Genomic DNA, 41,390 nt, shown 5'->3' with positions numbered 1-41,390 from the left:
ATTTATAAAAGGAGCTTCGCTTCCTGGGTTCCGGGATCTCCGCTGCTGGTTTCTTTTTCCTGGCAGTCTGAGCATGTTGGGAAACATCAGACCCGAAAGCTGGATCAGCTGATGGAACTCTTAAGTGACCAGCATTAGCCCGCGGGCTGGCTTTTTTACGGTTTCTGCTGGCCGCGCACCTTGCGCAGGAAGTCGCTGAGGGAACGATCCGCCCGCTCGCTGAACCGCCTGTCGAGGGGAGCGATTTGCAGGCAGCGATCGAGGCGAAAACAGCGGTAGTCGGCCCGCCGTTCGCACCAGGCCACCAGCATCCAGAATTCCCCCCAGAAGAACATGCCCAGCGGCTGAACGTCGCGCCAGGAGAGTTGTCCGGCCTCATCGCGATAGTGCAGCGCCAGCACCTGCTGCGCGGATACCGCGCGATGAATCACATCAAACGCATCGCGGGAATGGGGACGCTCGCCGAAATCCGGGGCAAAAATCCGGGTTTGCTCCGCTTTTCGTCGATGCTCAGGGGGCAGAATCGCCAGTACTTTCTCCTGCGCCGACTCCAGCTCCCGGGAGAGCGCCTCCCCGCCCCAGGTTTTCAGCAGGCGGATCGCCCCAATCAGCGCCTCAGACTCGCGGTGGGTGAGCATCAGCGGCGGCAGTTCAAAGCCCGCCATTAAGCGGTAGCCGCAGCCCGCCTCGCCCTCCACGGGAACGCCGGACAACGAAAGATCGCGAATATCACGATAGATGGTGCGCTCCGACACCGCCAGCCGCTCCGCCAGCTGCGCCGCCGTGGTCAGCCGCCTGCCGCGCAGGATCTGCACTATCTGAAATAAACGGTCTGCGCGGCGGGTCATCTGAGCGGTGTTCCTTCATCGTTCGTAAGCGGTGCCGGGGCCTGGGGAAAAGCGCGGCGTGCTACGCGATCATGGACTCGTATAGCCGCCGGTCAGCGTTTTCTACGCGGGTTGGTGCAAACCGATGCGGTTGCCTTCGCAGTCGGTAAACAGCGCGATGGTGCCAATATCATCGCCCAGCACCTGCGGCCCGAAGACGCACTCGCCCCCGGCCGCCGCCACCCGCTTCAGGGCGGCGGCGATATCGTCGGTATGCAGATAGATAATCACGCCCTGCGACGACGGGACAATGCCGTCAAACTTCGCCAGCGCCCCGCCGGGTGCCGGCTCCTCGTAGGGAAAAATCGCCAGGTCGGCGCACTCCATTTTTTCGCGACGCAGCGATACCTGAAAAACCGCCTCATAAAAGGTGATAGCACGTTCCATTTCCACTACGGGAATTTCAAACCAGTTAATAATGTTTTTCATATAACCTCCTGTCCGGGTAAAAACCTGGTCCACCAGCCGTCGCTGACGCAGCGATGACGCCGGCTCGCGACGCGCGGGCAACGGAATACTGTCCGTGTACGAAACGGCGGGCAAAATAATTCCGATGGGCCAGGCGCTAAGTTCAGGAGGACTATAAAACAGCACTCCTGACAGCATACTGTCAGGAGCGTTCAGGAAAAAGAAAAAATCCCGGCCACGGGGCCGGGATTGAGGAGCAGCGCTTTGTCGCAGGCCGCAGGCTGCGGCCCACGGAAGCAGGCTTACGGCAGAATGGTCGGCCGATCCGCCCCTTCCTTCTCGACCTTCTGCTGCAGCATGTGCTCACGCCTCATGCCCAGCTTCAGCGCCAGCGCCGACGCCACGTAGATAGACGACGCCGTACCAATAGAAACGCCGATCAGCATGGTCAGCGAGAAGCCTTCCAGCACCGGGCCGCCAAACAGGTACAGCATCAGGATGACCACCAGCGTCGTGCCGGAGGTGATCAGGGTACGATGCAGCGTCTGGGTGAGCGACACGTTAAAGATCTCGTAGGGCGTTCCGCGGCGAATCTTGCGGAAGTTTTCACGAATACGGTCAGAGACCACGATGCTGTCATTGAGCGAGTAGCCGATAACCGACATCAGCGAGGCGACGATCGTCAGGTCAATCTCAATATGGAACAGTGAGAGGATCCCTAAGGTAATCACCACGTCGTGCGCCAGAGCGATAACCACCCCGGCCGCCAGCCGCCATTCGAAGCGGAAGCCGACGTACACCAGGATGGAGATCAGCGCCACGATCAGCGCCATCGCGCCGGTCTGCGCCAGGTCGGCCCCCACGCTCGGCCCGACGAACTCAATGCGCTTCACGGCGGCGTTCTGGCTGGTGGCCTGGTTGATGACGCTCAGCACCTTGCTGCCCAGCACCTGCCCGCCGTTTTCCCCTTCGGTCGGCGGCATACGCACCATAATGTCGTGGCTGCTGCCAAAGTTCTGCAGCAGTGGCTCGGCGAAGCCTGCTTTTTCCAGCGCATCGCGCATCACGTCGATTTCCGCCGGTTTTTCCAGCGTGATTTCGATAACCGTACCGCCGGTAAAATCCAGCCCCCAGTTAAAGCCGCGTACGCCCATCACCACGATGGCCGCAATCAGCAGAAAGCCGGAGATGCCGAAAGCCCAGTAGTCCCAGCGCATAAAGTCATAAACTTTACGGCCGTGGTTCAATTGTTCAACAGTATATTCCTGTGCCACGTCGCACTCCTCAGATTGACAGCTTGTTGATGCGTTTGCCGCCATACAACAGGTTTACGATGGCACGTGTGCCGACGATTGCGGTAAACATCGAGGTCGCCACGCCGATACCGGTGGTGATCGCGAACCCTTTGATTGCCCCGGTGCCGACCGCGTAGAGAATGATGACCTTAATCAGGGTGGTAATGTTCGCATCAAAGATGGAACTGAACGCCCCCCGGTAACCCTCATCGATGGCCTGCTGAACGCTACGTCCGTTGCTCAACTCTTCTTTAATACGTTCGTTGATCAGCACGTTGGCGTCTACTGCAACCGCAAGGGTTAAGACGATCCCCGCAATCCCCGGCATACTCAGGGTTGCCCCCGGCAGCAGCGACATAATGCCAACAATCAGCACCAGGTTTGCGATCAGCGCGCTGGTGGCGATCAGGCCAAACTTCTTATAGAAGAAGATCATAAACAGGATCGACACCGCCAGGCCAGCCAGACAGGCTTCCAGGCCCTGCCTGATGTTCTGCATGCCGAGGGTCGGGCCGATGGTGCGTTCTTCAACGATCTGAATCGGCGCAATCAGCGCGCCCGCGCGCAGCAGCAGCGAAAGCTGGCGGGCCTCGCTCGGGTTGTTGATGCCGGTGATACGGAAGCTGTTGCCAAGGCGAGTCTGGATGGTGGCGATATTGATCACCTCCTCCTGCTTCACCAGCACCGCGCGACCGTTGGCGTCTTTTTTGCCGCTGTCTTTATACTCCACAAACAGGGTGGCCATCGGCTTCCTGATGTTGTCCCTGGTGAAGTCAGACATCACGTTGCCGCCCGCGCTGTCGAGGGAGATATTAACCTGCGGCTGGTTGTACTCGCTCATGCTGGAGGTGGAGTCGGTGATGTGATCGCCGGTCAGAATCACGCGCTTGTACAGCACTACCGGCGCGCCGTCACGGGTCTTCTTCACCTCGGAGTCGCCCGGCACCCGGCCGGCTGCGGCTGCGGAGGCGTCGACATTCGTGTTAACCAGGCGGAACTCCAGGGTCGCGGTAGCGCCCAGAATCTCTTTCGCCCGGGCGGTGTCCTGAATGCCTGGCAGCTCAACCACAATGCGGTCTGCCCCCTGACGCTGCACCACCGGCTCGGCGACGCCCAGCTGGTTAACGCGGTTGCGCAGAATGTTGATGTTCTGCTGGACGGCGTACTCGCGCGCTTCGCTCAGGCGCGCGTCGGACATCACCGCGCGCAGCTGGGTGCTGCCCTGGCTGGAGATCACCAGATCGGGATGGCGACGGCTCAGATAAGAGACCGCCTCGCTGCGCGCGTCAGCATCGCGGAAGGTGATGGACAGACCGTACTTGTCTTCTTTACGCACGGTCGTGTACGGAATGCGCTTTTCACGCAGATCGCTGCGCAGGCTGTCGATATTCTGTTCCTGCAGTTTACCCAGCGCGGTGTCCATATCGACTTCCATCAGGAAGTGAACCCCGCCGCGCAGGTCAAGACCGAGCTTCATCGGCTCAGCTTTAATGGCCGCTAGCCAGCGCGGAGTGGCCGGGGCCAGGTTCAGCGCCACGACGTACTTGTCGCCCAACAGCTCCAGTAGCGCTTCACGGGCGCGCAGTTGGGCGTCGGTGGAACCGAAGCGCGCAAGAATGGCACCCTCTTCCAGAGCCACAGACTTAGCGGTAATTTTTTCTTTTTGTAACGTATTCTGGACCTGGATCAGCGTTTGCTCACTGGCGGCGACGCCGCGCGCGCCAGTGATTTGAACGGCCGGATCCTCACCATACAGGTTGGGAAGCGCATACAGCAGACCGACGATAACCACGACGATCAGCATCACATACTTCCACAAAGGATAACGGTTTAACACGGCAGTCCCTTACGAAAGAGTTTCTGTTACAGCGCCTTCATGGTGCCTTTCGGCAGCACGGCAGCGACGAAATCACGTTTGATCACCACTTCAGTGGTGTCGTTCAACGCGATGGCGATGTAGCCGGTTTCCGCTACTTTGGTCACGCGCCCCACCAGGCCACCGTTAGTCAGCACCTCATCGCCCTTGGCGATGGAGCTCATCAGGTTTTTATGCTCTTTGGTGCGCTTCTGCTGCGGGCGCAGGATCATAAAGTAGAAGATCAGACCAAACACCACCAGCATCAGAATCAAAGACATCGGGCTGTTCTGCGCCGGTGCACCCGCTGCCGCTGCCGCATCAGAAATAAAAAAGCTCATTAAAATTCCCTCACTATGTAAATTAATCAACGTTCAAAGGTGGAACAGGACGACCCTGACGTTGGTAAAAATCGGCCACGAAGCTCTCTAATTTACCCTCTTCAATAGCCTTGCGTAAACCCGCCATCAGCCGCTGGTAGTAGCGAAGGTTATGAATGGTATTCAGCCGCGCGCCGAGGATTTCGTTGCATCGATCGAGATGATGCAGGTAAGCGCGCGAATAATGGCGACAGGTGTAACAATCACACCCGGCGTCGAGCGGGCCGGTGTCGCTTTTATACTTCGCATTGCGGATTTTCACCACGCCGTCGGTCACAAACAGGTGGCCATTACGGGCATTTCGCGTCGGCATAACGCAGTCAAACATATCGATTCCGCGCCGCACGCCTTCAACCAGATCTTCCGGCTTGCCGACGCCCATCAGGTAGCGCGGTTTATCCGCCGGGATCTGCGGGCAGACGTGCTCCAGAATCCGGTGCATCTCCTCTTTGGGTTCCCCCACCGCCAGGCCGCCGACAGCGTAGCCATCAAAGCCAATCTCTACCAGACCTTTAACGGATATATCGCGTAAATCTTCGTAAACGCTGCCCTGGATGATGCCAAAAAGCGCATTTTTATTGCCCAGCGCGTCAAAACGCTCGCGGCTGCGCTTCGCCCAGCGCAGGGACATCTCCATCGAGCGCTTCGCGTAGTCGCGATCCGCCGGATACGGCGTGCACTCGTCAAAAATCATCACAATATCGGAACCGAGATCGAACTGAATCTCCATCGACTTTTCCGGATCGAGGAAAATCGGATCGCCGTTAATCGGGTTACGGAAGTGCACGCCCGCTTCGGTGATCTTGCGGATATCGCCAAGGCTGAAGACCTGAAAACCGCCGGAGTCGGTGAGGATCGGCCCCTTCCACTGCATAAAGTCGTGCAGATCGCCGTGCAGCTTCATGATCTCCTGGCCCGGCCGCAGCCACAGGTGGAAGGTGTTGCCGAGGATAATCTGCGCGCCGGTGGCCGCAACCTCTTCCGGCGTCATGCCCTTAACGGTGCCGTAGGTGCCCACCGGCATAAAGGCCGGCGTCTCCACCACGCCGCGCTCAAACACCAGGCGACCGCGGCGGGCGCGTCCGTCGGTGGTATCCAGTTCAAATTTCATTTTTTCTCCACTACGTCGGAAAAACAGTCCAACGTTTAACTATTCGCCATGGCATCACGCCATCGCGTTAACTCACGCAAAGAGGACAACGGCGCGGCCGCCGGAACGCACGCGCAGTGCCCCAGCCCGGCGTTAACGGGCAGAGGTATAGCCAGCCTGGGGCCGCTCGAAAATCGCCTGCGGATTGTACGTGATAAACATGGCATCCCCGTAGCTAAAAAATCGATATTCCGCTTTTACCGCCTCACGATAGGCGTGCATGGTGTGTTTATAACCGGCAAATGCCGAAACCAGCATAATCAGCGTCGATTCCGGCAAATGGAAGTTGGTCACCAGTGCATCAATCACCTTGTACTGATAGCCAGGATAAATAAATATCTGCGTGTCGCCGAAGAATGGCTCAATGGGAGCCGCTTTAGCCGCTAACGCCGCGCTCTCCAGGGAGCGCACGGAGGTGGTGCCCACCGCGATAACCCGGTTGCCGCGCGCTTTGGTCGCCAGCACCGCATCCACCACCTGCCGGGGCACTTCCGCATACTCCGCGTGCATGGTGTGCTCTTCAATGCTCTCCACGCGCACCGGCTGGAAGGTGCCCGCCCCGACGTGCAGCGTCACGAACGCCATCTCCACCCCTTTCTCGCGCAGCGCGGCCAGCAGCGGCTCGTCGAAGTGCAGCCCGGCGGTGGGCGCGGCGACGGCCCCCGGCTTTTCGCTGTAGACCGTCTGATACAGCTCGCGGTCAGCCTCTTCGTCCGGCCGGTCGATGTAGGGAGGCAGCGGCATATGGCCGATGGCGTTCAGAATTTCCAGCACCGGGCGCGCGTCGTTAAATTCAACCTCAAACAGCGCGCCGTGGCGGGCGGTCATGGTAGCATTGATGCTTTCGTCATCGCCAAGCAGCAGCGCCGTGCCCGGCTTTGGCGCTTTAGAGGCGCGGATATGCGCCAGAACGCGCCGATCGTCGAGCATCCGCTCGACCAGCACCTCTATTTTGCCGCCGCTGGCCTTACGGCCGAACAGGCGCGCCGGGATCACCCGGGTATTATTGAACACCAGCAGATCGCCGGGGTTGAGTTTATCGAGCAGATCGGTAAACGTACCGTGCGTCAGCGCTCCGCTCGGGCCGTCCAGCGACAGCAAACGGCAGCTGCTGCGGTCGGGCATTGGATAGTGAGCAATCAGGGTTTCAGGTAGTTCAAAAGTGAAATCGGTAACGCGCATGACGCTGGCTCTGACTAAAATAGGAGGCGGGTAGTCTAGTGCCGGGGCGCGCTCCCTGCAACCTTTACCCCTCCCGGCGATTGCCATACGCTCTACGGCGCAGCAGGGCGGCATCAGGATAAATAACCTGAACGCAGCGCCCATCATCCGCGCGCTGTCAGGGCGACGGTCGCGGAAACAGCCGGAGTGAGACGAGTCGCGCATCAGCCAACAACGGGATCGCCTGAAGGATAACATCACTATGAATTTTCTGGCCCATCTGCACCTGGCCCATCTCGCCGACAGTTCGCTCTCCGGCAACCTGCTGGCCGACTTCGTGCGCGGCACCCCGGAGGCGCATTATCCCCCGGAGGTGGTGGCGGGCATCTTTATGCACCGCCGCATTGACGCGCTGACCGACAACCTGCCGGAGGTCCGCGAGGCCAGGGGATGGTTTCGCAGCGAAACCCGGCGCGTGGCCCCCATTACCCTGGATGTTATGTGGGATCACTTTCTGTCGCGCCACTGGGAAACCCTCTCCCCCGACTTCCCGCTGCGGGCGTTCACCGGCTATGCCCGTACCCAGGTCGCCGCGATCCTGCCCGATTCACCGCCGCGCTTTGTTAACCTTAACCGCTACCTGTGGTCGGAGAGATGGCTGGAGCGCTACCGCGAAATGGGCTTTATCCAGGAGGTACTGAGCGGCATGGCCAGCCGCCGCCCGCGCCTCGACGCCCTGCGCGACTCCTGGCATGACCTGGATCGCCATTACGATGCGCTGGAGGCGCGCTTCTGGCGTTTCTATCCGCACATGATGACCCAGGCGCGCCGGAAGGCGCTGTAGCCGCTTCCGGTTATCGGCCCGACGCACGGACAAAGATTGCGCTGGGTCACAAATCCTCTCTTCCGTGGCGAATCAAGTGCAAAACCAATAGGTAAAACCTGTCTTATTGATTGTCAGGGCCGCGTTGAGTTGCGAATATAGCCTCCCTATACTGGCCCGCGTTGCGTTCCAAAAACCCTTAACTTTGCAGGAGAATTATATGGTACTGGTTACTCGTCAGGCTCCGGACTTTACAGCCGCCGCGGTACTGGGCAGCGGTGAGATCGTTGAAAATTTCAACTTCAGGCAGCACACCAACGGTAAGACAACCGTTCTGTTCTTCTGGCCGATGGACTTCACCTTCGTTTGCCCCTCCGAGCTGATCGCCTTCGATAAGCGCTACGAAGAGTTTCAGAAGCGCGGCGTTGAGGTGGTTGGCGTCTCCTTTGACTCCGAGTTTGTTCACAACGCATGGCGTAACACCCCGGTCGACAAAGGCGGTATCGGCCCGGTGAAATACGCGATGGTTGCGGACGTGAAGCGTGAAATTCAGAAAGCCTGGGGCATCGAGCATCCGGAAGCGGGCGTTGCGCTGCGCGGCTCCTTCCTGATCGACGCCAACGGCATCGTGCGTCACCAGGTGGTTAACGACCTGCCGCTGGGACGTAATATCGACGAAATGCTGCGCATGGTTGACGCCCTGCAGTTCCACGAAGAGCACGGCGAAGTGTGCCCGGCCCAGTGGGAAAAAGGCAAAGAGGGGATGAACGCCTCTCCGGACGGCGTGGCGAAATACCTGACCGAAAACGTCTCCAGCCTGTAACCGGCTCCCCGTTGAGAAAAGGTCCGCCCCACGCGGTGCCGATGGGTTAAACATCGGCCGGGCGCGCCCTGGCCTACAACGCGAAAACGGCTTCCCTGACGGGAAGCCATTTTTTTATGTCGCGCCTCAGCGCCATCTACTTTGCGCAAGGTTTACGCCTCTCCGACGGCAAGCGTCTGCCAGAGCGGCGCGGAGGGCGGCGGCATACGCTGCCAGCGGGGGGCTATTCGCCGCCGCCCTGCCGGTTGACATCCTGCCATAGCCGGTACGCCATGCCGGCCAGCAGCAGCACGCCAAAGACCAATACCGCCCAGACGAGCTGCGTTTTCCACCGGCTCCGCTGCTCGGCCGCGGAGGTGGCGCTCAGGCGCGCCTCACCGCCCAGCGCCACCGGCTCCGTTACCAGGGCCAGAGAGAGGGCGTCAACGTCTACCGTGTTACGCAGCGCCGGCGGGATCAGCATATCCAGGCTGACGCTGGCGGCTCCGGCCGCGCCGTTGCCCCAGGTCACGAGATAAGGCCCTTTTCCCTGAGCATTAAAAATCAGCTGATAGCCGTCGCGCTCGCCGCTGACGGTGGGCAGCTGCTCGGGTAGCCGGGCGCTAACCGTCGTCATGCGGATGGCCTCAACGCGCTCGCCGGAGAGCGAAATCGCCGGTGAATACTGGCTCTGCAGATTGTAGAGCATAGTGCGGGCCAGCGGACGCCACGGCCCCTTTTCTTCGCCGCGCCACTCAAGCTCGACGGGCAGTACGCCCTCGCCGGGCAGCGTGATGTTCAGAGCGGTGAGCGGCTGCGGCCGCGGCCAGCGCCAGATCGCCTCCCCCGGTGATACCCGCTGGCCTTCCGCCACCATGGGCACCGGGCGCGTTAGCGAAGGCTCCCGTTGGGGAATTCCGCTGACGCCCTTCAGGGACAGCGGTGGACTTTGCGAATCCAGAATCAGCAGCAGCCAGCGCACGCCGTCGTCGGAGAGAGAGACGTTATCAACGCCAAGGGTGTCCATTTTCAGCCGTTCACCGCCGTGGGTCAGCGACATCAGCGGGGTATTGCGCTCAAGCAGAGTCCAGTGTTTAAGATTGCGGCTGAGATAGAGCGAAGCCTTTCCCTGCCAGTTTTCCGTTGGCGTCTCCCACTCCAGCCGCAGCTGAGAGAGCCGCGGCGTTTTAGTGACCCCCTTCGGCAGCGTCAGCAGATAGCTCTGGCCAACGGCCTGTGCGTTTTCACTCTCAAAATGGATCTCAGTGCCGTTCGGCCCACGCAGCAGGAGCGTGGCGCGGTCGCCGCTTTTTTCCGACGGCCGAAGCGCGGGGGAGGCCTCAAACGGGAAAAAACTGAGCGACACGCTCCGGGAATCGGCGGCCTGCTCCTGCTGCTTTTGCAGGGTGAAAGGCACCGTCTCCCCCTCCCGGTTAAACACCCGGACGTCCCGCAGATCCGCGTGGGCGGTCTGGAGATAGACCTCCGGCGGCAGCGGCAGGCGATACCACCGGGCGTCCCCGTAGGTTTTTAGTACGCGCCCATACCCATAGTCCTGCGGCGTTTCCACTGGCGCATCGTCGCCGTACGCCATCCCGACCGCGCCGAGAAGCAGGCTGCACACTACCGCGTTAATCCATTTCATTTTTTATCTCCTTCTTTTGGCGGTAACGGGGAAAAGTAGCCGACGATCAGCACCAGCATCGCCACGCCAATAAAAGCCACCGCGCGCGCCAGCCCGCCGCCGCCGGCGATATCCACCAGCATCAGCTTAGCAACAACCACGCCTAAAAGCGCCGCGCCGTACAGCCATATTCGTCGGGAGCCGCGCCGCGTCGCGAACAGCATCATCACCAGCGCGCTCAGGGTCCAGAACAGGGCGAAACTGGTCTGAACCAGCCGCGAATGCCACAGCCCCTGGCTGCTCCAGACGATCCCGCCGTACCACGCCAGGGCGCGCAGCAGCATACCGTTCAACCACCCGTAGCCGAAGGCCATCAGGGCGACGAGGGGCCAGGGGCGAACAGTCGACAGCGGCACCGGGAAATAGCGTCGCGAGAGGCGATAGATTATCGTCAGCCCCAGCAGCGCAAAGGCGGCCCCCTCCTCCAGCGGGTTTATCAGCGGCAGATAACGCTGTCCGAAAACCACGCCATCCTGCAGGTTCGCCAGCGCCAGCAGGCAGACCAGAACGGCGGCCAGCGGCAGCATCGCCTGACAGGCGTACAGCGCGGGCCAGACCCGGAACGGCCAGCAGCGACGGCGGACGGCCAGCGCCACCAGCGAGATCGACAATCCGCCGGCCGCCATCGCCAGCCCGTAGCCCCAGGCCGCCATCCCCCACGGCAGATCCCGGATAAACCAGTAAAGCTCCACCATCAGCGCCAGCTGAACCATCCAGAACAGCGACAGGTGCAACAGCCGGGAGATCCGCGGCGGCTGCGCCTCTGCGTCGCGGTAAAGCAGCGCCACCGCCGTGGGCAGGGCAAGACACCACGCCAGATTCGGCCAGTCCGCCAGCAGGCTCTGCTGCTGTGCCAGCTGGACGAGCAGCATCAGCAGCATCCCGGGCCACAGCAGCCAGCGGCACGCTTCCAGCTCGCGCCACCCCAGCCGCTGGCCCGCAAAACGCCAGCCCCATACCGAGGCCGAAAGCAGCGCCAGTACCCCGAAGCTGACCCGATCCGGCGTCAGCGCCAGCTGCGAGGCCCCGACGAGCGCCGTCAGCCAGAAGAGGATGCCTCCCGCCAGCAGCCCGCGGCTGCCCTGCAGATTCAGCCCGCGCCACAGCCAAGCCGCCGCCAGCCAGCAGAGACTCAGCACCGCGAAGATAACCAGCAGGGAGAGCGGCGTCACGCCGTCAGCCAGCGACCACAGCGCGCTGCCGAAGCCCAGCAGCAGCAGCCCGGTGCCGCTGCTGCTCATCCCCCGCTGCCGCTGCCGCACCCCCAGCCAGAGAATACCCAACCCCTCCAGCGCCCACGCCATCGCGGTCCAGCGGGCCGAAAGCGCCAGCGGAATGGCGAGGGTGGCGAACGCGCCGCCGGGCGCCAGCGCCGCCAGGGTCAGCGGCCTGCTCAGCGTCAGGCGACGGCGAAGCAGCAGCCACGCCAGCGCCAGGTAGACGCCGCCGTAGCCCAGCGCGCTGAGCGCCGGGCCATACGCCATGTGTCGGGTGATGCCGTACTGCATACCAAACCCTATCAGCGGCGGCGCAAACAGCAGCACCCCGTCGATAATATGCTTCCCTCGCTCCTGGGCCCGCAGCGACAGCGCCACGCTCAGGACGCCAAAGAGGAGGATATTGGCAACAATAAACAGCTGGCAGCTCAGATAGAATTCGGGACGATAGCCGTTCAGCCCCCAAAGGCTACCAACGCCGAAGGTAAAGAACAGGCCCAGCAGGTTAAGCTCGCGCCAGTGCTGCCGGGCGCTAATGGCGAGGATGCCCGCCGACAGCAATAGATAGAAGGAAAACAGCCCGACGTGGCTGCCGCCGCCGGTGGAGAGCAGCAGCGGTGCCAGATAGCCCCCCAGGCTGGCCAGCATCGCCAGGCTAAGCGATCGCTGTAAAATCGCCAGCCCGACGCTGGCCGCGCAAATCAGCGCCAGCAGGGCGAACGCCAGCGTTACCGGCAGCATCTGCCACAGACGAAAGGCACCGAACACCGTCAGATAGAGCACCCCCGACGCGCCACCCTGCAGAATTAACGCATACACCGGCTGCCTGCGCCGCAGCCGCCAGCCGACCGCCAGCAGGGCGATAGCGAACAGCGCGGCGGCAACAAGGCGCAGCTCAAGCGGAAACAGCGAATATTCGACCGTGTAGCGCAGCAGAAAAGAGAGACCGAGAAACAGCAGCAGGATGCCAAGCTTGGCCAGCGGATTCCCCTGCATACACCAGCGCAGCAGGGAGGCGATCGCCCCGTCGAAGGCGGAAGGTTGCGCAGCGGCGGCAGGTTTGATCTCCCGGGGGCGGGATGCGGCGGGAGCGGCATCGTGCTTCTGGCCCCAGGGGTTGACCGGCGGCTCCGACGTCCGTTCAGGTTCAGGCTCCGGCGCAGCGGTCTGTGTCGGTACAGTGACCGTCTCCGGTACAGCAGCCTGCTCCGGTACAGCGGTCCGTTCCGCGAGCGCTGCCGCCGGGGTGAGGGCCTGAACACGCTGCTCCAGGGTCTCTACGCGGCGATGCAGCAAGGCGATCTCTTTATACGCCGTCTTACTACGGTTGTAGGCCGCGATGGCAATAACCGGCACCACCACCAGAATAAAGAATAAAAGAACGCAGCCAAGGAATAAAAGACCGTCCATGTACTCACCCTCACCGTCCGTTGAAGGGCACAGATTGACACAAACCATGGCATTAACGCTATCCCCGTTGAATTAATTTTCGCCAAAAGCGTAACGTTAAACGGGATGCCCAAAGGGCGCTGGCGGGGAAACAGAGGGGCATCGCAGGCGGAGAAAACGCGCGGTCCGTTCGCTTTCCGCCATCAGAACCGCGCAGGGAAGAACACTGCACAACAAGAGCGCGCCGGAAAGCGCATCGTCCGGCGCGGCCAGGGGCACTCACCCCAGGCCGTCCGGCAATAGAGTTAGCCAGGCTGGCGATTGTGGCTGCGCTTGAACAGCCAGCCCACCAGCAGCAGCACAATCCACGCGCAGCCCACGTAGAGGGAAATCCGCGTCTCCGGATGGTAGCCGATAAGGCCGATAATAAAGACGAGGAAGATCAGCCCCGCCACCGTGGTCGCGACGCCGCCCGGCACCTTAAACTTCAGCGCCCTGACCTCTTCCGGCGGCAGGCGACGGCGGAAGGCAATCTGCGACATCAGGATCATGATCCACACCCACACCGTGGCGAAGGTGGCCAACGACGCAATCACCAGAAATACGTTTTCCGGCATGATGTAGTTAAGGAACACCGCCAGCAGCAGCGCAATGGTCATCACCATCACCGTCACCCACGGGATGCCGCGGCGGGAGGTTTTGGCGAACATCTTCGGCGCGCTGCCCTGTTCAGCCATACCGTGCAGCATACGGCCTACGCCAAAGACGTCGGAGTTAATGGCCGACAGAGAGGCGGTCAGTACCACGAAATTGAGAATGCTGGCGGCAAACGTAATGCCCAGATGCTGGAAGGTGAGCACAAACGGGCTGCCGTTAGTCCCCACCTGATTCCACGGATAGATGGACATGATCACAAACAGCGTCCCGACATAAAACACCAGAATACGCATCGGCACAGAGTTGATGGCGCGCGGAATAGATTTCTGCGGATCTTTCGCCTCACCGGCGGTAATACCGATAATTTCAATTCCGCCATAGGCGAACATCACCATCTGCAGGGACATCACCATCCCCAGCCAGCCGTTGCTGAAGAAGCCGCCGTTGCTCCACAGGTTGTGGATGCCGGTGGGCTGTCCGCCGTTGCCGATCCCCCAGATAATGATGCCGAAGCCGGCGACAATCATGACGATAATGGTGGCAACCTTAAAGAACGAGAACCAGAACTCCAGCTCGCCGAACACCTTCACGCTCATCAGGTTAATGGCGCAGATGAGCAGCACCACGCTAAGCACCCAGATCCAGTGCGGCACCGTGGGGAACCAGACGCCCATATAGATGCCGAAGGCGGTGACGTCCGCGATAGCGACTATCAGGATCTCGAAACAGTAGGTCCAGCCGGTGATATAGCCCGCGAGCGGGCCAAGGTTCTCCTGCGCATAGCGGGAAAACGAGCTGGCGGCGGGATTGTGCACGGACATCTCGCCCAGCGCGCGCATAATAATGTAGGCCGCCACCCCGCCGATAATATAGGCCAGCAGCACGCTGGGGCCGGCCATTTTGATGGCGTCCGCCGATCCGTAAAACAGACCCGTACCGATTGCGGAGCCGAGCGCCATAAAGCGAATATGCCGGGTGCTTAGCCCGCGCTTTAGCTTGTTATTACTTTCCATCAATTCCTGACCCATCAATACAATAAAAAACCACGGAGCCTGCGGTAGCTCCGTGGTGAATTTCGCCTTTTTCAGGCCCCTTTGCCGACCGTTGAGCTATTCAGTTCATCCATGAGCCTTGCCCTTATCTGGCGACGCAGCCTTCATTTCACAGGGCGCGCTCCGCCGAACCGCTCAGCTCCCAGGCCAGATATCACCTTAGCGCTGCTTATTGCTCGCGAAGCGTCTCAGGACCCGCCAGCCGATCCCAGATAATGGTCAGAATCGCCATTATTATCGTCGGCATCAGCCACGCCAGCCCCTGCTCCGCCAGCGGCAGGCGCAGCGTCCAAGCCGGAAGCCACTCGCCAAAATTCGCGGCTTTAATCGCGTCAAGGATACCAAAAAGCAGGCTGATAAACATCGCCGGCGCAATAACGCGAGAGGAATTATGCCACCTGGAACGGGTAAAGCTTAAGACCACCAGAACAATACACGGCGGATAAATGGCCGTCAGCACCGGAACGGAGATATGGATCAGGTGGCTAAGGCCAAGGTTAGAGATCACCATCGAAAAACCGCCGAGGATAAACACCAGCAGGCGATAAGAGAACGGCAGATACTGGGCAAAGAACTCGGCGCAGGCGCAGGTCAGCCCCACCGCCGTGACCAGGCAGGCGATAAAGATCAGCGCGGCCAGCAGGAGGCTTCCCGCGCCGCCAAAGGTATACTGCACGTAGGCATGGAGGATCGCCGCGCCGTTGGCGGAGCGCTCAACCAGCGAGGCGCTGTCCGCTCCCAGGCGGAACAGCGCCAGGTAGAGCAGCGTCAGGCCGATACCGGCCATCAGGCCCGCCCAGACGGTATAGCGGGTCAGCAGCCGCGCTTCGGTCACCCCACGCGAGCGCGCCGCGTTGACGATAACGATGCCGAAAACCAGCGCGCCCAGCGTATCCATGGTCAAATAGCCGTTAACAAAACCATTAGAAAAGGCGGCGTGCTGATAGGCCTCAACCGCATGGCTGATCGGACCGGCGGGCCAAATCACCGCCGCGATGGAGAGCACGATCAGGGCGACAATCTTTAAAGGCGCGAGGAAATTACCCACCGTATCCAGCAGTTTGCCGGGATAGAGAGACACCAGGATCACGATGGCGAAGTAGACCAGGCTATAGATCAGCAGCGGCATGGCGGAATCGCCGACCAGCGGGGCGATCCCCACCTCAAAAGAGACCGTTGCGGTACGCGGGGTGGCGAACAGCGGACCAACGGCCAGATAGCAGACGGTTGCCAGCAGCACCCCCGCCACTTTACCGATGGGGGCACTCAGGCTGTCCACACCGCCGCCCACCTTCGCCAGCGCCACCACGGTAAGCACGGGCAGGCCAACGGCGGTTAGCAGAAAGCCAAAGGCGGCGCTCCAGACCTGCTCGCCCGCCTGCAGGCCAACCATCGGCGGAAAAATAATATTACCTGCGCCAACAAACAGCGCAAAGGTCATAAAGCCAAGGGCGATAATATCGCGCGATTTTAATTGATGGGTCATAACGTCTTACTGCCTGTGGATGTGGTGTTGAAAATATCCATACACATCGACCTTCGGCCTGCCTTTTCGTTGGCTGTTGAGTTAACCGGCTACGCATATGCCCTGCCGACGTGCTGTTACTTCCAAACCTGTCGCGACAGATTTGCTGCCCCGGGTCCGCACCGGGAACTCACCCAACCACCGCCGTGAAGCCGCCTGAATGGCCTTGCGTATAGCGCCCCGAAGGGTAATACGGTGGAATTTTTAGTCAAAACCAGCGGGATAAACTCCCCGTCCGGCGCGGCGAAGAATAGTTTTTCAATTTGCCGCTAAAACGCAGTCTGTATGAGTGCGCATGGGGCGCAATTTAAACGCTTATAACGTTTTAAAGCAAGGTAGGATCTATAAACCAGAATAATATGCCATTATAAATATTTCATCTGGCATAAATAACCATATCATCAAAAAAAGTACGGCCGATAATTCGAACAAAAAATCAGCAATCGACCTTAAATTCAGCATAGCCAGCTTGACCACCGGTAAAAAATAGCCAGCTTGTGCTGAATTACGCCGCCTGAACCTGACGGACAGCCCTTAAGGACATTTTTCGGCAATCAATCGCTCCGGCAGCACAAAGCTAAAGCTCGATCCCTTTCCCGGCTCGCTGACGATTTCAAGCCGGCTGTCGTGGTGGTTCAGCGCATGTTTCACAATCGCCAGCCCCAGGCCGCTGCCGCCGGTTTGCCGGGAGCGCGCCCTGTCCACGCGGTAAAAGCGCTCGGTCAGACGCGGAAGATGCTCCGCCGCAATGCCCGGCCCATCATCCGCCACGCTGAACTCCGCGCCGTGCGGCAGCCGCCGCCAGCGTACCGTTATGTGGGTGCCCGTCGGGGTATGATTGACCGCGTTATAGACCAGATTGGTCATCGCGCTGTACAACTGCTCCTCATTACCCAACGCCTGCAGCCGGTTATCCACCTCGAAGCTGAAAAGGTGCCGATGCTGGCTGAGGGTATGCGCCTGCCGCTCCAGGCCGTGCAGCAGCCCCGGCACGTCCACCCTTTCATTCAACGACAGCGCCGGCGCTGCTTCGATTTTTGACAGGGTCAACAGCTGTTTAACCAGCCCCTCCATGCGTGAGGTCTGCTCGCGCATGGTCTGCAGCGCTTTATCCCGCGCCGCGCCCTCCAGCGACCGGTCGTGCAGCATCTCCAGATAGCCCTGCAGCACCGTCAGCGGGGTACGCAGCTCATGGCTGACGTTGGCAAAAAAGGTGCGGCGCATCCCCTCCAGCTGATGCATCTGGGTCATGTCGCGGGCCACCATCAGCAGTTGTCTGTCGGTATAGGGCATCATGCGGATCTCCAGATGCCGCCCGCTGTTCAATACCAGATTCAGCGGCCCGGTAAAGTCCCGCGACTTCAGGTAGTGGGTAAACTCCGGATAGCGCAGCAGATTGAGAATATTCTGTCCGCTGTCGTCAGGCCAGCGCAGCCCCAGCACCTGCTGCGCCAGGCCGTTGCACCAGAAAATGCTCCCCTCTTCGGTGGTCAGCACCACCGCGTCGGGAAGCGACTCCGCTCCGCTGCGAAAACGTTTAATCAGGCGACCCAGCTCGCGGCGACGCTTTTTGTTGCGCAGCTGCATCTGGTGCAGACCGTACAGCAGCGGCTCCCAGCTGCCACGCCCCGGCGGCGGCGTCATACTTCTGTCAACCCACAGCCACCAGGAGAGGCGCAGTAAGTTCCAGAAATGCCAGATCAGCAGCCCCGTCACCGAGGCCAGCAAAAACCACGGCAGATAGCCGAAAAAGGCGCTGAGAGCGAGGGCCGGCAGGCAGCAGAGCATCAGCTCCTGGACGAGCCTTTTCCATGATAATCGTTCCAGCACACGAAAACTCCCTACAGAGCCGGGCGTTCACCCTGGCGGTCAGAAACGGGACGAAAAACGGTATCCGGTGCCGCGCACCGTCTGCACCATCCGATCGTGCCCGCTGGTTTCCAGCGCCCTACGCAGGCGGCGGATATGCACATCAACCGTCCGGTCTTCAACGTAAACGTTGGTGCCCCAGACGTGGTTAAGCAGCTGCTCGCGACTGTAGACGCGCTCCGGATGGGTCATAAAGAAGTGCAGCAGTTTGAATTCGGTCGGCCCCATATCGAGCGGATTTTCGCCGCTCATCACGCGATGGGAGACAGGATCGAGGCTCAGCCCCTGCATTTCGATAGTCTCTTCCACCGCCATCGGCGAAATGCGGCGCATCACCGCCCTGATACGCGCCACCAGCTCCTTCGGGGAAAAGGGCTTGGTAATGTAGTCGTCGGCACCGGTCTCCAGCCCGCGGACGCGATCCTCTTCTTCGCCTCTGGCGGTCAGCATCACCACCGGGATATTACGGGTCAGGGCCTCGCGCTTCAGGTGCCTGATAAACTGCAGGCCGGAGCCGCCGGGCAGCATCCAGTCAAGGAGGATCAGATCCGGCCAGGGTTCGTTAAGCTGGGTCAACCCGCTGTCATAATCTTCGGCCCCGACCGGCTGAAAGCCATTTTGCTCAAGCACAAAGCAAACCATCTCACGAATGGCAGTTTCATCTTCTACGACCAGTATACGTCTCGCCATGATTTGCCCTGTTACAGAGTAATTACCGATTATGAATGCGGCGTTATTATGCGTCAGATTTATGACAGATTTATGAAAAATGCGCCAGAGACGAGGCGCAGGCCGTTGACCGCCGGGCGATATCCGGCTCGCAAGGAGACAGGCCAACGCATATGCAGCCTGAAGGGTGACGGGTGTATAATCCCGCCCAGGCTTTTTTACCATGGACAGAGTATGCGCATCCTCCACACCTCCGACTGGCACCTGGGACAAAATTTTTACAGTAAAAGCCGCGCCGCCGAGCATCAGGCCTTCCTCGACTGGCTGCTGGACGTGGCGCAATCCCACGCGGTGGATGCCATTATCGTGGCGGGCGATATTTTCGATACCGGTTCGCCGCCAAGCTACGCCCGCGAGCTGTACAACCGTTTCGTCGTCAACCTCCAGCGGACGGGCTGCCATCTGGTGGTGCTGGCCGGGAATCACGACTCGGTGGCTACCCTTAACGAATCGCGTGAGATTCTGGCGTTCCTCAACACCACGGTCGTCGCCAGCGCCGGGCGCGCGCCGCTGGAGCTGAAGCGCCGGGACGGCACGCCGGGCGCGATACTGTGTCCAATCCCCTTCCTGCGCCCGCGCGACATCACCTCCAGCCAGGCGGGGCTGTCGGGCAGTGAAAAGCAGCAGCGCCTGCTGGCGGCCATCACCGACTATTACCAGCGACAGTATGAAGAGGCCTGCGCCCTGCGCGGCGATCGCCCGCTGCCGGTGATCGCCACCGGCCATCTGTCCACCGTCGGTGCCAGTAAAAGCGACGCGGTGCGCGACATCTATATCGGCACGCTGGACGCCTTTCCGGCGCAACACTTTCCCCCCGCCGACTACATTGCGCTGGGGCATATTCACCGGCCCCAGGCGGTGGGCGGCACGGAGCATATCCGCTACAGCGGCTCGCCCATCGCGCTGAGCTTTGACGAGTGCGGAAAAAGTAAATCCGTTCATCTGGTGAGCTTTGCCGGAGGCAGGCTGCAGAGCGTAGAGAGCCTTAGCGTGCCGGTAACCCAGCCCCTGGCGGTGCTGAAGGGCGATCTGGCCGCCGTGGCCGCCCAACTGGCCCAGTGGCGGGACCTACAGCCGCCGTCGCCGGTGTGGCTGGATATCGAAATCACCACCGACGCATATCTGCACGACGCCCGGCGCAAAATTCAGGCCCTGACCGAATCGCTGCCGGTGGAGGTGCTGCTGGTGCGGCGCAGCCGGGAGCTGCGCGAGCAGATGATGCACACCGAACGGCGGGAAACCCTGAGCGAGCTGAGCGTGGAGGAGGTGTTTCATCGCCGCCTGGCCCTGGAAACGCTGGATGAACCGCAGCGCGCGCGCCTCAACCAGCTGTTCACCGCCGCCGTCCAGGCCCTTGGCGGGGAGGAAGAAGCGTGAAGATCCTTAGCCTGCGCCTGAAGAACCTGAACTCCCTGAAGGGGGAGTGGAAGGTCGATTTTACCGCCGAGCCGTTTGCCAGCAACGGGCTGTTCGCTATTACCGGCCCGACCGGTGCCGGAAAAACCACCCTGCTCGACGCCATCTGCCTGGCGCTGTACCACGAGACGCCGCGCCTGAGCACCGTATCGCAGTCGCAGAACGATCTGATGACCCGCGACACCACCGAATGCCTGGCGGAGGTGGAGTTCGAAGTAAAAGGAGAAGCCTGGCGCGCCTTCTGGAGCCAGAACCGCGCCCGCGGCCTGCCCGACGGCAACCTGCAGGCACCGCGGGTGGAGCTGGCGCGCTGCGTCGACGGCAAAATTTTCGCCGATAAGATCAAGGATAAACTGGAGCTGACCGCCGCCCTCACCGGCCTGGACTACGAGCGCTTCACCCGCTCGATGCTGCTCTCCCAGGGGCAGTTCGCCGCCTTTCTCAACGCCAGGGCTAAAGAGCGCGCCGAACTGCTGGAAGAGCTGACCGGCACGGAAATCTACGGGCAGATTTCCGCAACGGTCTTTGAGAAGCACAAGGCCGCGCGCGGCGAGCTGGAAACCCTCCAGGCGCAGGCCAGCGGCGTCACCCTGCTGGCGGCGGAGCAGCGTCAGGCCCTGACGGAGAGTATGCAGGCGCTCACTGACGAAGAAAAACAGCTGCAGGCCGGTCAGCAGCGCCAGCAGCAGCACCTGCAGTGGCTGACGCGCGCCAACGAGCTACAGGCGGAGAGCAATCAGCGTCTGCAGGCGCAGCAGGCCGCCCGGCAGGCGCTGGAAAACGCCCGGCCGCAGCTGGCGGCCCTAACCCTGGCGCAGCCGGCAAAGACGCTACGCCCGCGCTGGGAGCGCATTCAGGAGCAGAGCGCCGCGACCGCCGCCGTCCATCGCCAGGTGCAGGAGGTAAGCGCTCGCTTACAGCACGATCTCGATCAGCGCGACCGCCTGCGCCGCAGCGCCGAGCGGCAGGCCGCCGCGCTGCAGGCCGAGGCCCGGACGCTGGCCGACTGGCTTACCGACCATGACCGCTACCGCCAGTGGAGCGGCGAACTGGCCGGCTGGCGCGCGCTGCTGGCCCAGCGGGAGAGCGACCGGGCGCAGCGGCTGAAGTGGCAGCAGCAGCTGGCCGACGACGCCCGCAGGCTGGAGGCGCTGCCGCCGCTCTCCCTGTCACTGACGGCAGAAGAGGTTGCCGGGGCGCTCTCCCGCCACGACGAAACCCGTCCGCTGCGCCAGCGCCTCGCCGCCCTTCATACCCGGCTGGCCCCGACGCTGAAGCGGCGGGAGCAGCTGCTGGCCGCCCTCGCCCGGAGCCAACAGGAGCAGGCGCAACAGGCGTCCGCGCTGGCGGAAAAGCGCCAACGCTATAAAGAGAAAAATCAGCACTATCTTGACCTGAAAACGCTCTGTGACCAGGAGGCGCGCATTAAGGATCTGGAGGCCCAGCGCGCCCTGCTGCAGCCGGGCGAGCCGTGTCCCCTCTGCGGCTCAACCAGCCATCCGTCGGCGGTGGCCTGGCGGGCGCTGGAGCCGGGCGTCAACCAGGCGCGGCGCGATGAACTGGATAAGGAGGTCAAAGCGCTGGCCGACGAAGGGGCCGCGCTGCGCGGCCAGCTTGAAGCGCTGACCCGCCAGCTACAGCGCGACGAAGACGAGGCGAAAGCGCTGGCCGAAGAGGAGCGAACGCTTACTCAGGCGTGGCAGGCGACCATCGACGGCCTGGGCATCGCCCTGCAACCGCAGGAGGAGATTCAGCCCTGGCTGGCGGCCCAGGATGAGCACGAGCGGCAGCTGTACCAGCTTCGCCAACGCCACGATCTGCAGAGGCAGGTCGCCGCCCACCGCCAGCAGGTGGATCTGTTCGGGCAGCAGCTCGCCCGGTGCCAGGCCACGCTGGCCGCCGGGCTGGCGCGCTATGGGCTGACGCCGCCCGCAGAGGGCGACGAAGCGGCATGGCTGGCGGCGCGCGCCGGGGAAGCCCAAAGCTGGCAGGCGCGGCAGGCGGAGCTTGAGGCGCTGCAGGCGCACTGCGACCGGCTGAAGCCGCTGCTGGAAACGCTGCCGCCCGCCGCCCCGGCCAGCGGGGACGAGGAGGCGATCCCGCTGGATGACTGGCGTCAGCTGCACGACAGGTGCCTGTCGCTGCACAGCCAGCTGCAGACGCTGGGCCAGCAGGCGGAGCAGGAGAACCGCCGCGTCGCCGAAGCGCAGGCGCAGTTTGACGCCGCCCTGCAGGAGAGCGTCTTCGCCGACCGGGACGCCTTTCTCGCCGCCCTGCTGGACGATGAGACCCTGGCCGCGCTGGAGCAGCAGAAGCAGGCGCTGGAAAACCAGCTGCAGCAGGCCCAGTTGCTGGCCTCACGGTCGGCGCAGGCGCTGGAACACCATCTGCAGCTGCGCCCCGACGGGCTGGATCTGACCCGGACCACCGCCGGGGCGCTGGAGCAGGCCGTCAACCAGCTGGGCAGCCAGCTGCGCGATAACGCCTCCCGACAGGGGGAGATCCGCCAGCAGCTGCGTCAGGACGAGGAGAATCGCCGCCGCCAGCAGGCGTTGATGCAGGAGATTGCGCAGACCGCGCAGCGGGTGGAGGACTGGGGCTACCTGAACGCGCTTATCGGTTCGAAAGAGGGCGACAAGTTCCGCAAGTACGCCCAGGGGCTGACGCTGGATAATCTGGTCTGGCTGGCCAATCGCCAGCTGACCCGCCTGCACGGACGCTATCTGCTGCAGCGCAAGGCCAGCGAGGCGCTGGAGCTGGAGGTGGTGGATACCTGGCAGGCCGACGCCGTGCGCGACACCCGCACCCTCTCCGGCGGCGAGAGCTTCCTGGTCAGCCTCGCGCTGGCGCTGGCCCTCTCGGACCTGGTCAGCCATAAAACGCGCATCGACTCGCTGTTTCTGGACGAAGGCTTCGGCACCCTCGACAGTGAAACCCTGGATACCGCCCTGGACGCCCTGGACGCCCTGAACGCCAGCGGTAAAACCATTGGCGTTATCAGCCACGTCGAAGCCATGAAAGAGCGCATCCCGGTGCAGATTAAGGTGAGAAAGATCAACGGGCTGGGCTACAGCCGGCTCGATCCTGCCTACGCCGTTAAATAGCGTGGAAAGAGGCCGCCGGCGGGCGCATGGCGATGAATCCGCCGCCTCACCCGGCGAACAGCGCCGTCCCCGGAGCGGACGCCCGGCGGGCGGTGCGGATCACCCCTGCGGCCACAGCCAGGCCGCGCCGCGCACTCCGCTGGAGTCGCCGTGCAGTGCCTTACGCAGCGGCGTTTCACACTCACCGCCAAAAACGAACTGCTTAAGCAGCGGCGGTACGCGGTGATACAGCCTGTCAACGTTGCTCATTCCGCCGCCCAGCACGATGACATCCGGATCGAGGATATTCACCACGTGCGCCAGCGCTTTCGCCAGCCGCGTCTCGTAACGGCTTAACGCCAGCTCCGCCACCGGGTCCTGCGCCTCCGCCAGCCGGACGATGTCGCCGCCGCCGCGCGCCGCGCCGCTCAGACGCCGGTAGTCCGTGGCGAAGCCGGTGCCGGAAATAAAGATTTCAATGCATCCCTGCCTGCCGCAGTAGCAGGGCACCTCCTGGCGATAGCGCAGCTCATCGTCATCCATCCACGGCAGCGGGTTATGCCCCCACTCGCCCGCGGTGCCGTTGCCGCCGGCGTGCGCCCGTCCGTTCAGCGCCACCCCCGCGCCGCAGCCGGTGCCGATAATCACCGCAAATACGGTCTGCGCCCCCGCCGCCGCGCCGTCCACCGCCTCGGAGACCGCGAGGCAGTTGGCGTCGTTTGCCAGCCGTACCTCGCGCTCCAGCCGCGCGCTGAGATCCTTATCGAACGGCCGGCCGTTAAGCCAGGTGGAGTTGGCGTTCTTCACCATGCCGCTAAAGGGCGAAATCGATCCGGGGATCCCCACCCCCACCGAGCCACGCAGGCCCGTCTCCCGCTCCGCCATCGCCACCAGCGTGGCGATGGTTTCAATTGTCTGCCGATAGTCCTCGCGCGGCGTGGGCAAACGGTGGCGATAAAGCTGCTCCCCCGCCTCGCCCAGCGCGATAACCTCCGTTTTCGTACCGCCCAAATCTATACCTATCCGCACCCGACGCTCCTCAGCATAAGACATTCCCACGGTAAAAGCGGGCCTTCTGATTGGCAATGCGCGCCCGCCGACAATTGGTTATTATACCCGACTACGTTCGGGCTGCGGGCGCGTTACCGTCCTGCCCGGCCCGACATGTTGGGGAAGGTTCCCCGCTGGATTTAACGACAAGGCCGTGGAAATTATCATGCTGTGGTTTAAAAATTTAATGGTTTACCGCCTTAGCCGCGACGTGTCGCTGCGCGCCGAGGAGATGGAAAAACAGCTCGCCTCGATGACCTTTACCCCCTGCGGCAGCCAGGATATGGCGAAAATGGGCTGGGTATCACCAATGGGATCGCACAGCGACGCGCTGACCCACGCCGTCAACGGCCAGATTATTATCTGCGCGCGCAAAGAGGAAAAAATTCTGCCCGCGCCGGTGATCAAGCAGGCGCTGGAGGCGAAAATCGCCCGGCTGGAGGCCGAACAGGCCCGCAAGCTGAAGAAGACCGAAAAAGACTCCCTGAAAGATGAGGTGCTGCACTCACTGCTGCCGCGGGCGTTCAGCCGCTTCAGCCAGACGATGATGTGGATCGACACCGTCAACGGCCTGATTATCGTGGACTGCGCCAGCGCCAAAAAAGCTGAAGATATGCTGGCGCTGCTGCGCAAAAGCCTCGGCTCGCTGCCGGTGGTTCCCCTGACGCTGGAAAATCCGATTGAGCTGACGCTCACCGAGTGGGTGCGCTCCGGCACCGTGGCCCAGAGCTTCCAGCTGCTTGACGAGGCCGAGCTGAAGGCGATGCTGGAGGACGGCGGCGTGATCCGCGCGAAGAAGCAGGATCTGGTCAGCGACGAGATCGCCGCGCACATCGAGGCCGGGAAGGTGGTAACGAAGCTGGCCCTCGACTGGCAGCAGCGCGTTCAGTTTACGATCTGCGATGACGGCTCCCTGAAGCGCCTGAAGTTCAGCGACGAACTGCGCGACCAGAACCAGGATATCGATCGCGAAGATTATGCCCAGCGCTTTGACGCCGATTTTATCCTGATGACCGGCGAGCTGGCGGCGCTGATCCAAAGCCTGGTGGAAGGTCTGGGCGGCGAGGCCCAGCGCCCGGTTCAGGCTTAGGCAGACTCCTCTTTGAACGAAGAAAAAGAGCGCCGCTACAGATAGCGGCACAGCCAGGAGGCCGGCTCCGCGGCCTGCATATAAAACTCGCTGTGGCCGGGGACCCTGAACGTCTCGCCCGTGCCAAACACCCGCCATTCGACGGCGTCCGGCAGCAGAACCTTCAGCGCGCCGCTGACGACCGTCATCTCCTCCGGCTCTGCGGTGGTGAAACGGTATTCGCCCGCCACCATGACCCCGACGCTGGCGCGCCCGGTGTCGCTGCTGGAAAAGCCAATTGATTTCACTTTGCCGGAAAAGTATTCGTTATTTTGCAGCATGGGCCGCTCCCCTGTTGATAAAGTGAACGTTCATTATAGACAGGCGGTGTCCCTGAACCGGGACGCCGCGCCAAATCAGGCCAGCAGCTCCGAGGCCAGCCGCGCAATCAAAATATGTGACAGCAGTACCGGTACATTCAGCGCTTTTTGCAGCAAATCGCGATGGCGTTGGTTAAACCCCAGGCAGTCCAGCATGATGACGTCGGCCCCGTTGTTCAGCAGCGCGCGGCCGGCGTCGATCAGCGCCTGGCTGCTGCCGTGCACCGGGTTAGCCAGCGAATAGACCGGCGGCTTTTGTAAAACCTGCCATTTCACCGCCTGCTCGGCCAGCAGCTCCTCCACCGGCACGATGACGCCCACCTGATGGCTGTCGACAATAGAGGCCACCAGCGGGGGGATAATGCGCAGCGGCTCCAGCAGAACGCTGTTACGAACGGTAAGGCTGTTAAGGGCGGCGGTGCTCATGAGTAAAATGACATCGTAGCCCTGGTTATCAAGCACCTCAACCACCCCCTGCAGATCCCGCTCAACCTTCTGACGGGAAACGTGGGCCAGCTGGTTGTCGCTGAGCAGCGTGAGCAGCGGCGTTTCGCCCTCCTCTATCGGGTAGTTTGCCATCACCTCTTCACGGCTCATCTTTCCCAGCAGACTATGGTGGGTAATGTGCTGTTCATCAATAAACTCGGTTAACAGCGGTAAGACTTCACGCATAGGTACAACGCCGATTGTAAGAATCGCCAACGACGCACTCATTATTTTCCACCTTTTTACTTCGTCGTTCATTCCCGGGCACATGCTTAACGCAGCCGCTGCCGTCGCGTAAAACGTCAAAAGCCTGGCAGAAGTTGCTTAAAGCAGTTTGTAAAAGTTCAAAAAAAATCCAGTAATATTTTGTTATTGAGCGCTGTTCATCTTCAGAAACAAAATTTAATTATGTAAAAATGTGATGCAGGCGCGCTCAGAGTCCCTTCCGGGCGGCGGTTGGAGTCAGGTTTTATCAGGATCCTCATAGCGTTTTTTGGCGTCCATCGCTTCCTGAGCGTTGGGATATTCGCCGATCAGCGCATCGGGTTTCGGATGATCGGCCCGCAGTTGATACCAGGTCACCGTCTGGCCCGGCGTACCTTTTTCAACGGTCACAATGCGCGCTTCACGTGGATAAGGCGGTTTATCAGGCATGGTTTTCCCCTCTCTGTGAGTAAACGCTAAGTATAGACGCCACCCTGTTTACGCCGCGCGGTTCGCGCCAGCGCCGCGCTAATTTCAGAAACAACCCGATCCGGCTCCCGGGAGGCATCAACCACCACATGCGCCGCCTCGCGATAGAGCCTGTCGCGCTGCTTCAGCACCTCCTGCACCTCTTCGCTCAGGGGCTTGCCGGTCAGCGAGGGGCGCAGCGCCTCCTCCGGAGACGCCAGCAGACGGTTGACCAGCACCGGCACCGGCGCGCACAGGTAGATGACCTTTCCCTGAGCGCGCATATAGCGGCGGTTGTACTCCGTGAGGATAATCCCTCCGCCGGTGGCCACCACCGTGGAGGGCGCGGTAACGGCCTCCAGGGCCGCCGTCTCCCTGGCGCGAAAGCCTGCCCAGCCCTCCTGCTCAACGAGCTGCGCCACGGTCTGCTGTACCTGCGACTGCAGCCAGCGATCGGTATCGACAAAGCGACAGCGAATAACCTCGGCCAGCAGCATGCCGATCGTTGTCTTACCGCAGCCGCGAGGGCCAACAAGGAAAAGCGGTTGTGTCATGACGGGAAATCCCCCCCGGAGAGGCGCAGGTGCGCGGGAGCTGATGTCGTAAAGGGCCTGATCATACCACCAAACTAGTACGCAAATAAATGTAATTAAAAATTTACACTGAATTGAAAAATCCAGTGCGCTCCCACTATAACAAGAAAAGGCCACCTGAAAAGTGTAAAAAATAAATTACATAAATTATTTTTTACGTTGAGCTTCCAGCCACCAGGCGTCCAGCCCGGCGGCAAAACGCTGGCGGTCGCGCGGCGAAAGCGCGTCCGGCCCGCCCGTCTGTACTCCGCTGGCGCGCAGGGTATCCATAAAATCGCGCATCGTCAGCCGCTCGCGGATCGTGGCCTCGCTGTAGCGCTCGCCGCGCGGATTCAGCGCCGCAGCACCCTTCGCCAGCACGTCTGCGGCCAGCGGAATATCGGCGGTGATCACCAGATCGCCTGCCGCGCACTGGCGGACAATTTCATTATCCGCCACGTCGAACCCGGCGGTTACGCGCAGGGTACGGATAAAGGTCGACGGCGGCACGCGCAGGCTCTGGTTAGCCACCAGAATTAATGGCTGCCGCATACGCTCCGCAGCGCGATACAGGATCTCCTTGATTACGTTCGGACACGCATCCGCGTCCACCCATATCGTCATATTCACTCCCCCGGATGTGCAATTCGCTATTGTCTCGTGCTTTGGCCTTCTGGCAAAGCGCTGTTTCTCCTTCATGAGACTTTCATTCCGCGTTAAGCCAGGCTTTAATCGTGCACACATAAAGAAAAGCCATAGGGGACGACGCATGGAGAAGAAAATTGGTTTTATCGGCTGCGGCAATATGGGCAAAGCCATTCTGGGCGGCCTGATTGCCAGCGGCCAGGTTCTCCCGGGACAAATCTGGGTCTACACCCCCTCTCCGGACAAGGTCGCCGCGCTGCGCGATCGGTACGGCATCAACGCCGCGCAGTCCGCCCAGGAGGTGGCGCAGATCGCGGATATCGTATTTGGCGCGGTTAAACCCGGCATCATGATCAAAGTGCTGGGAGAAATCGCCTCCAGCCTGAATAAAGAGTCGCTGGTGGTCTCTGTCGCGGCGGGCATTACCCTCGATCGGCTGGCCAGCGCGCTTGGCCACGATCGTAAAATTATTCGCGCCATGCCCAACACTCCCTCGCTAGTGAACGCCGGCATGACCTCGGTCACCCCGAACGCGCTGGTGACGCCGGAGGATATGGCGGACGTACTGAATATCTTCCGCTGCTTTGGCGAAGCGGAAGCCATCGCCGAACCGATGATCCATCCGGTCGTTGGGGTCAGCGGCTCCGCCCCCGCCTACGTCTTTATGTTTATTGAGGCGATGGCCGACGCCGCCGTGCTGGGCGGTATGCCGCGCGCTCAGGCGCTGAAATTCGCCGCCCAGGCGGTAATGGGGTCAGCCAAAATGGTGCTGGAAACCGGTGAACATCCCGGCGCGCTGAAGGATGGTGTCTGCTCTCCCGGCGGAACCACCATTGAGGCGGTTCGGGTGCTGGAGGAGCGGGGCTTCCGCGCGGCGGTGATCGAAGCGATGGTGAAGTGTATGGAAAAATCGGAGAAGCTCAGCCACTCCTGAGCCGCCGGCGTGCCGGGTCCTCTACGGCACGCTATCTGGCAACGGGCACCAACACTCTTTTCAGTACCTCTGAAAACAAATACTCCCGCTGGCCGGGAGATAAGGACAAGCTGACGGGTGAGAGAGTTTCCCCGCTCCCCCGCCCGCCCCGTGCGTCAGTCAGGCGACTTTCTTCAGGCAGGCGCTCATATAGCTTTTACGCGCCTCACCCTGCAGCGTCTGCGCCGTCGCCTGCTGATTGCAGGTGGTCATACGCTGCTGCTGCGGGGTTAAGCTGGTGTAAGCGAAAAAACCACCGGAGAGCAAAATTTCTTTTAGCGGCGCGTATTATTTCACGTCCGCGCCTTTTTTCGACCAGGGCCGCAGCAACGAAAAAACGGTAATAGCACGCGCCCCCACTATTTATACCGCATACGGAGCCTGAATAATTCAGGCGGCAGACCGGTGCTGCCCCTGCCAAATTCCAGGAGCAGCCAACGTACCTGCCGCCTGACGTATGGCTGGGATAACAGGTTAAAATAGCGCGGCCACAGGGAATAGCGGCGGCGTTATGAAAAATGATAATGAAAAATTAGTTATGAGGCTGATGCAATAATTTTTGCACATACTGGCGCAGCAATTCCGTATCATTATCCGGAACGCTGGCATCGGGCTTTACCTCGTCGAGCGCCCCTTCAACCTGGTGAATCAGCCGCGTCCGATCGTCCCTGGGCATATTGCGCAGCATCGCCGTGACGATAATTTCCAGCGCTTCGATCTGCGCAACCAGCTCTTTCGACTCTTCTTCTTTTTGGGCAAGCTTAAGCAATAACTCAGCAATGAGATTCTTCATAACCGCATTCCTTATCCAAAGAAGGATGACGTTAACACTATGCCTGACAACTTCCTAGAGGGGGCAAGTAGTATTTTTGTCCGGGCCTCTTGATACTCTGAGCGTCGCTTATTCCCGCCTACCTGGCGTGATCGGGAGTCATATTATGTTTTTCATTGAGCGGTAACATACCGCTGAAGTACACGCATTTTCCAAAAGTGGAAAAGAGCTAACCTGGGGCAACCTGAATCTCGAGTTGAACAGTTATAACACGCTTTTCGAAGGCCGGTCATGCTGGAATCCCGTCTTTTCATATTCTTAAAATTATCAATCGATACTTCCTGCCATCTTGTTTCTTAATACTTATCATGATAAGTATTATTTATCCATCAGCTGCAAGGGGAGGTAAACATGACCGAAGACGAACTATTTGCCCGCCGCCCGCTGGGAATGCGTATGGCAATGGTGGCGCGCCAGTGGCGTACCGTGATTGACTACGCCATCACCGAAACGGGATTGACCCAGTCAAGCTGGACAGTGCTGATGCAGCTATATCAGTTGGGTGATAACGTCTCAGTCAGCGAGCTGGCGGAAATGCAGGGCATTGAGCTACCACCGCTAATGCGTACCCTCACGCTACTGGAAAAACAGGGCTATCTGGTGCGTTCTGTATCACCCTATGACAAGCGCATCCGCCTGCTGACGCTGACGACAAAAGGACGCACAGGGCTTGAAGCGTTAAATCGGGTGGTGGAAGCTTATCAGCACCGCGTGACCCAGGGCATACCTGAAGCACAGCTTACCTCCTTCAACACCACGTTAAATCAAATTGCCTGTAATCTGCGGTTAATCCGCGAAGAAGATAATAAGAATTAAAAGATTATGAAGACTCCCGAAGAAAAGTTTGCCCGGTGGGTAAGAGTAAGCATTGCCAGCTTTCTGGTAATATTCGCCTGGTTTATTGCTGCCGATATTTGGATCCCGTTGACACCGGACTCCACCGTTATGCGTATGGTGACGCCGGTCTCCTCGCGCGTTTCGGGCTACGTCTCGCAAGTCTACGTGCGCAACAACAACCGGGTGAACAGAGGCGATCTATTGTACGAGCTGGATCCGACGCCATTTATTAATAAAGTTGAAGCCGCGCAGATCGCCCTGGAACAAGCGAAGCTGAACAACCGGCAGTTGGACGCGCAGATTGCCGCTGCGCGCGCCAGTCTGCGCGCCGCCCAATATACCGCCCGCAATGATAAGCTGACGTTTGAGCGCTATCAACGTCTGAGGACGACGCAGAACATTTCACAGGCGGAGCTGGATAAAGCACGCACCGCCTGGCAGGGCAGCGAACAATCAGCCACGGCACTGGAAGCCAACATTCAAAATCTGCTGCTCCAGCGCGGTGAGCCTGACGATACCCGCAACGTGACGCTACAAAAATATCGCAACGCGCTAGAAGAGGCGCAGCTGAACCTGCGCTGGACGCAGGTTCGGGCGGAGAGTGATGGAACGATAAGTAATCTGCAGCTTAGCCCAGGGCAGTACGCCACCGCCGGGACGCCGCTGCTGGCGTTGGTCAGCCACCGGATAGACATCGTTGCCGATTTTCGTGAAAAAAGCCTGCGCCATACCCGGGTGAACACGGAAGCGGCGGTGGTGTTTGACGCCATCCCTGGCAAGGTGTTTCCCGCCCATGTAACCAGCAGCGACGCCGGTACTTTTGCCGGGCAGGAGCTGGCTAACGGCCAGCTTTCGCAGCCGGAGCCATCCACCCGCTGGGTGCGTGACGCCCGACGGATGCGCATTCACGTGGTGCTGGACGCGCCGCTGGAACAGCCGCTGCCGACAGGTGCCCGCGCCACGGTACAGCTTTATAATAGCAAAAGCACGTTTGCCCGCACCTTTGCCGGTGCGCAGATCCATCTGGTGAGCTGGCTGCACTATGTCTATTAATACTCTGGCCCACGTTTTTACCCCGCACGGCAACATTGTCTACACCGCCAATGATTTTCGTCAGACTGTGCGGATCGCCGTGGCCGGGATGGTCGCACTCAGCATCTCTACATTCTACAACGTGCAGTATGGCGTTTTCTTTGTGGTCTATCCGCTAATGCTCATGTCGCTGGTGCCGGTATTCAACCGCCACGTGGCGCGACAGTTTGTGTTCAGTTCAGCGGTTAACTGCGTCGAAATGGTACTTATCGTCGGCTATCTCTCGCAGTGGCCGGTAATAATGACGCTGGTGGCTTTTGGTCTTTACGTGGTGCGCTTTCGCTTTATGAGTAAGGGACCGCTGTTTTTGCTGGGCTCAATGGGCGTGGTCTGCCAGAGCACGATGCTTAACTTTATGAGTTATCCCAGCACCGACTGGCACACGCTGATGTTCTCCAACATGGAGGCCTGCATACTGGCGGTGGCCCTGAGCGCGCTGCTGCACTATCTGATCCCCGACGTAGAGCCGCGGCGGCCGCCACCGCGCATTGAAAAGGATGCTGCTCGCATCCGTCACGAGTCGCTGCTTTCCGGCAGCGTGGCGACAACGATTTTTGTGATTTTTCAGATGTGCGATCTGAGCGACTCCCTGTCTGCGCTGATGACGGGAATTTTGATCCTGTTTCCGATGAACTATCGTGGAGCGGTAATCAGCTCCATCTGGCGCGTGGCGGGCGTGGTGCTGGCCTGTCTGTACATTCTGCTGGTACAGCTGATCGTCTATGACTTCAGCAATCATATGCTACTGATGATGCCACTGATTGGTCTTGGGCTGGCCTTCAGCGCCCGCCTGCACGTAATGGAAAAGGTCGGAGCGGGAGTCGGCTTCGCCAGTATCACCACCATAGGCATTATGTTCGGTCAGAACCTGCATCCGGACAACGATTTGGTGTTCAGCGATCTGTACCGGATCACCTCGGTCACCGTGGCGCTGGTAGCGACGCTGACAATGGTATTTCTGGTCCACTGCATACTGAACTGCTTTGCGGCAACGCGGTTTGTGGTGGAGTGATGTGTTCAGCCCGACAAATACCAGTGACAGCTACGCCTTATCCGACCAGGGGGGTGCAGGACAGAGTAAACGCCGTTCAGACGCGACAACACAGAGTCCGCGTTTCTGACTCACGTTCCACAGGGCTGGGCCATTCAGCTCCGTTGTCACGTTACATACAATAATCAAACCTTACGGCTCGCGCCAGCCCCGGATCTGAACGATCGCCAGCGACGCTCATGACCGGTAAGGGAGACCGCTTATTGACCGCTCCCCGCCCTAAATGGTCGAAGTCTCCAGGAGGAAATCTGATGATAAGAGCCTGGCCCACCAGGCGTTATTGGCGCAGCCACTCTGGACACGGACAGCGCACAGAAACCGGAGCGTATACGCAGTACGTGAGGATGATTCGCGAAGCTCACCCTCCGGGCCGCCCTGAAGGGCGTTCAAAACGCGATGCGTTTTGTGCGAGCACTACCCAGGACCAAAATGGCAAGTGAAATAGCCCTAATGGACCAGGCTCTAAATTCGAGGATTTTGCTACTACTTAGGCTTCGATAACTGTTTTATGCAGTGAAAAGTATTTTCAGTGTTTTGGCGGTGAGCATAAGGCATTCATCCCCCCGAACCTCCAGCTTTCAGCCGGCCGTAAAACCCATTTTTGTCCGGCGACAGCACTTCATCCATAGATAGTCCGTAGACCGCCTGAATACTTCAGGGCATAACATATCGCCTTCGCCAGAGGCTTATGATTTACCAGGGCGGGGCGACGGCCCGCAGCTCATTCCGCCGCGCGGACAGCCCTGCTCCGACGGCGCAGAGCGAGGCTCAGCTGAAAAATATTAACCAGCACGATGCACGCGGTGGCAATAAACACCCAGCGGAAGCCCAGCATGGCCGACACGGAGGCTCCCATCAGCGGACCGGCCACGTTGCCCAGGTACATGAAGGATTGATTGTAGCCAAAAATTCGCCCGGTTATACGATCGCTGGAATATTTCACCAGCAGCGTCTGGACGGCGGGCAGCATCGCCCCGTCGGCGAAGCCCAGCAAAAAGCGCAGCACTCCCAGCTGTAGCGGCGTGGTCACCCAGGACATCGCAAAGAACAGCGCCACGGCGCAGATCAGGGTCGCCATCAGGATCCTCTCAGTGCCGATCCGGTCCCCCAGCTTGCCGAGACGCGGGGCGGAGATCAGCGCCGAAATGCCGGGAACGGAGGCGATCAGCCCGCTCAGGAAGGCGATATTATTGCTGTCCGGCGTCATGGATTTGATAAACAGCGCGAGGATCGGGCCGACCGAGCCGTTGCACAGCTGGATCACCAGGGTGGTGAAAAACAGGCTAATCACCAGCGCCGGATATGGCAGGGTGGCGAACACCGCCTTACCGCTCAGGCGCTCGCCCTTCTTCGCCGCCGGACGTACGCCCTCTTTGATCAGAAACAGCGTCACCAGAAAGCTCACCATCAGCAGCATGGCGGTAATAAAAAACACCGGCCGTAGCCCGACGTGGTCGGCGATGAAGCCGCCCATTAGCGGGCCGCCGATCACCCCGCTAATCTGCGCGGTCGCCAGGGTGCTGAGCGCCCAGCCGCTGCGATCCCGCGGCACCTGGGAGGCCACGAGGGCCATGGCGTTGGGGATATAGCCGGAGGTTAAGCCCATCACGCCGCGCAGCAGAAATAGCTGCCAGACGTTGGTGGCAAAGGCCTGCAACAGAATAGCAATCGCCATACCGAGGGAAGCGCGCAGCAGCATCAGCTTACGGCCTTTACGATCTGCCAGGCTGCCCCACATCGGCGACACGATGGCGGAAATCAGAAAGGTAATGCTGAAGGTTAACCCGGACCACATCGAAAGGGCCTCGTGGGAGGTCACCCCCAGCTGGGAGACATAAAGCGGCAAAAAGGGCAGGATTTGGCTAATGGCCAACCCGGTGAAAAAGCAGCCGAACCAGACGGAAATGAGGTTAACTCTCCAGGATTCCATAAAGTCTCGTTGATATCACTAGCGGAAAATAGGTGTAGTCTGACAATTCAGGACGAAAAAAGCGGAACCTGAGGTGCGGTAGCCGACAATTCGACATTTTATCTCCCCGCTCACCATATTTGTGAGACATATCACACAATACGGCGAGAAAAGCCGGAAGAAATGCTTCAGCGGCAGATGCCGTAACCGCGCATCCCCAGGTGAAAGTGGTTGGCGTGGGCGGCGTTATACTCCGGTCCCAGCCCGTTGCCGTAGTAACCACAGCTGGCGTCGAGCAGCTCTCTCAGCCAGGGGGCGCTGCTGGTGTCCCGCCAGCCGCGCAGCACCGTCACGTGTCTTCCGTCAGCCAACCGAAAACCGCTAATATCCAGCGCGTCGGCGCTGGCGTGTTCGCTGCGGCGCGCGTTCGGTCGATGATAGATATTGCGACAGGCGTAGCTACCGAGATGGTCGATCTGCGTCAGGCGCGCGCCCATCAGCCGTTCGCTGAGGGGGCGCGCCTGCCGGGTAACGAACAGCGCGGAGCTGAGCGCCAGCGGGCAGGAGGCCAGAAAGCTGCTGCTCAGCTTCACCGGACCAAAGTCGCTGACCCGCACCGCATCGGTCAGCGGGCAGTCGCCGCCGCCGTTGGCAACCGGCCGCGCGGTAATCAGCCCCTGCCGGTTCGCCTGCGCCAGCAGCGCCCGGCACTGCGGCGGCGTTAAACGCCGCAGCTTAAACGTCATCAGCCGGCCGGGAGGATCCGACAGCGTCAGCGGGGTAAAAGGATTATAGTGCGCCGGCAGATAGCGATATCCCACCGCGCCAAGAGCCCCCAGCAGCAACAGCGTCAGCCAGCCTTTTCCTTTCACGAAGCCCCCTTGCAAAATCTCCTTACCAGTATGGCAGAAGCCCGCGAATCCCTCGTTTTGTCGTGGTAATGTATAGGCTTTGCGTTGTAGAGAGTAGAGTTGAAGATGGCAAAATTGCGGGTAGGTATCGTATTTGGTGGGAAGTCAGCGGAACATGAAGTGTCATTGCAGTCGGCGAAAAATATCGTCGACGCCATCGACAAAACCCGCTTTGAGGTGGCGCTGTTTGGCATTGATAAGCAGGGCCAGTGGCACGTCAGCGACGCCGACAACTATCTGCTGAACGCGGACGATCCCGCCCGCATCGCCCTGTGCCCCTCCGCCGCCAGCCTTGCGCAGGTGCCGGGCCGGAATGAGCATCAGCTGATCGACGCCCACAGCGGCCAGCCCCTGCCGACGGTGGACGTTATTTTCCCCATCGTCCACGGCACCCTTGGCGAAGATGGCTCGCTGCAGGGGATGCTGCGGATGGCAAACTTACCTTTCGTCGGCTCCGACGTGCTCGGCTCGGCGGCCTGCATGGATAAAGATATCACCAAACGGCTGCTGCGCGACGCCGGGCTGAACGTCGCGCCTTTTATCACCCTCACCCGCGCCAACCGCTCGCGCTACGGCTTTGATGAAGTGGCCTCGCGGCTCGGCCTGCCGCTTTTCGTGAAGCCCGCCAACCAGGGCTCCTCCGTCGGCGTCAGTAAAGTGACCAGCGAGGCCCAGTATCAGCAGGCCGTCGAGCTGGCCTTTGCCTTTGACCATAAGGTGGTGGTGGAACAGGGCATCCAGGGGCGCGAAATCGAATGCGCCGTGCTGGGCAACGAGCGCCCGGAGGCCAGTACCTGCGGTGAGATTGTCCTGAACGGCGATTTTTACGCCTATGACACCAAGTATATCGACGATAAGGGCGCGCGGGTGGTGGTGCCAGCCGACATCCCCCCGGCGATAAACGACAAGATCCGCCGCATCGCCATTGAGGCCTGGCAAACGCTGGGCTGCGCCGGTATGGCACGGGTGGACGTCTTCCTGACGACGGAAAACGAGGTGGTGATCAATGAAATCAACACCCTGCCGGGCTTTACCAACATCAGCATGTATCCGAAGCTGTGGCAGGCGAGCGGCCTGAGCTACACCGATTTAATCACCCGGCTGATTGAGCTGGCGCTGGAGCGACACGCCGCGGATAAGGCGCTGAAAACCAGCCTCTGAGCCCCCCCGGCCGCCCCGGCAATTGATCCGGTGCGCCTTGCGTCGCCCACCCCGCCGGGAATGACCGCTTCACCCTGGCCCCCCGGCCGGGGTGAAGGCTGCTATGAGTAAACGGCGAATTGACCGGTGGCATGTCCCGCTGCGCGCGCTTCAGGGCGCAGCGCAATGAATCTGTGATGCCCGCCAGAGTTCCTCATACCAGGAAGATTCCCACAATCTATTTATCAAAATTCTGATATTGACAAACACATTGAACTGGCAAACTTCACGACAGCCGCTGGCAAAAGGCCAGGGCAGCAGCATTTCCCGGAGGTCTTTATGGCTGATTTTACTCTCTCCAGGTCCTGGTTCAGCGGGAAACATCGGGACGCCTCCTCTATAACCGGCAACATAGCCTATGCTCTGTTCGTCCTGTTTTGCTTTTGGGCAGGCGCGCAGATCCTTAACCTGCTGGTTCACGCGCCGGGCGTTTATGAACGCCTGATGCAGATCCAGCAGGCCGGACGTCCCCACGTTGAAATTGGCCTGGGCGTCGGCACCGTTTTTGGCCTGGCGTCGTTTCTCATCGGCTGTCTCTTCTTCGGCGCGCTGGCCGTGATTGCCCACTGGCGTCGCCGCTACGCCTGACGTAAACCGGCCGGGAAGGGATTACCCGGCCGTATTCGCCATACACTTCGCCCGTCGCTCATCCACCCGCTTTGCAAACCAGGCGGTGGTGAGGTTGCGGGTGATTTTCGGGCTTTCCAGCTGAATGCCCGGCAACAGCTCGCGCGGCAGCGCCTTGCCCGCCTTTTTTTCCGCCAGCTGATAGACCCTGGCATAGAGGTCGGTCTTTTCAAACGCCAGCGTATCGCCCTTTTCCAGCTGCCGACGGATAGCCTCGTTGCTCATCTTCAGCCTGTCGGCCAGCCGGCGCACCGCCAGCTCCGTTTTACCCGCCTCGTTGCTGTCGTAGCGGATCAGATCGCCGTCGAGGGCCAGCCTGACGCCGCTGGCCCTGCTCACCGCGTTCTGAAAGGCGGCGTTGCGGCTGGCGTACCAGCCGGCGTTGAAATCGGCAAAGCGGAAGAGTGGCGCACTGTAGTTGGCCGGATAGTTCAGCAGATGCAGGGTGCCGAACCACAGCCCGCCCCGGCGACTGAACACCTCCTGACGCACCGTTCCCGCCATTTTCCACGGATAGCCTTTGGCATGACGCTCGGCAAAGGCGATGCTGACCTGCATCGGGCCGCCGGTGTGGACCGGGTTGAGTGAGCCAAACAGGGTCTGCCCCATCGGCACAATATTGATAAAGTCATCAAAAATAGCGCTGAGCTGCCTTTCGGTTTTAACCGCATCCAGCCGATCGCTGTAGCTTTTCCCGTTCGGCGAGGTGATTTTCAGCGCGGTATGCACCAGAAAAAGCGGAATATGCATCCGCTGCGCCCGGCGGTCAATCTCCCGCCAGGCGATTTTACTCAGCCCCGGCACCGTCGGGTCCGCCCGGTAGCCAGACTCCTGCTGCGCCACCGCCAGCACCGAGCAGACGTTCTCCAGCGTCGGTGCCAGCCCCTGGCTGGAAAACGTTTTGGCCAGATCCTCTGCCCAGGCATCCCGATCCCTGACGCTGGCAGGCATTTTCTGACGCACCACGCTCGCCACATCGACGGGCTTTTCCCCCTCTTTTAACGGCAAAGAGGAGCGGCTGCCGCAGCCCGTTAACGCCAGGGCGGCCAGCAGCGAAAGTGAACAGAGACGGAAATGCGCCGACATAATGTTTCCTTTTTTCAGCCAAGGGATTGGATCTGTTCCTGAACAGGCGCGTCGTCCAGCTGGTGCTCAAAGCTGCGCAAACGCTTGTAGATAGACATCAGCTCCACCAGCGTGGGCCAGGAGACAATCAGATACTGGAAGGCACCGCGTACCTGGCCAAAGACGTTGGTGATCTGCTGCATCAGGCCGAGGGTAATCGTCCCGGCGACGATGGCCGGAAACAGCAGAAACAGACCAAAAACGTTGTCGACCTGCAGATAGAGAATGCGCGCAATGTTGAAGTACATATAGTGAAAATAGAGGCGGAAATAGTTGCGCCGCACCGCATGAAACAGCTCGCGCACGGTGGGCGGCGCGGCGCGGTTGGCGTCATCTTCGCCGTAGACCAGCTCCTTACGATAGGCCGCCTCCACGCGCTGGTTTTTAAACTCAAGGCCCGGCAGTTTAATCCCCACCACGGCGAGCAGCCCGGTGCCCAGCAGCGACCAGACGATGGCGGCAAACACCAGCCCGTAAGGAACCTGACCGACGATCGGCAGCTCCGGTACGCGAGGGGAAAGCTGCACCAGCACCGGCAAAAAGGCGAACAGGGTCATGATGGCGCTGATAAAGCTGCCGCCCACATTCTCCAGGGTCGTGGCAAAGCGCATGGTATCTTCCTGCACGCGCTGGGCGGCCCCTTCAACGTGGCGCAGACGCTGCCAGTGGGCCATATAGTATTCGTTCATCGCCGTACGCCAGCGGAAGACATAGTGGCTGACGAAAAAGCTGCTCAGTACCCCAATCACAACCGCGATCAGCGCGATGCTCAGAAACGTGCCGATTTCAGCGTAAAATTGCTGGATGGCGACCTTATGCGGGGCGCTGAGCGCCGTCTGGATCAAATCGTAAAACGGAGCGTACCAGGCGTTGATCGCCAGCCCCACCTCCACCTGAAACCAGGTGACAAAAATAATCAGCGCGGTGCCGAGGATCGACCAGCGCTGCCAGCGGTGCGGGCTGTAGATAAACCAGAAGCCGGCAAACAGGCCAACGCAGATAGCGTACCAGGCATAAAAAATCAGATACTCCCGCGACCAGAAGCGCGCCGCGCCGATCGGCACCTTGCCCGTCGCCCCGACGAGGCGCGCGGCCCAGTCGTTTCCTCCCGCCTGCCACAAAATAACGGCTACCAGCGCCCAAATAAAAGCCGAAAGAAAAAACGCCTTCGGCTTCGGGAAAAAAGACTTAAACATCATGTTCTCCTGCTGACTTCTTTATCATTATGGTGACCGCGGTGTTTGTATTTACGCAAGATCCGTAAGCGTATCTGACGAAACCGCTCATTGTGATCAGAAAAACGGCGCTTAGTTTTCCCTCCGCGTCGGAAGAATTGTTTCGCTGGATTTCATCCCCCTGGGATTGTCCTGAACGAGGTGTTTACCCAGGCGATGCGTGAATAACCAGGGCTTTCGCCGGGGCGGCAGCGCGGGCGACCTTCGCCACGATAGCGATCGATATTCCCTGGCTGCCGCCGTTTTTCCGCGCGGCGTCCACGCTGGCGCGGATAACCGGCCGGGTAACGCAGCGCCTGTGCCTGCCCGCGCCCTCCGTTTTCCGATCGTGGCTTGCGCCGTAGCGAAAAAAGAGAGGTTACCACAGGTGCGGGATCGCAAAAGCGGAGATTCGTCGCCGGTAAAACGCCGCTTTTGCCCACCGTTACGTTTTTAACACTATTCTTACTCTCATTAGCGCTTTGCAATGCGCCGTCAGGTAGTATAAACACGCCTGCGCCGCCGCCCCGTAAGCCGGTTCATCGCCGCGTTACGCCTCGTCGGGCAATTCACATTTCCGGCGTATCCGGAACGACGCGCGGCTGTTTTTTCTTTTAACTTATGGACACGACCGTTGAAACGTAGCCTGCTCTTTTCTGCCGTGCTGTACGCGGCATCATTGACCCCCACCCAGGCAGCACAGCCTCTTACCGCCCCGGAATTCGCCTCCGATATCGTCGAACGCTATGCCGATCATATTTTTTACGGCAGCGGCGCTACGGGGATGGCGCTGGTGGTGATCGACGGCAACCAGCGCGTTTTTCATAGCCTTGGCGAAACCCGTCCGGGCAATAACGTCCGCCCGCAGCTGGACTCGGTGATCCGCATCGCCTCTCTCACCAAGCTGATGACCAGCGAGCTGCTGGTAAAATTACGCGATCGGGGCACGGTGAAGCTGGACGATCCGCTAAGCAAATATGCCCCACCCGGCACCCGCGTGCCGACGTGGCAGGGAACCCCCATCCGGCTGGTGAACCTGGCGACCCACACCAGCGCCCTGCCGCGCGAACAGCCCGGCGGCGCGGCGAAACGCCCGGTCTTCGTCTGGCCGACGCACCAGCAGCGCTGGCGCTGGCTGTCGACGGCCACGCTGAAGAGCGCCCCTGGCTCGCAGGCCGCCTATTCTAACCTGGCATTCGACCTGCTGGCCGACGCGCTGGAAACCGCCGCGGGCAAGCCCTATCCCCAGCTTTTTGAAGAGCAGATTACCCGCCCGCTGGGGATGAAGGACACCACCTTCACGCCGTCTCCGGATCAGTGCAGACGGCTGATGATTGCCGAAAAAGGAGCCAGCCCCTGCAAT

General features: G+C 60.5%; 36 protein-coding genes and 1 pseudogene (1 of these 37 cut by a window edge). 12 read left to right on the top strand and 25 right to left on the bottom strand.

The window, feature by feature from the left end; all coding sequences use genetic code 11:
• Nucleotides 1-155 precede the first annotated feature (155 nt).
• The 7 genes from GJV78_RS08280 to queA form a co-directional block, all read right to left on the bottom strand.
• Nucleotides 156-848, bottom strand: a complete 693-nt coding sequence (locus tag GJV78_RS08280) for a helix-turn-helix transcriptional regulator (protein ID WP_155107875.1) — start codon at nucleotides 846-848, stop codon at nucleotides 156-158.
• A 102-nt stretch (nucleotides 849-950) separates the two neighbouring features.
• Nucleotides 951-1,316, bottom strand: a complete 366-nt coding sequence (locus GJV78_RS08275; protein ID WP_155107874.1) for a VOC family protein — start codon at nucleotides 1,314-1,316, stop codon at nucleotides 951-953.
• Nucleotides 1,317-1,597: 281 nt separating this feature from the next.
• On the bottom strand, nucleotides 1,598-2,569 hold the full coding sequence (gene secF, locus GJV78_RS08270; protein WP_167519450.1) for a protein translocase subunit SecF: 972 nt from the start codon (nucleotides 2,567-2,569) through the stop codon (nucleotides 1,598-1,600).
• A 10-nt stretch (nucleotides 2,570-2,579) separates the two neighbouring features.
• Entirely contained in the window at nucleotides 2,580-4,427 is a 1,848-nt protein-coding gene (secD, locus tag GJV78_RS08265) for a protein translocase subunit SecD (RefSeq protein WP_167519449.1), read from the bottom strand.
• 26 nt (nucleotides 4,428-4,453) lie between these two features.
• Nucleotides 4,454-4,786: a preprotein translocase subunit YajC gene (gene yajC / locus GJV78_RS08260; protein WP_155107872.1), complete on the bottom strand. Its 333-nt coding sequence runs from the start codon at nucleotides 4,784-4,786 to the stop codon at nucleotides 4,454-4,456.
• A gap of 22 nt (nucleotides 4,787-4,808) precedes the next feature.
• Entirely contained in the window at nucleotides 4,809-5,936 is a 1,128-nt protein-coding gene (tgt, locus tag GJV78_RS08255; RefSeq protein ID WP_155107871.1) for a tRNA guanosine(34) transglycosylase Tgt, read from the bottom strand.
• A 132-nt stretch (nucleotides 5,937-6,068) separates the two neighbouring features.
• A complete protein-coding gene (gene queA, locus GJV78_RS08250) occupies nucleotides 6,069-7,157 on the bottom strand; it encodes a tRNA preQ1(34) S-adenosylmethionine ribosyltransferase-isomerase QueA (protein WP_155107870.1) in 1,089 nt (362 codons plus the stop codon).
• 241 nt (nucleotides 7,158-7,398) lie between these two features.
• Here queA and acpH point away from each other — a divergent pair, with 241 nt between their 5' ends.
• Nucleotides 7,399-7,980, top strand: coding sequence for an ACP phosphodiesterase (acpH, locus tag GJV78_RS08245; RefSeq protein WP_155107869.1), 582 nt, complete (start codon nucleotides 7,399-7,401; stop codon nucleotides 7,978-7,980).
• Between the two features lie 199 nt (nucleotides 7,981-8,179).
• A complete protein-coding gene (locus tag GJV78_RS08240) occupies nucleotides 8,180-8,782 on the top strand; it encodes a peroxiredoxin (protein ID WP_155107868.1) in 603 nt (200 codons plus the stop codon).
• 223 nt (nucleotides 8,783-9,005) lie between these two features.
• Here the strand turns inward: GJV78_RS08240 and GJV78_RS08235 are convergent, their stop codons facing one another.
• The 6 genes from GJV78_RS08235 to phoB form a co-directional block, all read right to left on the bottom strand.
• Nucleotides 9,006-10,406 carry a DUF3999 domain-containing protein gene (locus GJV78_RS08235; RefSeq protein WP_155107867.1) on the bottom strand — a complete coding sequence of 467 codons (1,401 nt, stop codon included), beginning with the start codon at nucleotides 10,404-10,406 and terminating at the stop codon, nucleotides 9,006-9,008.
• On the bottom strand, nucleotides 10,403-13,072 hold the full coding sequence (locus GJV78_RS08230; RefSeq protein WP_155107866.1) for a DUF2339 domain-containing protein: 2,670 nt from the start codon (nucleotides 13,070-13,072) through the stop codon (nucleotides 10,403-10,405). Before GJV78_RS08230 ends, GJV78_RS08235 begins: the two co-directional genes overlap by 4 nt.
• 284 nt (nucleotides 13,073-13,356) lie before the next feature.
• A complete protein-coding gene (gene proY / locus GJV78_RS08225) occupies nucleotides 13,357-14,721 on the bottom strand; it encodes a proline-specific permease ProY (protein WP_155107865.1) in 1,365 nt (454 codons plus the stop codon).
• Nucleotides 14,722-14,929: 208 nt separating this feature from the next.
• The gene (gene brnQ / locus GJV78_RS08220; RefSeq protein WP_155107864.1) at nucleotides 14,930-16,246 is read right to left on the bottom strand and encodes a branched-chain amino acid transporter carrier protein BrnQ; all 1,317 of its coding nucleotides are present in this window, start codon (nucleotides 16,244-16,246) and stop codon (nucleotides 14,930-14,932) included.
• A gap of 573 nt (nucleotides 16,247-16,819) precedes the next feature.
• Nucleotides 16,820-18,115 carry a phosphate regulon sensor histidine kinase PhoR gene (gene phoR, locus GJV78_RS08215; RefSeq protein ID WP_167519448.1) on the bottom strand — a complete coding sequence of 432 codons (1,296 nt, stop codon included), beginning with the start codon at nucleotides 18,113-18,115 and terminating at the stop codon, nucleotides 16,820-16,822.
• Between the two features lie 39 nt (nucleotides 18,116-18,154).
• Nucleotides 18,155-18,844, bottom strand: a complete 690-nt coding sequence (gene phoB, locus GJV78_RS08210; protein WP_155107863.1) for a phosphate response regulator transcription factor PhoB — start codon at nucleotides 18,842-18,844, stop codon at nucleotides 18,155-18,157.
• A gap of 213 nt (nucleotides 18,845-19,057) precedes the next feature.
• On the opposite strand from phoB, the gene sbcD reads away from it, so the two are divergent.
• Together sbcD and sbcC are read left to right on the top strand one after the other, a co-directional pair.
• Nucleotides 19,058-20,260, top strand: a complete 1,203-nt coding sequence (sbcD, locus tag GJV78_RS08205; RefSeq protein ID WP_155107862.1) for an exonuclease subunit SbcD — start codon at nucleotides 19,058-19,060, stop codon at nucleotides 20,258-20,260.
• A complete protein-coding gene (sbcC, locus tag GJV78_RS08200) occupies nucleotides 20,257-23,403 on the top strand; it encodes an exonuclease subunit SbcC (protein ID WP_167519447.1) in 3,147 nt (1,048 codons plus the stop codon). Before sbcD ends, sbcC begins: the two co-directional genes overlap by 4 nt.
• 99 nt (nucleotides 23,404-23,502) lie before the next feature.
• Here sbcC and mak read toward each other — a convergent pair whose 3' ends face one another.
• The gene (gene mak, locus GJV78_RS08195; RefSeq protein WP_167519446.1) at nucleotides 23,503-24,411 is read right to left on the bottom strand and encodes a fructokinase; all 909 of its coding nucleotides are present in this window, start codon (nucleotides 24,409-24,411) and stop codon (nucleotides 23,503-23,505) included.
• Between the two features lie 187 nt (nucleotides 24,412-24,598).
• Between mak and rdgC the strand changes: the two genes are divergently transcribed.
• Nucleotides 24,599-25,522 (top strand): recombination-associated protein RdgC, encoded by a 924-nt coding sequence (gene rdgC / locus GJV78_RS08190; RefSeq protein ID WP_155107860.1) that lies wholly within the window; start codon nucleotides 24,599-24,601, stop codon nucleotides 25,520-25,522.
• Nucleotides 25,523-25,557: 35 nt separating this feature from the next.
• Here the strand turns inward: rdgC and ppnP are convergent, their stop codons facing one another.
• The 5 genes from ppnP to GJV78_RS08165 all read right to left on the bottom strand — a co-directional run bounded on the left by ppnP (nucleotide 25,558) and on the right by GJV78_RS08165 (nucleotide 28,235).
• Nucleotides 25,558-25,842 (bottom strand): pyrimidine/purine nucleoside phosphorylase, encoded by a 285-nt coding sequence (gene ppnP / locus GJV78_RS08185; RefSeq protein WP_155107859.1) that lies wholly within the window; start codon nucleotides 25,840-25,842, stop codon nucleotides 25,558-25,560.
• Between the two features lie 75 nt (nucleotides 25,843-25,917).
• Nucleotides 25,918-26,595 (bottom strand): AroM family protein, encoded by a 678-nt coding sequence (locus GJV78_RS08180; RefSeq protein WP_155107858.1) that lies wholly within the window; start codon nucleotides 26,593-26,595, stop codon nucleotides 25,918-25,920.
• A 234-nt stretch (nucleotides 26,596-26,829) separates the two neighbouring features.
• Nucleotides 26,830-27,021, bottom strand: coding sequence for a protein YaiA (gene yaiA, locus GJV78_RS08175; protein WP_155107857.1), 192 nt, complete (start codon nucleotides 27,019-27,021; stop codon nucleotides 26,830-26,832).
• 26 nt (nucleotides 27,022-27,047) lie between these two features.
• Nucleotides 27,048-27,593, bottom strand: a complete 546-nt coding sequence (gene aroL / locus GJV78_RS08170; RefSeq protein WP_155107856.1) for a shikimate kinase AroL — start codon at nucleotides 27,591-27,593, stop codon at nucleotides 27,048-27,050.
• 186 nt (nucleotides 27,594-27,779) lie between these two features.
• Entirely contained in the window at nucleotides 27,780-28,235 is a 456-nt protein-coding gene (locus GJV78_RS08165) for a YaiI/YqxD family protein (protein ID WP_155107855.1), read from the bottom strand.
• 145 nt (nucleotides 28,236-28,380) lie between these two features.
• Between GJV78_RS08165 and proC the strand changes: the two genes are divergently transcribed.
• Nucleotides 28,381-29,190, top strand: coding sequence for a pyrroline-5-carboxylate reductase (proC, locus tag GJV78_RS08160; RefSeq protein ID WP_155107854.1), 810 nt, complete (start codon nucleotides 28,381-28,383; stop codon nucleotides 29,188-29,190).
• A 171-nt stretch (nucleotides 29,191-29,361) separates the two neighbouring features.
• Here proC and GJV78_RS08155 read toward each other — a convergent pair.
• Nucleotides 29,362-29,499: pseudogene (locus GJV78_RS08155) on the bottom strand (PsiF family protein); the annotation flags it as partial.
• A gap of 262 nt (nucleotides 29,500-29,761) precedes the next feature.
• A complete protein-coding gene (gene iraP / locus GJV78_RS08150; RefSeq protein WP_155107852.1) occupies nucleotides 29,762-30,022 on the bottom strand; it encodes an anti-adapter protein IraP in 261 nt (86 codons plus the stop codon).
• A 390-nt stretch (nucleotides 30,023-30,412) separates the two neighbouring features.
• Between iraP and GJV78_RS08145 the strand changes: the two genes are divergently transcribed.
• The 3 genes from GJV78_RS08145 to GJV78_RS08135 are packed head-to-tail and all read left to right on the top strand — an operon-like array spanning nucleotide 30,413 to nucleotide 33,002.
• Entirely contained in the window at nucleotides 30,413-30,877 is a 465-nt protein-coding gene (locus tag GJV78_RS08145; protein ID WP_155107851.1) for a MarR family winged helix-turn-helix transcriptional regulator, read from the top strand.
• A 6-nt stretch (nucleotides 30,878-30,883) separates the two neighbouring features.
• On the top strand, nucleotides 30,884-31,951 hold the full coding sequence (locus GJV78_RS08140; RefSeq protein ID WP_155107850.1) for an HlyD family secretion protein: 1,068 nt from the start codon (nucleotides 30,884-30,886) through the stop codon (nucleotides 31,949-31,951).
• A complete protein-coding gene (locus tag GJV78_RS08135; protein ID WP_155107849.1) occupies nucleotides 31,941-33,002 on the top strand; it encodes a DUF2955 domain-containing protein in 1,062 nt (353 codons plus the stop codon). The genes GJV78_RS08140 and GJV78_RS08135 overlap by 11 nt, the downstream gene beginning before the upstream one ends.
• Nucleotides 33,003-33,762: 760 nt before the next feature.
• Here the strand turns inward: GJV78_RS08135 and GJV78_RS08130 are convergent.
• Together GJV78_RS08130 and GJV78_RS08125 are read right to left on the bottom strand one after the other, a co-directional pair.
• Nucleotides 33,763-34,971 (bottom strand): multidrug efflux MFS transporter, encoded by a 1,209-nt coding sequence (locus GJV78_RS08130; protein ID WP_155107848.1) that lies wholly within the window; start codon nucleotides 34,969-34,971, stop codon nucleotides 33,763-33,765.
• A gap of 167 nt (nucleotides 34,972-35,138) precedes the next feature.
• On the bottom strand, nucleotides 35,139-35,822 hold the full coding sequence (locus GJV78_RS08125; RefSeq protein ID WP_167519445.1) for an extensin-like domain-containing protein: 684 nt from the start codon (nucleotides 35,820-35,822) through the stop codon (nucleotides 35,139-35,141).
• A gap of 105 nt (nucleotides 35,823-35,927) precedes the next feature.
• Here GJV78_RS08125 and ddlA point away from each other — a divergent pair, with 105 nt between their 5' ends.
• Both ddlA and GJV78_RS08115 read left to right on the top strand, forming a co-directional pair.
• Nucleotides 35,928-37,022 carry a D-alanine--D-alanine ligase gene (gene ddlA, locus GJV78_RS08120; protein ID WP_155107846.1) on the top strand — a complete coding sequence of 365 codons (1,095 nt, stop codon included), beginning with the start codon at nucleotides 35,928-35,930 and terminating at the stop codon, nucleotides 37,020-37,022.
• Nucleotides 37,023-37,340: 318 nt separating this feature from the next.
• Nucleotides 37,341-37,649, top strand: a complete 309-nt coding sequence (locus GJV78_RS08115; protein WP_155107845.1) for a DUF2755 family protein — start codon at nucleotides 37,341-37,343, stop codon at nucleotides 37,647-37,649.
• 21 nt (nucleotides 37,650-37,670) lie between these two features.
• Here the strand turns inward: GJV78_RS08115 and GJV78_RS08110 are convergent, their stop codons facing one another.
• Entirely contained in the window at nucleotides 37,671-38,774 is a 1,104-nt protein-coding gene (locus GJV78_RS08110; protein ID WP_155107844.1) for a DUF1615 domain-containing protein, read from the bottom strand.
• 14 nt (nucleotides 38,775-38,788) lie between these two features.
• A complete protein-coding gene (gene sbmA / locus GJV78_RS08105) occupies nucleotides 38,789-40,009 on the bottom strand; it encodes a peptide antibiotic transporter SbmA (RefSeq protein ID WP_155107886.1) in 1,221 nt (406 codons plus the stop codon).
• Nucleotides 40,010-40,661: 652 nt separating this feature from the next.
• Here sbmA and ampH point away from each other — a divergent pair.
• Nucleotides 40,662-41,390: the 5' portion of a D-alanyl-D-alanine-carboxypeptidase/endopeptidase AmpH gene (ampH, locus tag GJV78_RS08100; RefSeq protein WP_155107843.1), read on the top strand. Its footprint extends 429 nt past the window's final position; the window shows 729 of its 1,158 coding nt (coding positions 1-729); it begins with the start codon at nucleotides 40,662-40,664; its stop codon lies off the right edge, out of view.

The sequence above is a fragment of the Intestinirhabdus alba genome (genome assembly GCF_009711095.1).
Classification (GTDB): domain Bacteria; phylum Pseudomonadota; class Gammaproteobacteria; order Enterobacterales; family Enterobacteriaceae; genus Intestinirhabdus; species Intestinirhabdus alba.
The sequence above is the reverse complement of the archived record's forward strand: the minus strand, read 5'-3'. Positions and strand labels throughout refer to the sequence as shown.

What these genes read in the sequence shown, in the direction of transcription:
- aroL (WP_155107856.1), bottom strand. Translation starts at nt 27,593, where the DNA reads ATGACACAACCGCTTTTCCTTGTTGGCCCTCGCGGCTGCGGTAAGACA.
- GJV78_RS08280 (WP_155107875.1), bottom strand. Translation starts at nt 848, where the DNA reads ATGACCCGCCGCGCAGACCGTTTATTTCAGATAGTGCAGATCCTGCGC.
- acpH (WP_155107869.1), top strand. Translation starts at nt 7,399, where the DNA reads ATGAATTTTCTGGCCCATCTGCACCTGGCCCATCTCGCCGACAGTTCG.
- yajC (WP_155107872.1), bottom strand. Translation starts at nt 4,786, where the DNA reads ATGAGCTTTTTTATTTCTGATGCGGCAGCGGCAGCGGGTGCACCGGCG.
- GJV78_RS08130 (WP_155107848.1), bottom strand. Translation starts at nt 34,971, where the DNA reads ATGGAATCCTGGAGAGTTAACCTCATTTCCGTCTGGTTCGGCTGCTTT.
- GJV78_RS08110 (WP_155107844.1), bottom strand. Translation starts at nt 38,774, where the DNA reads ATGTCGGCGCATTTCCGTCTCTGTTCACTTTCGCTGCTGGCCGCCCTG.
- GJV78_RS08165 (WP_155107855.1), bottom strand. Translation starts at nt 28,235, where the DNA reads ATGACGATATGGGTGGACGCGGATGCGTGTCCGAACGTAATCAAGGAG.
- brnQ (WP_155107864.1), bottom strand. Translation starts at nt 16,246, where the DNA reads ATGACCCATCAATTAAAATCGCGCGATATTATCGCCCTTGGCTTTATG.
- rdgC (WP_155107860.1), top strand. Translation starts at nt 24,599, where the DNA reads ATGCTGTGGTTTAAAAATTTAATGGTTTACCGCCTTAGCCGCGACGTG.
- phoB (WP_155107863.1), bottom strand. Translation starts at nt 18,844, where the DNA reads ATGGCGAGACGTATACTGGTCGTAGAAGATGAAACTGCCATTCGTGAG.
- GJV78_RS08145 (WP_155107851.1), top strand. Translation starts at nt 30,413, where the DNA reads ATGACCGAAGACGAACTATTTGCCCGCCGCCCGCTGGGAATGCGTATG.
- ppnP (WP_155107859.1), bottom strand. Translation starts at nt 25,842, where the DNA reads ATGCTGCAAAATAACGAATACTTTTCCGGCAAAGTGAAATCAATTGGC.
- GJV78_RS08275 (WP_155107874.1), bottom strand. Translation starts at nt 1,316, where the DNA reads ATGAAAAACATTATTAACTGGTTTGAAATTCCCGTAGTGGAAATGGAA.
- GJV78_RS08230 (WP_155107866.1), bottom strand. Translation starts at nt 13,072, where the DNA reads ATGGACGGTCTTTTATTCCTTGGCTGCGTTCTTTTATTCTTTATTCTG.
- ddlA (WP_155107846.1), top strand. Translation starts at nt 35,928, where the DNA reads ATGGCAAAATTGCGGGTAGGTATCGTATTTGGTGGGAAGTCAGCGGAA.
- tgt (WP_155107871.1), bottom strand. Translation starts at nt 5,936, where the DNA reads ATGAAATTTGAACTGGATACCACCGACGGACGCGCCCGCCGCGGTCGC.
- sbmA (WP_155107886.1), bottom strand. Translation starts at nt 40,009, where the DNA reads ATGTTTAAGTCTTTTTTCCCGAAGCCGAAGGCGTTTTTTCTTTCGGCT.
- proY (WP_155107865.1), bottom strand. Translation starts at nt 14,721, where the DNA reads ATGGAAAGTAATAACAAGCTAAAGCGCGGGCTAAGCACCCGGCATATT.
- GJV78_RS08115 (WP_155107845.1), top strand. Translation starts at nt 37,341, where the DNA reads ATGGCTGATTTTACTCTCTCCAGGTCCTGGTTCAGCGGGAAACATCGG.
- queA (WP_155107870.1), bottom strand. Translation starts at nt 7,157, where the DNA reads ATGCGCGTTACCGATTTCACTTTTGAACTACCTGAAACCCTGATTGCT.
- GJV78_RS08235 (WP_155107867.1), bottom strand. Translation starts at nt 10,406, where the DNA reads ATGAAATGGATTAACGCGGTAGTGTGCAGCCTGCTTCTCGGCGCGGTC.
- GJV78_RS08180 (WP_155107858.1), bottom strand. Translation starts at nt 26,595, where the DNA reads ATGAGTGCGTCGTTGGCGATTCTTACAATCGGCGTTGTACCTATGCGT.
- GJV78_RS08140 (WP_155107850.1), top strand. Translation starts at nt 30,884, where the DNA reads ATGAAGACTCCCGAAGAAAAGTTTGCCCGGTGGGTAAGAGTAAGCATT.
- GJV78_RS08240 (WP_155107868.1), top strand. Translation starts at nt 8,180, where the DNA reads ATGGTACTGGTTACTCGTCAGGCTCCGGACTTTACAGCCGCCGCGGTA.
- proC (WP_155107854.1), top strand. Translation starts at nt 28,381, where the DNA reads ATGGAGAAGAAAATTGGTTTTATCGGCTGCGGCAATATGGGCAAAGCC.
- yaiA (WP_155107857.1), bottom strand. Translation starts at nt 27,021, where the DNA reads ATGCCTGATAAACCGCCTTATCCACGTGAAGCGCGCATTGTGACCGTT.
- iraP (WP_155107852.1), bottom strand. Translation starts at nt 30,022, where the DNA reads ATGAAGAATCTCATTGCTGAGTTATTGCTTAAGCTTGCCCAAAAAGAA.
- sbcD (WP_155107862.1), top strand. Translation starts at nt 19,058, where the DNA reads ATGCGCATCCTCCACACCTCCGACTGGCACCTGGGACAAAATTTTTAC.
- GJV78_RS08135 (WP_155107849.1), top strand. Translation starts at nt 31,941, where the DNA reads ATGTCTATTAATACTCTGGCCCACGTTTTTACCCCGCACGGCAACATT.